Origin of the sequence: Streptomyces sp. YIM 98790, assembly GCF_011421595.1 — a bacterium.
Taxonomy (GTDB): Bacteria; Actinomycetota; Actinomycetes; order Streptomycetales; family Streptomycetaceae; genus Streptomyces.
Window position 1 is genome coordinate 1 of sequence record NZ_WTLH01000020.1, and the last position, 48,560, is coordinate 48,560.

The following is a 48,560-nucleotide window of genomic DNA, read 5'->3' on the forward strand; positions in this document are numbered from 1 at the left end:
CCGCCGCCCCGGAGGGGGCGAGCGGGGCGACGGCCAGGTCCGCGCCGAGCACCGGGCGCACCCCGTGCCGCACGCACGCCTCGATGAAGCGGGGCACCCCGGCCACGGTGTCCCGGTCGGTGAGCGCCAGCACCGGCATGCCGCGCCCGGCGGCGCGCTCGACCAGCCGGCCGGGCAGCGAGGCGCCGTAGCGCGCGGAGTACCCGGACGCCACATGAAGGTGCGCGAACGGCGGCATCCCGGCCGCTTCGCCCCGCCCGCCCCCTCCGTCCAGCAGCGCCATCGGCTCCGCACCTCCGTCCGTCCTGCCCGTCCTGCCCGTCCCGTGCGACCCGTCCCGTGCGGCCCGCCGGCGGACCTGCCGTCCGCCGGAACCGCGGGGTCCGCCGGTCCCTCACCGGCGTGTCCGGCTTCCCTTCACCTCGCCTCAGCACCACCATAAACCAGACATCGAATGTGTGTACGATTAACTCCCCGGTGCAGGTCTTGGCTGCTCAGCGCGGTATATCAGGGCAAGAACGGACGAATCCCCTGGCCGAAACCGTTCGTTTCCGGCCAGGACCCGCCGGGGACTCGGTCAGCAAGGAAGCGCCGGGACAACGGGCAACGGGGGAGCCACGGGGAACCGCCCACGGGGACCCACGGGGGCAAGGAGAAGAACATGGCCACTGCGGAACCGGACACCTCACCGAGCGCGGAGCCGCGCATCACCGACAACGGCGAACAGTCACGCTTCGAGCTCCATGTGGGTGACGCACTGGTGGGATTCGCCGAGTACCGGCTCGGCAAAGCACGGATGACCGTCACCCACACCGAGATCGATCCGGACTACCGGGGCCAGGGCCTGGCCTCCCGGCTGATCCGGCACGTGCTGGACAGCGCCCGGGAGCGGGAGCTGCCGGTGATCCCCCAGTGCCCCTACACCAACCGCTGGATCATCCAGCACCCCGAGTACGTCGGGCTGGTGCCCGAGGACCAGCGCGCCCGCTACGACCTCGCCTGACCCCGGCCGGCCCCGGCCGGCCCCGGCCGGTCCGCATGCTGTGATCGCGGTTCACGCTCTTGGCCCGGCGTCCCCGGCTGCCATCATGGCCACCATGGGACGCATCACCGAGCGACGCAGGATTCTCCGCATCCGGGACGGAGCGGTCACCGCGCGCACCGACACCCTGGCGGGCGAGGAGCCCCTGGAGATCCGGCTCAACGGCAGGCGGCTCGCGGTCACCATGCGCACGCCCGGCGACGACTTCGCGCTGGCCGCCGGCTTCCTGGTGAGCGAGGGCGTGCTCGGCCGGCCCGGTGAACTGGCCCGGATCACCTACTGCTCCGGCACCGACGACACGGGCGCCAACACCTACAACGTGGTGGACGTGCGCCTGGCCGGAGGCGTCCCGCTGCCGGAGTTCTCCCTGGAACGGAACGTCTTCACCACCTCCTCCTGCGGGGTGTGCGGCAAGGCCGCGCTGGACGCGGTGCGCACCACCTCCCGCTGGCCGCTGCCCGGCCCGGAGGCGGAGGGGAAGGCAGGGGACCCGGGCCCGCTGCTGTCCCCCGGGCTGCTGGCCGCACTCCCCGGCCGGCTGCGCGAGGCCCAGCGGGTCTTCGACCGCACCGGCGGCCTGCACGCGGCGGGCCTGTTCGGCGCCGACGGCCGGATGCTGGACGTCCGGGAGGACGTGGGCCGGCACAACGCGGTGGACAAGGTGATCGGCCGGGCCCTGCACCAGGGGCTGCTGCCGCTGGCCGGCACGGTGCTGGCGGTGTCCGGCCGGGCCTCGTTCGAGCTGGCGCAGAAGGCGGTGATGGCCGGCATCCCGGTGCTGGCCGCGGTGTCCGCGCCGTCCTCGCTGGCCGTGGAGCTGGCCGAGGAGGCCGGGCTGACCCTGGTCGGCTTTCTGCGCGGCAACTCGATGAACGTCTACGCCGGCGCTCACCGCCTGGACCTGTCGTCCTCCCCCGCCGCGTCCGGGGCGTCCGGGGCGTCCGGGGCGGCATCCGCCGCCCCCTGACCCCCCTCCGGACCCGGCTCCTGCCCGGCCGCGGCCGCGCGGCCGCGGCGGCGGGCCAGCACCGCGCCCGCGATGAGCTGCATCTGGTGGAACAGCATCAGCGGCAGCACCGCCAGCGCGGCCCGCTCCTCGAAGATCACCCCGGCCATCGGCAGCCCGGCGGCCAGCGACTTGGTGGAGCCCGCGAACAGGATGGCGGTCCGGTCGGCGCGGGCGAAGCCGAGCTTCCGCGTGCCGTAGCCGGTCAGCAGCAGCACCACGGCCAGCAGCACCGCCGCCACCCCGGCCAGCGCCAGCAGCCGCTGCCAGCTCACCTGGCCCCAGATGTCCTCGTTCATCCCCTGGGAGAACGCCGCGTAGACCACGATCAGGATCGAGCCGCGGTCCACCAGGCCCAGCACCACCCGGTGCCGGGTGACGAAGCCGCCGATCCAGCGGCGCAGCAGTTGTCCGGCCAGGAACGGCAGCAGCAGCTGGGAGGCGATCTTCAGCAGGGAATCACCGCCGAACCCGCCGCTCGCCCCGATCAGCAGCGCGGCCAGCAGCGGGGTGAGCACCACCCCGGCCAGGCTGGAGAACGAGCCGGCCGCGATCGCCGCCGCCACATTGCCGCGGGCCACCGAGGTGAGGGCGATGGCCGACTGCACGGTGGAGGGCACCACGCACAGGAACAGCAGCCCGGTGTACAGCTCCTCGGTGACCAGCCAGGGCACCAGCCCGCGGCAGGCCAGGCCGAGCGCCGGGTAGAGCAGGAAGGTGCAGGCCAGGATGGTGAGATGAAGCCGCCAGTGGCGCAGCCCGGCCACCGCCTCGGTGGTGGACAGCCGGGCGCCGTAGAGGAAGAACAACAGGGCGATGGCGCCGGTGGCGGTGGCGTCCACGGCGTCCGCCGCGGTGGAGCGGGCGGGCAGTGCGGCGGCCAGTCCGACAGTGGCGAGCAGCAGCACCAGATAGGGGTCGATCAGCCGGACAAGTCTGCGCACGCCCCATTATCACCAGGTGCCACCAGGCGGAATGCGACCCGGGTCGTGATAGTTGTGTCAGGCGCACATCGACCACCTCAGGTAAGGACCATTTCACGTGAGCACCGTGCCCGACGTGACTCTGAACAACGGTGTCCGGATGCCCCAACTCGGGTTCGGCGTCTGGCAGGTCCCGGACGACGAGGCCACGGACGCCGTCGGCCGCGCGCTGGATGCGGGGTACCGCAGCATCGACACCGCGGCCGGGTACCACAACGAGAAGGGCACCGGCCGGGCGCTGGCGGCCTCGGGGCTGCCCCGCGAGGAGCTGTTCCTCACCACCAAGCTGTGGAACCGCGACCAGGGCTACGACGCCGCCCTGCGCGCCTTCGACCGCTCCCTGGAGCGGCTCGGTCTGGACTATGTCGACCTGTACCTGATCCACTGGCCCACCCCGCAGTACGACGCCTACGCCGACACCTGGAAGGCGCTGACCCGGATCGCCCAGGAGGGCCGGGCCAGGGCCATCGGCGTGTCCAACTTCAAGCGGGCGCACATCGAGCGGATCGTGGCCGGGACCGGGGTCGTCCCGGCGGTCAACCAGATCGAGCTGCACCCGCATTTCCCGCAGGCGGAGGCCCGCGCCTTCCACGCCGAGCAGGGCATCGCCACCGAGGCGTGGTCCCCGCTGGGCCAGGGCAAGGGGCTGCTTCAGTCGCCGGAGCTGGCCAAGATCGGCGACCAGTACGGCAAAACGCCGGCCCAGGTGGTGCTGCGCTGGCATCTCCAGCTCGGCAATGTGGTCATCCCCAAGTCGGTGACGCCGTCCCGGATCAAGGAGAACATCGACGTCTTCGACTTCGTCCTGACCGAGGACGACATGGCCCGGATCGCCGCCCAGGAGACCGGGGTCCGGATCGGGCCCGACCCGGACGACTTCAACCTCCGCTGACCCCGGCCCACCCGCCGCCGCACCGCGGCGGCCCGGGCCGCCGGGTCCCGGGCCGCTGCGGGCGGGTCGGGGAAGGGTCAGGGAAGGGTCAGGATGCGGGGGCCGGAGTCGGTGATGGCGACGGTGTGCTCGAAGTGCGCGGCGCGGCTGCCGTCGGCGGTGCGCAGCGTCCAGCCGTCGCCGTCGATGCGGTAGTCCTCGCCGCCGCCCGCCATCAGCATGGGCTCGATGGCCAGGGTCAGGCCGTGGCGGAGCCGGAAACCGCGGCCCGGGCGGCCGCGGTTGGGCACGTCCGGGTCCTCGTGCATCCGCCGCCCGATGCCGTGCCCGCCGAAGTCGCGGGGCATGCCGCAGCCGGCCTCGCGGGCCACGCCGCTGATGGCGTGGCCGATGTCGCCCAGGTGACGGCCGGCGGTGGCGGCGGCGATCCCGGCGTCGAGCGCCCGCCGGGTGGCGTCGATCAGCGCCTGATCGGCCGGGCGCGGGGTGCCGACGGTGAAGGTGACCGCTGCGTCGCCGGTCCAGCCGTCCAGCACCGCTCCGCAGTCGATGGAGACCAGGTCGCCGTCGCGCAGCCGGTAGCCGCCGGGTATGCCGTGCACCACGGCGTCGTTGACGGAGGCACAGATCACCGCCGGGAAGGGGACCGGGGCGAAGCGCGGCCGGTAGCCCAGGAAGGGGGAGCCGGCGCCGGCCTTTGCCAGGACGGCGCGGGCGGCCTCGTCGAGTTCGCGCAGGGACACCCCGGTGTCCGCCGCCTCCTCCACCGCGGCCAGCGCGTTGGCCACCACCCGCCCGGCCTCGCGCATGACCTCCAGTGCCGCGTCGCTCTTGATCTCCACCATTCCGCCGTGCTCCTCGCTGTGCGCTCCGCCGTCGCCCGGTCCTGCACCGGCGCGTCCCCATTACTATACCGGTATTAGAATGGGCGACATGGTGAGGACCCCCCTGACGCCCTCGGAGCGGCGGCGCGGCGAGCGCTTCGGAGCACTGCTGCGCGAGGCGCGCGGCGAGCGCAGCATGGCGGACGTGGCGGCGGCGGCCGGAGTCTCCGCCGAGACGCTGCGCAAGATCGAGACCGGGCGGGCGCCCACCCCGGCCTTCTTCACCGTGGCGGCGCTGGCCACCGCGCTGGGCCTGTCCCTGGACGAACTGGCCGCCGCGGCCTGCGCCGAGGAGGAGACCGGGGCCGCCACGGCGGCCGGGGCGGCTTCAGCGGCCTGAGGCGGTCGGATGGGCCCGGGGCAATCCGCCCGGCCGCCGGCACCGAAGAGAGAGCGGGCGGAGGAAACGGGCGGCGGTGCGGCGGGACACCCCGCCGCACCGCCGCCCGCGCCCGGCCGCCCCGCCCGTCCGGTCCGGAGGAACCGCCCATGCCGTCCGCATCCCCGCCCGTGCCGCCCGGCCGCTTCCGGCCCCCGCCCCGCCCGGTGCCCCGCCGCCGGCCGGGAGGTGCGGGCGCGTGAGGGAACCGGTTCCTCGGACGGCGAGGACGCGGCCGACGGCACCAACGGCGGCGGCGCGGCGGCCGAGGCCCCGGCGGAGGACACGGCCTCGGAGCCCGGTTCCGCCGCGGAGAGCCGACGCGGCACGGAAAGTTCCGGAACCACCGACTCGTTGACTGGCTCATCGAACCGGGCCTATGAAGTGCTTGGAGCGCTCCCGAAGGCGGTCCGAACCGCGTCGGCGCCGTGCATGTCCCGGCCCCCGGCGCCGGATTCGGGCTGTCCCCCCACTCGCCTACCGCAGGAGCCCGCGCATGAGTACGCACACCCTCGTTCCGCCGCCGCGCGCCGCCCGCGGCCGACGCCGCCGTACGCTGCTGGCCGCGCTCGGCGCGTTCGCCCTGGCCGCCGGAACCGTCGTCACCACCGCTCTGAACCCGGACACCGCCGCCGGCGCCGTGCCGCCGGCCACGGGCGGCTGGAGCCTGGAGTGGAGCGACGACTTCAACGGTCCGTCCGGCAGCCTGCCGTCCTCCGCCAACTGGCAGATCGACCTGGGCCACGGCTACCCCGGCGGCCCGGCCAACTGGGGCACCGGGGAGATCCAGCGCTACACCGACTCGCCGCAGAACATCAGCCTGGACGGCAACGGCAACCTGCGCATCACCGCGCTGCGCAGCGGCGGCGGGGAGTGGACCTCGGCGCGGATCGAGACCCGGCGGGCCGACTTCAAGGCCCCGGCCGGCGGCACCCTGGCCATCGAGGGCCGGATCCAGATGCCGAACGTCACCGGGCAGGCCGCACTGGGCTACTGGCCGGCGTTCTGGGCGCTCGGCTCGCCCTACCGGGGCAACTACTGGAACTGGCCGGCCATCGGCGAGTTCGACATCATGGAGAACGTCAACGGCCTGAACACGGTCTGGGGCGTGCTGCACTGCGGGGTCAACCCCGGCGGGCCGTGCAACGAGACCAACGGCCTGGGCAACAGCCGCACCTGCCCGGGTGCCTCCTGCCAGTCGGCGTTCCACACCTACCGCTTCGAGTGGGACCGCTCGTCCTCGCCCCACACCCTGCGCTGGTTCGTGGACGGCCAGGAGTACCACAGCCTGAACCAGAACCAGTTCGACGCCACCACCTGGTCGGACATGACGGACCACGCCGGGTACTTCCTGCTGCTCAACCTGGCCATGGGCGGCGCCTTCCCGGACGGGGTCGCGGGGCACGCCACCCCGACCGCGGCCACCGTGCCCGGCCACTCCATGGTCGTCGACTACGTCGCCGTCTACACCCGTGGCGGCTCGGGCAGCAGCGGCGGAAGCGGCAGCGGCGGCAGCGGGGGTGACTCCGGTGGCTCGACGGGCGGCGAGGACCCGCCCTCCTCCCCCACTCTCTACCTGCGTCCCTCCGGCGGACTCGGCGACGCCGCGGCCTCCGGCAGCAATGTCACGCTGGCCTCGGCCGGCGGCACCAACCACGACGGCACCCCGTACCAGCCGCAGGTGTTCACGGCGCACAACGTCTCGGGCTCCTACACCGGCGGCCAGACGGCCTTCGACCTCTTCGTGGACGCGGGCACCACGGTCGCCAACGGCCAGCAGATCCGCGTCTCCTACGACCGCACCTCGGACGGCAGCTGGGACCGGGTGGAGACCTTCCACTACTTCGCCACCGATCCCGTCCCGGGCTGGGAGCACTACACCCACACGGCCGGGCTGAAGTCCTCCAGCGGCAGCCACGGCACCATGTCCGGCGGCCGGGTGCGGGTGGAGGTCTGGAGCGCCATCGGCAACGGCACCAGTACGGTCGGCATCGGCAACCAGTCCCGCATCACCATCCCCTTCAGCTGACACCCGCCCCACCGCTCGCACCGCACGTCACCGGCCCTCCCGTCCGCCCCACGGTCTTCGGGAGGGCCGGCGGCGTCCGCACTCCGAACGCCCTTGCCGCCTACCGGACAGGTGTCCTACCGTCCCCGTACAGCTCCTTCCCAGCGGTCGCGGCGCGGCGGCCGAACGCGGGCTGCGGTCGCCACGGCCGATACCTGGATCGGAGTACACATGGATCTGGAGCTGCGGCATCTGCGCACCATCCGGGCGATAGCCGACGCGGGCAGCCTCACCAAGGCGGCGGGCGAACTGGGCCTGGCCCAGCCCGCGCTCTCCACCCAGCTGCGGCGCATCGAGCGGCTGCTCGGCGGCCCGCTGTTCGTGCGCGACCACTCCGGCGCCCGGCTCACCGCCCTCGGCGAGCTGGTGGTGGAACGCGCCCGGGTGGTCCTGCCGGCCGTCAGCGAACTCCAGGAGGAGGCCATCCGCCTGGCCCGCGCCGCTCCCGCACTGCACAAGCTGCGGCTGGGCGGCACCCACGGCCCGCTGCTGGCCTGCCTGGTGGACCGGCTCTCCCGCGACCTGCCGGACCTGCCGGTCTCCGTCCAGACGTCCTGGTCCGTCGAGGAGATCAGCGCCCTCACCACCGAGGCCCGCCTGGACTTCGCGCTGGTCGGCGTCTGCGGCACCAGCCAGGCCCCGCTCGCCGACCAGCTCACCTGGCGCACGCTGGGCGTCGACCCGGTCTTCGTGATGCTCGCCGAGACCCATCCGCTCGCCGGACGCCCGGAGCTCCAGCTCAGCGACCTCGCCGACGAGCGCTGGGCCAGCGCCCCGGGCGACGGCTGCTTCGGCGACTGCTTCGCCACCGCCTGCGCCCGCGCCGGCTTCGCCCCGACCTCGCTGCTGGAGTCGGAGATCTCCTCCTGCCTCCACCTCATCCAGGTCGGCCGCGCCGTGGGGCTGTGCCGCGCCACCTTCGCCCCGGCCCCCGGCATCGTCACCCTGCCACTGGCCGGCACCCCGCTGAGCTGGCGCCACCTGCTGGGCTGGCAGCCCGGCTCCCCGGCCGCGGACGCCGCCGACACCGTCGCCGCGGTGGCCCGCGCCGCCTACCACGACGCCCTCTCCCGCAACCCCGTCTACGCCGCCTGGCTCCCCCGCAACCCCGCCTACGGCCCCGCCTGACCCGCTGCGGCGGCGCCCGGCGCCGCCCGCTCACGCGGCCCGGCGCCGGGCGCCCCGCTCCTGCGCGGTGGGGCTGTCCGGCCGGTCTCAGCGGCCGAGGGTGTAGGCCCGGTGGATGGTCTGCACCAGCCGGGCCCCGGTCTCGTCGGTGACGTCCGCCCGCAGCGAGACGTGCTCGGCCCCGCGGGGGTGGCGCAGCCAGAAGGAACCGCTGCGCAGCGCGGTCACCGGTTCCCAGCTCTCGCCGCCGTCGTAGGAGACCTCGAAGGCGATGTCCGCCACGCCCTCCTGTGCCGCGGTGCCCTGCAGGGTGTACGGGACGCGCAGCCACCGGCGGTTGCCCGCGCTGCTGTCCAGCGCCAGGCGGGGTGCGAAGCGGACCACGGTGGCGGGGAGCTCCGCGGGCTGTTCGTCCTGCGGCCGGGCGGAGGTGAAGGTCCACTCGGCGGTGACGCGGGTGCTGACGCCGGCCACGTCGGAGTCGCGGTAGACGTCCGTGGTGAGGCGGTACTCGGCCTCGTCCGCCGGGACGCGGACGGGCTGCCCGGTGAGCTCGGAGCGGTCCTCCCAGATCCGCTCCCCGTTCCGGTACAGCACCGAGAGCGGATTGCGGACCTGCCAGAACCCCAGGTGGTCGTCTCCGTCGGCGAACAGCGGCACCGCGGCGCTCAGGGTGTTGCCCCGGCGGGTGATGCCGGAGCTGCCGTCCTTCAGCGACGGGCCGATGACGGCGGTGTTGAACCGTTCCCGGTGGCGTTCGCCGGCCGCGTAGTCGCGGATCTCCGTCCGGTAGGTCACCCGCGAGCCGGGGTCCTGGCCGGTCTGCCGGAAGTCGAGCTGCCAGCGCGCGTCGGCCGTGCGCAGGTACTCCACGGCGGTGTCCGGCAGGCCGTGCGTGAAGGGGGCGCTGAGCGCGTCGACCGCGTTCATCACCGGCCGCGCGAGGTATTCACCGGTCCTGTCCGGCACGGAGGCGCCCAGTCCCACGTCCACCCGGGCCAGTTCGTCCCGCGCGGTGTGGTGGGTGAACCCGGTCGGCAGTGCGGCGCGCCGGGTGAACACCGGCCGGTAGCGGACCGGGGCGTCCCGGCCCTCGGTGCGTTCCCAGATGCCCGAGACCTGCGAGGTGAGTGCCCCGCCGGGCAGTTCGGGGCCGAGGTGGGCGGTGCGCAGTCCGTCGAAGGAGACACCGGACCGGCTCGCGAAGTAGACGCGGCCGTCGTAGGAGGCGCGGTAGCCGACCGAGGCGAGCCGCTGCTCGGCGCGGGCATCGGGCACGGTGACCTCGACGGGCCGGGCCCGGCGGGCGTCGAGGTCCACGGTGATGTCACGGTCGAGTTCCAGCAGCGGCCGGTTGAGCCAGTCGGTGCCGGTGATCTCGCCGCCCTCGGTGGTGAAGATGTCGGTGTCCACCGCGAACGCCCCGCGTTCCAGGCGCAGGGTGACGGTTCCGTCGCTGTCGTAGGGCGTGGAGCGGGTGAGGTTGTCCAGCCCGATCAGGGTGGTGGTGTAGTCGGCGGTGGGTTCTCCGTCCCGCCCGGTGTGCCGGAGGGTCAGGTCGTAGGACTCGGGCTCCCGGTACACGCCCAGGGCGGTGCGGACCGTGGTGCCGTCCTCCGCCTGCGCGGTGAGGAGACCGGAGTAGTCCCCGTAGGCCTCGCCGACGCTGGTGTCGGCGAGCACGTCCACGGTGGCGGTGGCGCCGGCGGGCACGGTCACGGTGTCCTCGGCGGTGTCGAAGACCGCCACGGGGACGTCCACCCCGCCGGGTCCGTAGCTGTCGGTGGACAGGGTCAGGGTCACGGGTTCGTCACCCGTGTTGCGGTAGCCGAGCTGCTCGGTGGCCGGTTCGGTGTCCTCGTGCGGCCACCGCTGCACGCCGAAGCCGACGACGGCGCGGTCGTGGGAGACGGTGCCGGAGACGGCCCCGGGCAGCTGCACCCGGCCGGTTCCCTGGTCGTGCGGGGATGCCTGCACCGGGTGTGCCACCGTGGCGGTGAGCTGCTGCTTGATCCGTTCGCCGGTCCAGTCGGGGTGCTGCTGGGCCAGGATCGCCGCGGCGCCGGCCACGTGCGGGGTGGCCATCGAGGTGCCGGACAGCGAGACGTAGCCGTCGGTCACCGGTTCGCCGATCACCCCTTCCTCCGCCGCCGCGGCGGCGATGTCCACGCCGGGCGCGGTGAGGTCGGGCTTGACGGCGTGCGCGGCGGTGGGGCCGCGGCTGGAGAACGCGGCGATCCGGTCGGCGTCGTCGACCGCGCCCACGGTGAGGGCCTCGGGGGAGCTGCCGGGGGATTCGACGGTGCCCGCACCGGGGCCGCTGTTGCCCGCGGCGACCACGAAGAGCGTGCCGGACTCCTCGGAGAGCGCGGCGAGCGCGGCCTCCACCGGGTCGGTCTCCGGGGTGTCCGGGCCGCCGATGCTGAGGTTGACGACATCGGCGCCCTGGCCGACGGCCCATTCCATTCCGGCGATGATCCAGGACGCCTGGCCGAAGCCGTTGTCGTCGAGCACCTTGCCGTCCAGGTACCGGGCGCCGGGGGCGGTACCGGTGTAGGTGCCGCCGGACTGCTCGCCGCCGCCCACCGCGATGGAGGCGACGTGGGTGCCGTGCCCGTACCGGTCCACGGGTTCGCCGTCGCCGGTGAAGTTCCGCTGGGCGGCTTCGCGTCCCTGCAGGTCGGGGTGGGTCTGGTCGACGCCGCTGTCGAGCACCGCGACCGTGGCACCGGTGCCGTCGTAACCGGCTTCCCACGCCTCGGGGGCGCCGATCTGCGGAACGCTCTCGTCGAGGACGGCCCGGTAGGGGGCGTCCAGCCAGATGCGCTCGATGCCGTCGTCGGCGAGGAGGTGTCCGCTGCCGTCCCCGGCGGTGAGGTCCCGCCAGACGGTGTCCGTTTCGGCCTTGCCGACGCTGACCGCCTCGGCGTCGATGCTGGGCAGCGGGCGCCCGGCCCGGGCGGGGGCGCCGCGCAGCGGTCCGGCCGCTCCGGATGCCGGGTTCTCGTGGCGGACGATGAGCGGCAGATCGTTTCTGCGGTCGTCGTCGTAGCCGGCCCGGACCAGCTCCCGCACGTCGAAGAGGCGGTGGTCCACCGTTCCGGAGCGGATCAGGGCGGCGGCGTCCCGGGGGACGACATAGGTGTGGTTCTCGTCGCCCCGCACGGACACGGGGATGTCCTCGCGGTCCGGTGCGGGCCGGACCGCCGCCACCCGGCCCCGGGCGTCGACATCGACGCGGTCACCGGTGAGCAGGGTGACGGTGTGCAGCGGCTCGCCCTGCTGCCGGGCGGCGCCGGCCGCGGGGGCGGTGGGTTCGGTGGCCGGCTCCGCTGCCGCGCCGGAGGCCGGCAGCAGAGCGAGGGCAAGGGTTGCGGTGAGCATGCCGGCGGTCGAGGGAACTCTGCGCATGGGTGTCTCTTCCGTGACGGGGATGCGCCGGGGAGCCAGGCAAACATGGAGCGGCGACCGAGGACCACACCACTTCGCCCCGTATCACGGCGATTTCGCCAGGTACCACCTGCTGGGCGGTTCTTGGTCCGCATTGCCCCGACCACCGGTCCACCGCCCCGCACCTCCGGGCACACCGGCACAGCATCAGGAACAAAGACCAGTAAAAGCCGCAAAGAACAACATAAGTGACGGTGCATATCCGGCTGAAACAGACGCAAGCCGCCACTCTCCCGCGACCGCCTCCGGCACGGCCGCCCCAGTCCTCCGGGGCGCAACACCGCAGCAGGGCCGCACGGGGCGCACAGCCGCCCGAGGTCCTGGAGCGGGGCGGAGGCGAGAGGTATAACACCGCGGCAGGACTGAGCTGACGGGTACACGTCAGCGTGAGGGGTCGACTACGGTTCCGGCAACCCCCCACCGAAAGTGAGGAGACCCCTCATGCATCGCAGACGTGGTGCGCTGTTCGCGGGAGGCATCGCGATAGCCGCGCTGACCCTCACCGCCACACCCGCGACAGCCGAGTCGTCCGCAGACGCCGCCGAACAGGCGGCGGAACGCGCTGCAGCCCAGGCCGCGGAGAAGCTCCCAGCCGGCATGCTCAAGGCCATGCAGCGCGACCTGGGCCTCACCGAGGCGCAGGCCAAGTCCCGCATCACCAACGAGTTCAAGGCCGGCCGGGAGGAGGCCGGGCTGCGCGCCGAACTGGGCGCGAGCTGGGCCGGCTCCTGGGTCACCGGCAAGACCTCCGACGAGGTCGTGGTGGCCACCACCGACGCCGCCGAGGTGGCGGCGATCGAGGCCACCGGCGCCACCGCCGAGGTCGTGGACGACAGCCTGGCGGACCTGGACGCCGTCAAGCGGGCGCTGGACCGGGCCGGCGCCGAGCACGCCACCACCGACGCCCCCGTCTGGTACGTGGACGTCACCAGCAACACCGTGGTGCTGCACGCCAAGAAGACCGCGGCGGCCCGGGAGTTCGTGGCCGCGGCCGGCCTGGACGCCTCGGACGTGAAGATCGTGCGCTCGTCCGAGTCCCCCCGCCCCTACTACGACGTGCGCGGCGGCGAGGCGTACTACATGGGCAGCGGCGGACGCTGCTCGGTGGGCTTCTCGGTGCGCCGCGGCTCGACCCCCGGTTTCGCCACGGCCGGGCACTGCGGTCGCGCCGGCACCACCACCTCGGGCTACAACCAGGTCTCCCAGGGCACCTTCCAGGCCTCCAGCTTCCCCGGGAACGACATGGCCTGGGTCGCGGTCAACTCCAACTGGACGGTGACCCCGTACGTGCGCGGCAGCGGTGGGTCGAACGTGTCGGTGGCCGGCTCCACCCAGGCGGCGGTCGGCGCGTCCATCTGCCGTTCCGGCTCGACCACCGGCTGGCACTGCGGCACCATCCAGCAGCACAACACCAGCGTCACCTACCCGGAGGGCACCATCACCGGCGTGACCCGGACCTCGGTGTGCGCCGAGCCCGGTGACTCCGGCGGCTCCTACATCTCCGGCAACCAGGCGCAGGGTGTCACCTCCGGCGGCTCCGGCAACTGCCGTACCGGCGGTACCACCTACCACCAGCCGATCAACGAGATCCTGTCCACCTACGGGCTGACCCTGGTCACCACCGGTGGCGGCGACCCCGACCCGCCCACCGGCTGCTCGGGCTACCAGTCCACCTACACCGGCTCGCTGAGCAGCAACGGGCAGGCGGTCCAGCCGAACGGCTCGTACTACTACTCCTCGTCCTCCGGTACCCACCGCGGCTGCCTGGACGGTCCCAACGGCACCGACTTCGACCTCTACCTGCAGAAGTGGAGCGGCTCCAGCTGGCAGACCGTGGCCCAGGGCATCACCTCCGCCGCGGACGAGACGGTCAGCTACAGCGGCACGTCCGGCTACTACCGCTGGATCGTGCACGCCTACAGCGGCTCCGGCTCCTACACCCTCGGCATCACCCGGCCCTGACGGGCGGAACGGGCAGGGGTGAGGCACAGTGAGGCACAGGAACCGGCCCCGGCCACCGGGAGTTCTGGACGGTCGCTGACCACGGCACTGCCTCTCCCCTGATCACCGCAGGTCAGCGATGTGCGCCCGGCGCGCACAGCGGCCCGCCGCAGCCCATCCGGTGCGGCGGGCCGCCGCGGCGTGCCCGGGGAGCGCCGTCCGGTCTTGCCCGGTCACAGGCGGTGGCAATAGCTTCCCGGCATGGATCTGGAGTTGCGCCACCTCAGGATCATCCGTGCGATAGACGACGCGGGGAGCCTGACCCGAGCGGCCACCACCCTGGGGCTGGCCCAGTCGGCGCTGAGCGCCCAGCTGAAACGGATCGAGCGGGCGCTCGGCGGTCCGCTGTTCGAGCGCAGCCGGCACGGTGCCCGGCCCACCGCGCTCGGGGAACTGGTGCTGGACAGGGCCCGGGTGCTGCTGCCTGCGGTCCGGGAACTCCAGGAGGAGGCGGTGCGGTTCGCCAACACCCTGGAGGACCTGCCCCGGTTCCGGCTGGGCGGCACGCACGGCCCGATGCTCGGCGGCCTGGTGGACGCGCTCGCCACCACCAATCCGCGGGCCGCCATCTCGACGGTGACGAGCTGGTCGGTGGAGGAGCTGAGCGAGCTGGTGGTGGCCGGGCGGCTGGATTTCGCCATGGTCGGCACCTGCGGCGAGTCCAGCCCGCCCGCCGACGAACAGCTGAGCTGGCGCACGGTGGGCCGGGACCCGATCTTCGCCATGCTCGCCGAGGACCACGCGCTGGCCAAGGAGCCGGAGGTGGAGCTGGGGCAGCTCTCCGGCGAGCAGTGGGTGGACGCGCCCGGGGACGGCTGCTTCGGCGACTGCTTCTCGGCGGCCTGCGCCCGGGCCGGCTTCACCCCGACCTCGGTCTACGAGATGGACACCTCGGCCTGCGTGCATCTGGTGCAGCTGGGGCGGGCGGTGGCGCTCTGCCGGGCGACCTTCCCGCCCACCCCGGGCATCGTCACCGTGCCGCTCGCCGGGACGCCGCTGAGCTGGCGGCATCTGCTGGGCTGGCACCCGGCGGCGGCCGCCGCGCGCGCCGCGCCCGGGGTGCTGGTGCACGCCAAGCAGGTGCACCGGGAGGCCGCCCGGCGCAATCCCGTCTACGCCCGCTGGCTGGCCGGCAACGCCCGGTTCGGCACCGCTGGCTGAGGCCCCGGGCGGCCCGCCGGGCAGGAGCGGGGGCGGGGGCGGGTCACGGGAGAGGTCAGGAGGGGCCACGGGGGACGTCACGGGGGACGTCACGGGCGGGGCGAGTCATAGCACGGCGAGAGGGGTTCTTTGAGAGGTGCCGCGGCACGGCCGCCGGCACTACGTTTTTCCGCAACCCCGCATGACAGCAGGAGGGCGGTGGGCGTCACCGGCGCCGTGCCGTCCTGGGCCCGGCACCGGCGGCCACCCGCCTCCGGCAGCACCGCGGCAAGGAACTGGTCCGGGCGGTGAACCCGATTCCCTCCCAGTACGGCCTTTCCCTGGTGACAAGCCACTTCCCGGTCCGGCCGCCGCAGGCCCGGCGGTGGCCGGAGGGCTTGTCACCGGCGGCCCGCCGGATCGCGCTCGGAAGGGCGTTCCGGCGGGCCGCCGCGTGTCCGCACGCCAGCCGCGGGTACGGGCCGCGCCTCAGGGCAGTGCGCGCGAGCCGCCGACCGGCAGGTCCCACAGATCCGCCCGGTCCCGCCCGGCGGCCGCCCAGGCCGCCCGCACCCGGTGCAGCGGCTCCAGCGGCGGCTCTCCGGAGAGCAGGAAGGTCCCCCAGTGCATGGGCGCCATCCGCCGCGCCCCCACGTCCGCGCAGGCCCGCACCGCCTCCTCGGGATCGGTGTGCACGGTGCCCTGCATCCAGCGCGGCGCATAGGCACCCACCGGCAGCAGGGCCAGGTCGATGCCGGGATGGCGGGAGCCGATCTGCGAGAACCAGTGGCCGTAGCCGGTGTCGCCGGCGAAGTAGACCCGGTGGCCGGCCGGTCCGGTGAGCACCCAGCCGCCCCACAGCGAGCGGCAGGTGTCGGTGAGGGTGCGCCGGGACCAGTGGTGGGCGGGCACGAAGCCGAACCGCACGGTGCCGGCGTCCGCCGGGCGGGCGGGCAGTTCGGCGGTCTCCCACCAGTCGAGGTCGGTGACCCGGGTGAAGCCGCGCCGCCGGCACCACGCGCCCAGGCCGGCCGGGACGAACAGCGGGGTGTCCGGGGGCAGCCGGCGCAGGGTCGGCAGGTCCAGATGGTCGTAGTGGTTGTGCGAGACGACCACGGCGTCGATCTCGGGCAGATCCCCCCAGGGGACGCCGACCGGGGTGATCCGGGGCGGCGTGGCCAGGATGCGGTCGGACCACACCGGGTCGGTCAGCACGGTCAGCCCGCCGGTGCGGACGATCCAGCTGGCGTGGCCGGCCCAGGTGACGGTGGTGGTCCCGGCGCCGGCGGGCGGCAGCGGCTCGCGGACCACGGGCAGCTCCCCCGGCCCGGGCATGGTGCCGGGGGCGGGACGCAGGGTGCCCTGGCGGGCGGCCCGCACCAGGGTGGCCAGACCCGGGAGCGGGGCGGTCAGACGGTCGGCGAAGGTGCGCGGCCAGACCCGGGGGGCTCCGAGCGGGCGCGGTACCTCGTGCGGGGCGGGACGCGCGGCGGGGTGCCCGGCCGCGGTGCTGCGGCGCAGGCCCGGGCGGGGCGGGGTGGTGCCGGGGACGCCGTCGGTGGTGGTGCGCCGGTCGGTCATGGCCTGCTCCCCTCTGCCGCGCCGGGCGGCCGGGTCCGCGCGGGCGTCTGTGTCTGCTCCCACTCATCCGGCGGAGCCCCGGCGGCGGCAATCCCGGTACCGCCGAACCGGTGAACCCACACCACGGCGTCCGCATCGCGGAACGATATTGACCAGTATGCAAGACGGCTGGGAGGCTGGCCGCCCGCCGCGGGAGGGAGCCGGCCATGCCGTCCACGTCGTCGCCGAAAGCCGTGTACACGCACGGGCACCACGAGTCGGTACTGCGCTCGCACCGCTGGCGCACCGCGGAGAACTCCGCCGGATACCTGCTGCCCCGGCTGCGCCCCGGGCTGTCCCTGCTGGACGTGGGGTGCGGGCCGGGCACGCTCACCGCGGACCTGGCCCGGCTGGTCGCCCCCGGGCCGGTGACCGCACTGGACGCCGCCGGGGCGGTCCTGGACACCGCCCGCGCCGAGGCCGCCGCCCGCGGGCTGGACAACGTCCGGTTCGTCACCGGGGACGCGCTGGCCCTGGACCTCCCGGACGACTCCTTCGACGTCGTCCACGCCCATCAGGTGCTCCAGCATCTGGCCGACCCGGTGGCCGCGCTGCGCGAGCTGCGCCGGGTCTGCCGGCCCGGCGGCACGGTGGCCGTGCGGGACGGCGACTACGCGGGGATGCACTGGTATCCCACCTCCTCCGGCATGGACCACTGGCAGCGGCTGTACCGGCAGGTGGCCCGCGGGGCGGGCGGCGAGCCGGACGCCGGGCGCCGCCTGGCGGCCTGGGCGCGGGCGGCCGGCTTCCGGGAGATCACCGCCTCGGCCTCGGTCTGGTGCTTCGCCACGCCGGAGGACCGGGCCTGGTGGAGCGGGCTGTGGGCGGACCGCACGGTCGCCTCGGACTACGCCGCGCTGGCGGTGGCGAACGGCCATGCCGCGCCCGAGGAGCTCGCCGCCGTCGCGGAGAGCTGGCGGGCCTGGGGAGCCCATCCGGACGCCTGGTTCGCGGTCCCGCACGGCGAACTGCTCTGCACCGCCTGAGCACCCCCCGGGCGCCGCCCGGCCGGCCGGCCAGGTGCCGCCGCCCGGGGTCCGCCGGTCAGCGACGGCGGCGCATGGCCAGGACGGCGCCGGTCAGGCAGCCGATCAGCAGCGTCCCGAACAGCGCCTGCCACAGTGGCATGGTCACCTCGGGGACCAGCAGCCGGATCTCGACCCGCCGGGTGTTCTGGAAGACGAAGACCAGCGTCACGGCGACGACCACGAGTGCGGCGATCCGGCCCGGGGTGAAGAACTCCCGGGCGCCGCCGGCCCGCTCGCCGCCCCCTTGTGCACGCGTACCCATGAGCCCAGCCTGCGCCCTCCGGGCCCGNAAGACCAGCGTCACGGCGACGACCACGAGTGCGGCGATCCGGCCCGGGGTGAAGAACTCCCGGGCGCCGCCGGCCCGCTCGCCGCCCCCTTGTGCACGCGTACCCATGAGCCCAGCCTGCGCCCTCCGGGCCCGCCGCGCGCGCCGGACGGGCCATACGGGCCATACGGGCCATGCGGGCCGGGCCCGGAGAGCGCAGGCGCCGCCGCCCGGGGCGAAGGCCCGGGCGGCGGCGCGGAACGCGGTGCCGGGATCAGGAACGGGCCAGGTGCCCGGCTCCGGAGGCTCCGCGGTGGGTCGGGGCGTAGACCCGTTCGGCGAACTCGGCGAGCTGGTCGTCCGTCAGGTGCCGGGCCAGATCCGCCTCGCTGATCATGCCGACCAGCTTCTTGTTCTCGTCGATCACCGGCACCCGCCGGATCTGGTTCTGCTCCATCTCCCGGAGCACGTCCTCCACGGTGGCCGTCGCGCTCACCCAGCGCGGCGTGCCCTCGCAGATGTCACCGCAGGTCACCCGGGACGGGTCGTGCCCCGCGGCGATGCACTTCACCACGATGTCGCGGTCCGTGACGATGCCGCACATCCGCTCGTTCTGGTCGCTGACCGGCAGCGCGCCCACATCGAGGTCGCGCATGATCTGGGCCGCGCGGTCCAGGGTCTCGGTGGCGGGAATCCACCGGGCCCCCTCGTTCATGATGTCGCGGGCAGTGGTCATCCTGTGCCTCCTGGATAGGTATGCCGCCACGGTCGCCGGCCGGCGTCCCGCCGCCGGGCCGTGCCGCACGCGGGCCGCACTCCGGGCCGTGCGCGGGCAGCGGGAAACACCGCAGCCGCGGCAGTTCCGGGTCGGCACCAGACTAAGCACGAAATGTCCGTCCTGCCCGTTGTGATGTTCCGTCCGCGGCGCCCCCGGGCGGGGCCGCGGCGGCTACTTCCCGGTGCGGCCGTCGAGCAGCTCCCGCACGACGTCGAGCTGCCCGGCGTGCCGGGCGTACTCCTGGAGCAGGTGGAACAGGATCCAGGCCAGGGTCGGGCTCTCCGCCTTGTCGCTGTACGCCCCGCCGGTCTCGGCCCGGTCGGACAGCGCGGCCTTGGCGGTGATGACCCGGGAGCGCTCGCACTGGTTGCGGTAGCGGGCCACCACCTCCTCGGCGGTCACCCCCTGCGGCACCGCCCAGCGCCTGGCCGGGCCGTAGTCGCCCCACGGGGCGGGCACGTCCTCGCCCTCGAAGCCCCAGCGCAGCCAGCGTCGCTCCACATGCGCCAGATGCCAGAGCAGTTCCAGCGGCGTCCACCCGGAGGGCACCCGGCTGGAACGGAGCTGCGACTCGGACAGACCGTCCAGTTTGGCGAGAATCGTCTCCCGGTAGAAGTCCAGGTACTCGGCCAGCAGCTGATGCGGGTCATCGAGCTGGGACGAGGGCTCCTCCCGCACGGCGGGCGGTGGCGGTATCGGGGAGTTCGGCGGGGGTGTCATCGCAACACCGGCTCCTTGTAGACGAGGGCTGCCGTGTCAGTGTCCAGGGTGACAGGTACCCCGAGGGCCATGGTGAAAGGCTCCGGTCCGTGGCCGAAACCGAGCTCCTCCAGCACCGGAACGCCGAGGTCGCCCAGCCGCTCGGCGAGGACCGGACGCACCTGCGCATAGGCCCCGCACTCCTTCCAGGAGCCCAGCACGATCCCGGACACGCCGTCCAGCCAGCCGGCCCGCCGGAGCTGGGTCAGGCGGCGGTCCAGCCGGTAGGGCGGCTCCCCCACGTCCTCCACCAGCAGAATGCCGCCGGCCGCGGAGCGGCGGCCGTCCGGGGTGCCCTGGCTGTCGGCGAGCAGCGCCAGACAGCCGCCCAGGGTGACACCGGAGGCGGTGCCGGGCACCAGCGGGGCGGCGGCGGGAGAGGTGACGGTGGTGACGCTGTCCGGCTCGAAGAGGGTGCGCCGCAGATGCTCCTGGGCGGCCGGCTCCTCGGGGAAACCCTGCTCGGCGGGCATCGGGCCGTGCAGGGTGACCAGGCCCAAGCGGGCGGCGATGGCCTCGTGCAGGGCGGTGATGTCGCTGTAGCCGACGAAGACCTTGGGGCCGGCGGCGCGCATCGCCGCCCAGTCCAGCAGCGGGACCACGCGCTGGGCGCCGTAGCCGCCGCGGACGCAGAAGACGGCCGAGACCGTGGGATCGCACCAGGCGGACACCAGGTCCCGGGCCCGGTCGGCATCGGTGCCGGCCAGGTAGTCCAGCTCCGGGTGGACGTCCAGCACATGGCTGCCGGTGACCACCTCCAGGCCCCAGCGCTGGAGGACGGCGATGCCGGCCGCCAGCCGGGCCGGGTCCACCGGGCTGCTGGGGGCGACGACGGCGACCCGGTCGCCGGGCCGCAGGCGGCGGGGCCGGGTCAGTTCGGGTATCGGCTCGGCCACGGGCGGGCCCTTTCCGGTCGGCGGTGACGGGGGCGGGGGCGGGGCGGTCAGGGACGCAGTTCCAGGCGCGGCACGTCGTCCCGCTCCACACCGAAGCACTGGAGGTAGAGGGAGAGTTCCGCCTGCACCGCCCGGCTGATGGTGTCCGCGCGGCGGAAGCCGTGCCCCTCGCCCTCGAAGGCGAGAAAGGCGTGCGGCACGCCGCGCCCGCGCACGGCGGCCAGGAACCGTTCGCACTGCACGGGCGGGCAGATCACGTCGTCCAGCCCCTGGAGCAGCAGGAACGGGACCCGCACCCGGTCGGCGTGGGTGACCGGGGAGCGTTCCCGGTAACGCTCGGGGACCTCCTCCAGCGGCCCGACCAGGCTCTCCAGATAGCGGGACTCGAAGTCGTGGGTCTCGTCGGCGGCCCAGCCGGTGAGATCCAGGATGGGGTAGTAGACGGCGCCGCAGGCGAACAGGCCGCCGGTGCCGTTCTCCCCGGTGAGGGCGACGGCGGTGGTCCAGCCGCCGGCGCTGCCGCCGCGGATGGCCAGCCGGGCCCGGTCGGCGAGGCCGCGGTCCGCGAGGGCCCGGGCCACGGCCGCGCAGTCCTGCACGTCCACCACGCCCCACTGCCCGCGCAGCCGGTTGCGGTAGGCCCGGCCGTGGCCGGTCGAGCCGCCGTAGTTGACCTCGGCGATGCCGATGCCGCGCGAGGTGAAGTAGGCGATCTCCAGATCGAGGACCGCCGGGGCACGGCTGGTGGGGCCGCCGTGCGCCCAGATCACCCAGGGCGGGGCCGCGCCGGGCGGGCCGGTGCGGTCCGGGCTGCGCGGCGGGTAGAGCTGGGCGTGGACCTCCCGGCCCCCGGGCCCGGAGACGGTCAGCGGCTCCGGCTCGGGCAGATGGGCGGGGTCCACCAGATCCCGGTGGTGCGCGGCGACCGTCCGGCCGCGGCCGGTGCGGGTGTCCAGCTCGACCAGCTCCCAGCCGCGCCGCGGGCCGGCCGCGATGCCGGTGACCCGGGTGCCGGTGACGGCCAGCGCCGCGGCCCACTCCGTCCACGGGCCGGGGGCGTCGGTGAGCTCGCCGGTGGCCGGGTCGAGTATCCCCAGCCGCAGGCCGCCGCGGCCGTGCAGCACGGCGATCAGGCCGTCCTCCAGAGGGGCGAACCAGCGCAGGCCGATCTTCCACAGGGCGTCGCCGAACTCCTCCTCGCGCGGGCAGAGCGGCCGGGCGTCCACCGGCCCCGGGCGGCCGTCGTCCGGGTCCGGCGCAGCGGCCCGGTAGAGGTTCCACCAGCCGGTGCGGTCGCTGACGAACAGCAGGCCGCCGTCCGGCGCCCATTCGGCCTGCACCAGGGATTCCTCGGGCCCGCCGGCCACGGTGCGCACGCCGGTCAGGGCACCGTCGCTGACCCGGGCCAGTTTGAGCTCGGTGCCGTCCCAGGGCATCCGGGGGTGGTCCCAGGCCAGCCAGACCGCCCGGGTGCCGTCCGGGGACAGGCGCGGCCCGGTGACGAAGCGGTGCTCGTCCGTGGTGAGTTCCCTGATCGCCGCGCGGTCCGCGGCGGCCGAGCCGTCCAGCGGCACGGCGGCCAGCACCCGCCGCACCTCGGTGGGCCGCTCTCCGGTGAACTCCTCCAGCACGCACCACACCTCGCCCCGGCCGGGCAGTACCACCGGGTCGCACCAGCGCAGCCCGCCGCCGGTGGCGGAGAGCGGGGTCAGCGGGCGCGGCCCCGCCGCCGGGGAGCCGGAGGCGCCGGCCGCGCCGGGTTCGAGGGCGTACAGGCGCTGGTCGGTGAAGTGGGTGAAGACGACCAGCGGGCCGCCGTGCTCCCGGGGTGCGCCGGCCCACGGGGTGCCGCCGTACTCCAGCACCCGGTTGCGGACGTTCCAGGGCGCGGGCAGCACCTCCTCGGCGGTGCCGTCCTCGGGCCGCAGCCGCATCAGGGCGCGGCGTCCGGCCTCGGCGGGGCGCGGCTCGGTCCACCACAGCTCGGTGCCGACCGCCCCGGCGTACTCGGGGCGTCCGTCGTGCGCGGCGACCAGGGCGGCGTCCACCGGGGACGGCCAGGTGCCGTACGGCGCGGGCACCGGTCCGGACCGCCGCCGGGGCACGGAGCGGATCACCGGCTCGGACATCGTCACCTCTCCCTCGGCGCTTCAGCGGTTCAGCGGGTCAGCGGGTCAGCGGTTCAGCGGTTCAGCGGGGTTGTCCGCGGGCGGCGGGGCGGGCGCTCACAGGGTGCGCAGCGCGCGGTCCAGCACCCGGGTGCCGAAGTGCAGCGCTTCCACCGGCACCCGTTCGTCCACGCCGTGGAACATCTGCCCGTAGTCGAAGCCCTCCGGCAGTTGCAGCGGGGTGAAGCCGTAGGCCCGGATGCCCAGCCGGGAGAACTGCTTGGCGTCGGTGCCGCCGGACATGCAGTAGGGCACCACCTTCGCCTCCTGGTCGAAGTGCTCCAGCGCGGAGCGCAGCACCGCGTAGCTGCGCGAGTCCACCGGGGCCAGCAGCGGGATCTCGTGGTGCTGGAAGGACCACTCCACATGCGGGCCGGTGAGTTCGTCCAGGGTGGCGGCGAACTCCTCCTCGGTGCCCGGCAGGGTCCGGCCGTCCACATGGGCGGTGGCGCTGCCGGGGATCACGTTCACCTTGTAGCCGGCGTCCAGCATGGTGGGGTTGGCGCTGTTGCGGACGGTGGCGGCGATCAGATCGGCGTACGGGCCGAGTTCGTCCAGCAGGGAGTCGATCTCCTGGTCCAGATGGGCCTCGCCGATCCGGGCCACGCCGTCCAGGTCCGGGCGGGGCAGGCCGCGCAGCTCGGCAAGGGCCAGCAGGGCGGCCCGGGTGACCGGGGTGAGCCGGACCGGCCAGCGGTGCTCGCCGATCCGGTGCACGGCCGCGGCCAGCCGGCTGACGGCGTTCTGCGCGTTGCGCTTGGAGCCGTGCCCGGCGCGGCCGTGGGCGGTGAGCCGCAGCCAGGCGGTGCCGCGTTCGCCGGCCGCCACCGGATAGACCCGGGTGCCGTCGCCGGGGTGGAAGGTGAAGGCGCCGGATTCACCGATCGCCTCGGTGCAGCCGTCGAACAGCACGGCGTGCTCCTGGACCAGGAAGCCGGCCCCGTAGGCGGCGCTGTCCTCCTCGTCCGCGGTGAAGGCGAGCACGATGTCGCGGCGCGGGCGGAGCCCGGCGCGGGCCCAGGCGCGGACCACGGCCAGCACCATGGCGTCGGCGTTCTTCATGTCCACCGCGCCGCGGCCCCAGACCACGCCGTCGCGGACCTCGCCGGAGAAGGGGTGCACGGTCCAGTCGGCGGGCTGGGCGGGCACCACGTCGAGGTGGCCGTGCACCAGCAGGGCACCGGCCCCCGGGTCGCGGCCGGCGATGCGCGCGACCACATTGGTGCGGCCGGGGGCCTTCTCCAGCACATGCGGTTCCAGCCCGGCCTCGGCGAGGAGTTCCGCCACATACTCGGCGGCGGGCCGCTCATGGCCCTCGCCGAGCCCTCGGTTGGTGGTGTCGAAGCGAATGAGTTCGGAGGTGAAGGTCACCGACTCGTCCAGGGCGCGGGCGTCCAGGTGCGCCTCGTCCGGCTGCACCACCGCGCCGACGGCCGCGGGTTCAGTCATGGCAGCGCTCCCAGGAGTGCCGGGGGCGGGGTGCCGGCCCGAAGATCTTCATGGGCCGTCACGTTACGCCCCGCTCCGACCTGGCAAAAGGGCCAGTGGGCCGCTGCACAGGTACAGACCTCCGGCAGTCGCCCGATCGGATCAGCCGTACCACTCCTCCACGGCTGCCGAAACCATGGTGGTGACCGCCTTGAAGCAGCGGATGCCCTGGTACATGTCGGGCGCGGTGAAGCCGACGCGGCGCTCGCCGGTCTGCACCACGCCGGGCACGACGGCGGCGGCCCCGGCCAGGTGCTCGGCGTCGAACTCGACTTCCACCCTGCGGGGCCGGGGCGGGGCCGGGTCGTGACGGTGCGCCAGGCGTACGGCACGGCGGGCCGCGTTCCGGATCTGGCCGGCGGTGCGGGCGGGCGGGCGGCAGACGGCCGCGTAGCGGGAGACGTAGTCCTTGACCGCGACGGTCTCGGCCCCGGGGGCCCAGCCGCGGGCGTCCAGGCAGGTGCGGTCGTCGCCGGTGACCAGCACCACCGGGGTGCCGTACTCGGCGCAGACCAGGGAGTTGAGCAGACCTTCACTGGCCCGTACGCCGTCCACGAACACGCCGGTGACGGAGTTGCCGAGGTAGGTGTGGGCGAGCACGCCCTCGTCCCCGGCGCCGGTGTGGTAGCCGAGGAAGGCGATGCCGTCCACGTCTCCGTGCTGCACGCCCTCGATCATGGACAGGTCCTTGTGGCGGCCGGTGAGCAGCTCGGCCCGCTCGTCGAGCTGTTCCAGCAGCAGGTTGCGCATGGTCATATGGGCCTCGTTGACCAGGACCTGTTCCGCTCCGCCGTCGCAGAAGCCGGCGATGGCGGCGTTGACGTCCGAGGTGAACATCACCCGGCAGCGCTCCCACTGGGGGGTGCCGGGCAGGCAGTCGGCGGGCCAGGTGACGCCGGTGGCCCCCTCCATGTCGGCGCTGATCAACACCTTCATGCCGGGTCACGCTACGCGGTCGGCGGCGGCGGGCGGAAGAGCGACAGGCACCGGCACCGGTCTGGACCGGTGCCGGTGCCTGCGCCGGTGTGCGGACGGCGCGGCCGGGCGGTGCGCCGGGGTCAGGCCGCCGGGCGGCCGGCGACCAGCCAGTTCGAGGGCAGCTCCAGCGGGTTGCCGTCCGGGTCCCGCTCGGTGGTGGCCAGCGGCAGGGTGCCGGAGGCGAGCACGGTCAGTCCGGCGCCGCGGAACAGCGCCGGCAGGGCCTCGTCGGCCAGTTCGGCGGGCGCCACACCGTGGTCGAACACGGCGGCCAGCGCGCGCGGCGGCCCCTCGGCCCGCCGCAGCAGGCCGGCCAGCACCCCTTTGGCGGCCTCGGCCGGCTCGACGATGAAGGCCCGGCCCCGGGAGCCGACCAGGGTGGCCACCGCTCCGGCGACGCCCGGGCGCACGGCGGGCGGAAGCTGGTGCAGCAGGCCCCGGATGTAGAGGTTGCAGTCGCCCAGTTCCTCGTGCAGCCGGGCGGCCATGGCGTTGTCCGCGGCGTCGCCGGTGCGGAACTCCACCGGCGGGCGCTCGCCCCGGTCGTCCACCTGGCGGCGGGCGCGGGCTATGGCGGACGCGGAGATGTCGATGCCCAGGACCGGCCGGAAGCGGTCGGCCAGGCTGATCGCCTGGGTGCCGTTGCCGCACCCCAGGTCGATCATGGGCAGCCGGGGACCGAAGTGGGTCTCCAGCACGGGGAGATGCCGGTCCGCGACCCGGTCGGCGGGCGCGTCCCAGAACACCTCCTTGGCGCCGTGCGGCGCGTCGCGCCAGAAGCCCTCCCAGTCGGGCGGCGTGCGTGTGGCGTCCATCAGTCCTCCCCAGTGAGGCCCAGTGCCGCCGCCGGATCGCCTCCGCCGTCCCGGTCCGTGGCCCTGGCCCTGTCGTGTCGAGCCCGCCCGGCGGCGCCGGCCGGCTCTGCTGCTGCTGTCGGTGCGTGCTGAACTGCCTGCTCAGTTGCGTCGCGATGCTGCGAGACGGTGGTGCGTGATGGCGACAACTCCCGGGGTTCCGGGGAGAGTTCGGTACCGTACAGGTACGGGGCGGGGGCTGTCCCGGGGTTGCGGCGATCAGTCGCCCCGCCCGGCGCGGCCACCGTGCCGCCGCCGCGCCGGCAGCGCCAGCTCGAACCAGACCGTCTTGCCGCGCGCGGTGCGGCTGGTCCCCCAGCTCCGGGCCAGGGCGCTGACCACGGCCAGCCCTCGGCCTTGCTCGTCCAGCTCCCCGGCCTCGGCCAGCACCGGCGGTTCCGGGTCCTCGTCGGAGACCTCGCACAGCAGGGCGTCGGCGCGCACCAGGCGCAGTGCCGCCCCGCCGCCGCGGGCGTGCCGGACGGTGTTGGTCAGGATCTCGCTCACCAGCAGCGCGGCGGTGTCGCCGAGCGCGCCGTCCAGCTCCCAGCGGGCCAGCCGCTCGCGGACCAGGCGGCGGGCGCGCGGCACCTCGCGGGGCGCGCGGTCCAGCGCCCAGCGGGCCACGTCCTCGGCGGGGATGCCGTTGAGCCGGGCCATCAGCAGGGCGACGTCGTCCCTGCGGTCCGTGCGCTCGGGGCGGCCGCCGGGGCCCTTGCCGCGCGCGGTGGCGGCGGCCAGGGCGCGGATGACGGTGTCACAGGCGTCGTCCATGGAGGCGGCCGGGTGGGCGGCGGACTCGCACAGCGCGGCCAGTCCGGTGCCGATGTCCTGGCCGCGCACCTCCACCAGGCCGTCGGTGCACATCACCACCCGGTCACCGGGCGCCACGGGCACGGTGACGGTCTCGAAGGCGACCCGGCCGACGCCGATGGGGGCGCCGGTGGGCAGTTCCAGCAGTTCGCTGCCGCCGTCCGCGGCACGCACCAGCACCGGCGGGATGTGGCCGGCGTTGGCGATCCGCAGTTCGCCGCGGACCGGGTCGTAGACCGCGTACAGGCAGNGACCCGGCCGACGCCGATGGGGGCGCCGGTGGGCAGTTCCAGCAGTTCGCTGCCGCCGTCCGCGGCACGCACCAGCACCGGCGGGATGTGGCCGGCGTTGGCGATCCGCAGTTCGCCGCGGACCGGGTCGTAGACCGCGTACAGGCAGGTGGCCAGGTAGTGCTCGCCGAGCCGCTGGGCCAGGTCGTCCAGGCCGCGGAGCAGCTGGGCCGGCTCGGTGTCCATGGCCGCCATGGTCTGCACGGCGGTGCGCAGCTGGCCCATCATGGCGGCGGAGTGCAGGCCATGGCCCATCACGTCGCCGACCACCAGCGCGGTGCGGGAGCCGGGCAGCCGTATGGTGTCGAACCAGTCGCCGCCGATCCGGCCGAGCCGGGTGCCGGGCAGGTAGCGGGTGGCGATGTCGCAGCCGGCCATCCGGGGCCGCACCCGGGGCAGCATGCTGTCCTGGAGGGTCTCGGCGACGTTCTCCTGGTGGGTGTAGATGCGGGCGTTGTCCAGCACCAGCCCGGCGCGGGCGGCGAGTTCGGCGCCGGTGACCCGGTCCATGTCGTTGAACGGCGGGCGGGCGCGGTGGCGCAGCAGGATCATGAAGCCGAGCACCACCTGCCGGGCCTTGAGCGGCACGACCAGCATGGAGCGGCCGTTGATCAGCGGGTAGATGTCCCGCTTCTCGAACTGGGCGGCGATGGTGCGGGCCATGGGCTCGGTGATCCGCTCCACCAGCACCGGCTCTCCGGTGGTCATGCACCGGAAGAACGGGGTGTGTTCGGGGAAGGGCATGGATTCGCCGACCGGGACCACGTCGTCCCAGCGGCCGGGTTCGTCGTTGTGCTCCACGGCCACCCGGTGCCAGAGGGTGGCGGCGTCGGGCGGGCCGTCGGGGAAGCCTTCGCCGGCCACCACCTGTTCCCGCAGATAGGTGCCTGCCACGTCGGTGAAGCGGGGCACCACGGCCCGGCTGACCTCGGTGATGGTGCGGTCCAGTTCGAGCGAGGTGCCGATGGCGGCGCTGACCTCGTTGAGGAACTCCAGGCGTTCGCGGACCGCGGCGTACTCCAGGTCGGAGGCGAGTTCGGCCTCGGCGGCCTCGGCGGCCTCCTCGTCCTGGCGGGCGCGGGCCCGGGCGGCTGCGCGCAGCAGCAGACTGCGGCGCTGCACCCGGCGCGGCACGCCCCAGTCCGGGACCAGCGGGACCCGCCGGCGGTGGCCGATCTCCAGCGCGGGATAGCCGGTGGCCAGTACCTGCCCGGCGATGTCCGCGCTCTCCCGGGGATTCATCCGGGGCATGATCTCCGGGAGGCGGCGGGCGAGTGCGGGGCCGCCGGGCAGCGAGCCGGGCGGGGCGAAGCCGGCCGCGATCCGGCTGCCGCCGGGTGTCCTGGCGCCACGGGCCGCCTCCCGGGCCGCGAGTTCGCGGGTGAGCGGGGTGGCGTCGGCGGCCAGCACCAGCAGGCGCAGCGGGCCCGGGCCGGTGAGCGGCACCGCCCAGTAGAGGATGTCCAGCCGGTCGGCCCCGTCCTCGTCCGGCGGGCCGGAGGTGTAGAAGCGGCCGGTGGTGGGTTCGGCGAAGCGCAGCGGCGGTTCCCCGCCGGTACCGCCCGGGTACGCGGCCTCGGCGGCGGGGTGGACGGTGGTGTGCGCCATGGTCACCGGGTAGGCGGCGGCGCCGGCGGTCTCCACCGGGACGCCCACGTCGTCCAGCACGCCGGAGATGGGCAGCAGATCGGCGGCGGGCCGCCCCAGCGCCTCTTCTCCGGGGAGGCCGAACAGCCGGCGGGCGCCGGTGCTCCAGTGTGAGACCAGTCCGTAGAGGTCGACCACGACGACGGCCAGCGGCAGCCGTCCGGACACGGCTCCGGCCGGGGCCGCCGGGTGGTGCGGAGGCGTTCCGCCCTCGGGGAGCGCGGGCTCGTGGGCCACTTCTTCTCCTTCCCGAACGGGGAGCGAATCCACCGTACGCCGCTCCGCCGCCCCGGGGAGAGGCAATGGTCAAGAAGGTGGTGCGCCCGCGCTTCACACGCCCCACCGGGCACCCGCACCCCGGGAGGCAAGGGCCGGTCCGGCGTGGGCCGGCGCCGCCGTTCCCGGAAGCACTCCGCCACAGGACGAGCTCCCGGAAACGACGGCCTCGCGGCGCCTCGTCCGTGAGCCTAGCACCCCGGAGCGAACATGTGTTCTATTCTGACCCGGACAACACGCACCACCGGCGCGCCGGCCCGCCGGCCCGCCGCGCCCCCAGGAGGCCTCATGCGCTGGCAGAACCTGAGCGACCGCGACACCGCCGCCACGCCCGCGCTGTTCGGCGCCGACGCGGTGACCCGGACCGTGGACACCCCGGAGTTCCGCGGCATCACCTTCCACGAGGTGCGCGCCCGGACGATCCTCAACCGGGTCCCCGGCGCCTCCCGGATGCCGTTCGAGTGGACGGTCAACCCCTACCGCGGATGCAGCCACGCCTGCGTCTACTGCTTCGCCCGCCGCACCCACAGCTATCTGGACCTGGACACCGGCATCGGCTTCGACACCCAGATCGTGGTCAAGGTCAACGCCCCGGAGCTGCTGCGGCGCGAGCTGGCCGGGCCGCGCTGGCAGGGCGACCACATCGCCATGGGCACCAATGTGGACTGCTACCAGCGCGCCGAGGGCCGCTACCGGCTGATGCCGGGCATCCTGGCGGCGCTGCGCGACCACGCCAACCCGTTCTCCCTCCTCACCAAGGGCACCCTGATCCTGCGCGACCTGGAGCTGCTGCGGGAGGCCGCGGGGCGCACCCGGGTCGGCGTCTCCGTCTCGGTGGGATTCCTCGACCAGGAGCTGTGGCGCACCGTGGAGCCGGGCACGCCGGCCCCGCCGCGGCGGCTGGAGGTGGTGCGCACGCTCGCCGCGCACGGCATACCGTGCGGGGTGCTGATGGCCCCGGTGATCCCCTTCCTCTCCGACTCCCCCGAGCAGCTGCGCGCCACCGTGCGGGCCGTCGCGCAGGCCGGGGCGGCCTCCGTGACCCCGCTGGTGCTCCATCTGCGGCCCGGGGCGCGGGAGTGGTTCCTGCAGTGGCTGACCGCGCACCACCCGCGGCTGGCCGGCCGCTACCGGATGATGTACGGGGGCAGTCCGTACGCGCCCACCTGGTACCAGCGGAAGATCACCCGGCAGGTGCACGAACTGGCCGCGGAATACGGCATCGGGCCGTTCGGGCCCGGCGCGCACCGGAACCTGCGGCGGCCGGAGCAGGCGGAGGCCGCGGCGGGCCCGGAGAGCACGGCAGGCACGGCGGGTGCGGAGGCCGGTCCGGAGGGCACCCAGCTCACCCTGCTCTGACCGCCGGCCCCGGGAGCACCGCCCGCCCGGCGGCCGGCGCCACCGCCTCACACGCACCAGGGCGTGTCCGGCAGCACATCGTCCGGATGTCCGACGTAGTAGCCGGCCAGCCAGCCCTCGAAGCCGGGCGTGATCACATACACCCAGTACGGATTGCCGCCGACGGTCTGGCTCCCCTCCTTCTGGCACCACGCCTCGAAGGAGTCCCCCGGGTTGACCTGCCCCCGCGCATCGGGGCAGCGCGGCACCGACGGCGAGGCATTGCACCGGGCCGGATCCGCCTCGTTGTGCCGGACATTGACCTTGGCGGCCCAGGTGGTGAAGGTCCGCTGCCCGGATTCCTCCCCCTGCCGCTCCTCCCGCGGCCCCGGCTCCCCGGCACGCGGCGCCGGACGTCCGGATTCCGCCGGTGCCGCGGCGGCGCCGCCCGCCGTACCGGCGGTGATCCCCAGGGCCAGCAGGGCGGCGACGGACGCGTACCTGATCCTCTTCATGTTCTCCCCGGGCCGGCCGGCGGACCGCCCGCCGCTGCCGGCCGCACCCAGGCTCCCCGGCCCGGCCGCCCGCCAATCACCGCCCCGCACAGCACGAAGTTGAATGACTCCGGACCGTGTTCACCCCGGGCCCCGGGAGTGTCCGGGCAGGACCGTACGATCGGGGCGTGCGCATCCTCACATGGAATCTGTGGTGGCGGTTCGGCCCCTGGGAGCAGCGGCGGAAGGCGATCCTGTCGGTGCTGCGGGACGCCCGGCCGGATGTGATCGGCCTCCAGGAGGTCTGGGAGGCGGGCGGCGAGAATCTCGCCGAGTGGCTGGCGGGCGAGCTGGACATGCACTGGGCCTGGGGCCCGGCCGGGCTGCCGCCGCACTGGCGGCCCTTCGTCACCGAGCTCGGCGAGAGCGTGGGCAACGCGGTGCTGAGCCGCTGGCCGATCACCGAGCAGGAGGTGCGCCGGCTGCCCTCCGGCGACGGGCCGGAGGAGGGACGGGTGGCGCTGTTCGCCCTGGTGGAGACGGAGCGGGTGCGGGTGCCGTTCTTCACCACGCACCTGCACTCGGCGCCGTTCGGCTCGGCAGTGCGCTGCACCCAGGTGGCGGAGCTGGCCCGGTTCGTGGCCGAGCGCCGGGCGGCGGGCGATTTCCCGCCGGTGATCACCGGCGACTTCAACGCCGAGCCGGACTCGGACGAGATGCGGCTGTTCGCCGGGGCCAAGACCGCGCCCGTGGTGCCGGGCCAGACCCTGATCGACGTCTGGCGGTACGCCGACCCGCAGCAGCCGGGGGCGACCTGGGACCGGGCCAACGGCTATCTGACCCATCCGGCGGCGGTCAGCGCCCGGATCGACTACATCCACCTGGGGCTGCCGGGCCTGGCCAGCCGCTTCGGGGTGCGCTCCGTGGGCCGGGCGGGCGACGGCCCGGTGGACGGCGTATGGCCCTCCGACCACATGGCGGTGGTCGCCGACCTCGCCGTGGTCCCGGATGCCTGACCCTCCGCGGGAGCGGTGCGGGGATATCCGGAAACCGCGGTTCCTGACGGCCCGTCGGATAGCTTGGGTGACCCCCTCGTCACAACCGGTAGGGAGAGTCATGAGCAACGAAGCGGCGTCCCCGGAGCGGAAGCCGTCACCGAAGATCGACACCACCGTTCCGCACTCGGCCCGGGTCTGGAACTACTGGCTGGGCGGCAAGGACAACTACCCCGTGGACCGGGAGGCGGGCGACGCGTTCGCCCGCCTGTGCCCGAAGATCATCGTGGACGCCCGGGCGACCCGGCACTACATGGCCAGGGCGGTCCGCCACCTGGCCGGCGAGACCGGCATACGCCAGTTCCTGGACATCGGCACCGGGCTGCCCACCGTGGACAACACCCACCAGATCGCCCAGCGGGTGGCCCCGGAGTCCCGGATCGTCTACGTGGACAACGACCCGCTGGTGCTGGCGCACGCACGGGCCCTGCTCACCAGCACGCCCGAGGGCCGCACCTGGTACATCGACGCCGACGTGCGCGATCCGGAGTCGATCCTGGCCGAGGTGTCCGGGCTGCTGGACCTCTCCCGGCCCACCGCGCTGATGCTGATGGGCATTCTCGGCCATGTCGCCGACCTGGCGGAGGCCCGCTCGATCGTCCGCCGGCTGATGGACGCGCTGCCCTCCGGCAGTCATCTGGTGCACTACGACGGCACCGACGTGGACGAGGCGTGCACCCGGGCCACCCGGTTCTACAACGACAACAGCGGCGGCATCGCGTACCACCTGCGCACCCCGGAGCAGCTCGGCACCCTGCACGAGGGGCTGGAGACGCTGGAGCCGGGGATGGTGATGGTGACCCACTGGCGGCCGGACCCGAGCCCGTTCGACCTGCCCGACACCACCCAGTTCGGCGCCGTCTCCCGCAAGCCGTGAGGCGGGACGCCCGCGCCGGTGCGGGGCGGAGGGATCAGCGGGTGAGAACGCGGCCGGGGAAGGCGGCGACCTCCGGGTGGCCGAGGTACTCCTTGATGTCGTGCGCCCGGTCGCGGGCGTTCCGCACGGACAGTTCGGTCAGCTCGCCCTGCCAGTCCCCGGCCAGCGGGCAGCCGATGGCCACCGGGTCCGGCGGGCTCCAGACGTTGACCCACCGGGCCACCCGCTCGGGGCGCCGGGGCCCTCCGCCGAGCAGCCGGCTGTGCACGGCGTCCATGCCGAGCGGGCTGCCGGCGGTCACCATGAGAATGAGGTCCAGGGAGGGTGCGAGCCGGGTGACCAGGTCCATGCCGACGACCGTGCCGAGGCTGTGGCTGACCAGCACCACCTCCCCCGCTTCCGGCATGCTCTCCAGGACGCTGCGCAGCACGTCCTCCCGGACCCGGTCGTCGCCGAGGTAGGCGGCGACGTCGCGGAACTTCCGGGCGATGACCCACTCGTCGACGTCGGTGCGGGCGGCCAGCCAGCTCAGCTTCTGCTGGATGCCGCCGATCGCCCGCCCGGGCAGCAGTTCCGCCTCCGGCGGCGCCTCCTCCGGCATGCCGGTCCGCCGCGCTGCCTCGTCGAACATCTCCTCGTAGATGCCGCGGGTGGCCGCCCGGGCGGGCAGCAGGGCCTCGGCCGGCTCCTCGATCACCTCTTCGAACATCCGCCGCAGTTCCTCGCGCGCCGCCATGGACCGCACCAGTTCGTCCCCGTAGAAGGGGAACCACACGTCCGCCGGGTCCAGCGGCGCGAGTCCGGCCTCGGTGAGTCCCCCGTTGAGCCCGGCGGTCCAGCTGCGGCGCAGCCGCTCGGGTTCCCTGCCCTGCTGGCCCCGGCCGTGCAGGAACACCAGATGGCGACGGCCGCCGAAGGCCGTGGGCCGGGCCCGGAGGCCGCGGCGGGCGCGGGCCGCCGGGGCCGGGGCCGTGGTGTCCGGGCCCGGCCCGTGCTCCTCCCCCGCCTCCCCGGCCGGCTCCCCGGCCGTGCGCGGCTCCGGCTGCGGGGCCGGCGGCGCCGGTGCGGGCCCGGCCTGGAGCCCGGCTTCCGGGCCCATGTCCGCCAGCAGGGCACGGCGGGCCGGGTCGAGAGGCACGGTGGCCAGGTGGCGCAGCACGGAGCTGATCCGCACGCCCTCGTTCGACAGCCAGTCGATGGTGTCGTCGGGGTCGCCGCGGCGCCACGGCCGGCCGTCGCGCCGCAGGATCCGGCCCTGGTCGTCGATGCGCGGCACCCCGCTGTGGTGCAGTGCCACCACCTCCCACTGGTCGTTGAAGACCGGGGAGCCGGAGTTGCCGGGCTCGGTGTCGGTCCGGTAGTGGAGGAAGTGGTCCAGCCGCACCTGGACGGCGTTGTCCCGCAGCGCGACCTCCTTCAGCCGGCCACGGGGGTGTCCGACGATGTTGACGGCCTCGCCGATGACCACCTTGCCCAGCCGGGTGCTGAGCCGGTTCCAGCCGAACATCTCCCCCGGCTGTCCGCCGCCGGGCATCGCCGCCACCATGACCAGGGCGTAGTCCAGCGGCTGGTGCGCGGTGAAGAAGGCGTCCGGGTCGAGTTCCAGCCGGGTGGCGGTGCCCGGGGTGTTGTCGACGGTGGCCTGGGCCTCGAACTCCACGAAGCACTGCCGGGCGGTGTCCTCGTCCGGCAGCACATGGTGGTTGGTCAGCAGCAGGGCCGGCGAGACGAGGAATCCGGTGCCGAGCGGGATCTCCCGTCCGGCGGTGCGCATGCTGATGCGGGCGACGGCCTGCGCGGCCCGCGTGCCGCGCGGCAGGAAGCTGTACGCCTGGAGTTCGCTGGCCAGGCCGATGATCCGTTCGTGCACGGACGGCTCGTCCAGCGGCTCGCGGCGGACGCTGTCGATGACCGCCGCGGCGGGCACGCCCTGCCGGTCCATCAGCCGGGCGACCCGGGTGGCCAGGGCCTGCCTGCTGTCGGGGAAGGGGAGGCCCTCGCGCTGCTGCCGCTCGACGGCTCCGCGCTCGTCGGCGGTGGCCCGGTAGCGCCGGGCTGCGGCCACGGCCTGGCGCTCGGTCTCCGCGCGCATCCGTTCGGGGATCACCAGTTCCATGATGTCCATGCCGGATCACCGCTCCTCTCCGCTCACGGTGCCTGGGAGGGTCCGGAGATGCGGTTCAGCGCCGGTGCGTTCACCTGCTTTCATGGTGCTCCCCGGGCGTATCGCCCGCACCCCGGAGCGCCGGCAGCCCCGGGGGCATGCGCGGGCGCCGCCGGGTCACTCCCCGGACTGCTCGTGGGCGGCGATCAGCGGTTCGAGGGGGGAGCGGGGGAATTCGCGTTCGAACGAGCTGATGTGCCAGCGGGAGGGGAAGAGGGCGAGGATCTCGCCGTCCTTGACCCGGGTCATGGCCTCGCCGTGCACCAGCCGGGAGCGGTTGAGCGCGGCCCCGCCGCCGGCGTCGGTGCGCCGGGCACAGGTGTACGGCAGCGGCTCCAGCCGCACGGCGGCCGAGAACTCGTTCTCCATGCGGTGGCCGACCACGTCGAACTGCATGGGCCCGACCGCCGCCAGCACCGGCGCCTGCTCGCCGCGGGCGTCCGAGACCAGCACCTGGACCACGCCCTCCTCGTCGAGCTGGGCGATGCCGCGGCGGAACTGCTTGGACCGGGCGATGTCCACCGGGCGGGCGATGGCGAAGTGCTCCGGGGCGAAGGTGGGCATGGGCGGGAACTCGGCCTTCCGCCCGGTGTAGAGGGTGTCGCCCACCCGCAGCGCGGCGGCGTTGACCAGGCCGACCACATCGCCCGGGTAGGCCCGCTCCACCGAGGTGCGGTCCTGGCCGAAGACGCTGTGCGCGTACTTGGTGGAGAACGGGCGGCCGGAGGCGGCCCGGGTCACGGTCATGCCGCGTTCGAAGACTCCGGAGCAGACCCGCAGGAAGGCGATCCGGTCCCGGTGGGCGCGGTCCATGTTGGCCTGCACCTTGAAGACCAGGCCGGAGAAGTCCGCGTCCAGCGGCCGGGGGTCGCCGGCGGTCTGCTCGCGGGGCGCCGGTGCCGGGGCCAGGTCGACCACGGCGTCCAGCAGCAGCCGGACGCCGATGTTGGACAGCGCGGCGCCGAAGAACACCGGGGTGGAGACGCCGGCCAGGAAATCGTCCTGGTCGTGGCCGGCGCCGGTGCCGGCCAGCAGTTCCAGTTCCTCGGCCGCGGCCTGCCATTCCTCGCCGAACGCGGCGCCGGCCTCCGCGGCCGTCAGCGGCTCCTCGGTCGCCGTGTGCTCGCCGCCCGGGGCGCGGGTGCAGTGCAGCATGGTGCCGGGTTCCCGGGCGTCGATCAGTCCGCGCATGTGGCCGGCGATGCCGACCGGCCAGGTGACCGGGGTGGGGCGGAGCCGGAACTCGCGCTCGATCTCGTCCAGCAGCTCCAGGGCGTCCCGGCCGGGCCGGTCCCACTTGTTGATGAAGGTGATCACCGGGATTCCGCGGTGCCGGCAGACGTCGAACAGCTTGCGGGTCTGCTCCTCCAGGCCCTTGGCCGCGTCGATCAGCATCACCGCGCAGTCCACCGCGGCCAGCACCCGGTAGGTGTCCTCGGAGAAATCGGCGTGACCGGGGGTGTCCAGCAGATTCAGCACACACCCGCGGTATGCGAACTGGAGCACCGCGGAGGTGACGGAGATGCCCCGGGCGCGTTCCATCTCCATCCAGTCGGAGGTGACGCCGCGCCGGTCGCCCTTGCCGTGCACCGCCCCGGCCGAGGTGATGGCGCGGGCGTGCAGCGCCAGTGCCTCGGTGAGGGTGGACTTGCCCGCGTCCGGGTGGGAGATCACCGCGAAGGTCCGCCGCCGCGCGGCCTCCCCGGCCGCCGTGCCCGGTCCCGCCGCCTGTGCCGCCGTACTGGTCGGTGCAGTCACCGTTCCTCATTCACGCTGGTGGTGTCGCGATACCCGGGCGAATCTACCGCCCCGGCGGCACCGACCGGAAACCCGCCGCCGAAGCGCCCGCCGCCCGCCGCGAGGGCTGCCGGCCGCCGGGGACGTGGTGTGTGCCACAGGAAAAGGCGGGTGGTGGGGGTGGCCCTGGGGTTACCGACCGGTTAGCCTGCTCATCAGAGCGATACCACGCTCAGGCGGTTTGGTGACGCAGCCGCCCGGAGTGCCATCGGTCCGGCACTCCCCGTCTTCACGGCGGGACCCCCGGGACAGGGTCCGCCGGCGTTCCCCGTCGGCCCGCCGACGGCGTACCGCACACTGCCCGCGCCCGTGGCGCGGGCTCCGCCTGCACCGCGCGCGCCGATCGCGCCTTCGCGCAGCCGCAGGCGCACTCCCGCCCTCCCCTCACCCTCGTCGTTCCCGGACCGCTGAGGAGTCCCGTGATGGACCGTTCCGTCTCCCGTTCAGGTTCGAGCCCCGCACTGCCCACCGTCGCCGTCGTGGGCCTGGGCACCATGGGCGCCGGCATCGCCGAAGTCCTGGCCCGCTCCGGCCGTGACGTGATCGGCATCGACATCAGCCCGGCCGCCGCGCGCCGCGCCGTCACCGCACTTCAGGTCTCCACCCGGCACGCCGTCGAGCGCCGGAAGCTGTCCGCCGAGGAGCGGCAGGACGTGCTCGGCCGCTTCCGCACCTCCACCGATCTCAAGGAGGCCGCGGAGGCCGACCTGGTCATCGAGGTGGTCCCGGAGGACTACGCCCTGAAGCTGGAGGTCTTCACCGCACTGGACGGCATCGTCCGCCCGGACGCCGTCCTGGCCACCGGCACCAACGCGCTGCCGGTCACCCGGCTGGCCGCCGACACCGCCCGCCCGGAGCGCGTCATCGGCCTGCACTTCTTCCACCCGGTGCCGGTGATGAAGCTGGTGGAGGTGGTCTCCTCGGTGCTCACCTCCCCCGAGGTGGTCTCCCGGGTCACCGAACTCGCCGCCGACCTGGGCAAGGAGCCGCTGCACACCGGCGACCGCCCCGGCTTCATCGCCGACGGCCTGCTGTTCGGCTACCTCAACCAGGCCGCCGCCATGTACGAGGCGCGCTACGCCACCCGGGAGGACATCGACGCGGCCATGCGGCTGGGCTGCGGCCTGCCCATGGGCCCGCTGGAGCTGCTGGACCTGATCGGCATCGACACCGCGCAGACCGTGCTGGAGGCGATGTACGCCGCCTCCGCCGACCGGCTGCACGCCCCCGCCCCCGTCCTGAAGCAGCTCAGCGCGGCGGGCATGACCGGCCGCAAGGCGGGCCGCGGGTTCTACACCTATGCCGGCACCACCCCGCCGGAGAACGCCACCGTGGTGCCCGACGCGCTCACCCCCGGCCAGACGGAACGCCGTGCCGCGCCCCGCCCGGTCACCTCCGTCGGCGTGGCCGGCTCCGGCACCATGGCCTCGGGCATCGCCGAGGTGTTCGCCAGGGCCGGATACGACGTCACCCTTGCCGCCCGCAGCCTGGCCAAGGCCGGGACCGCCCGCGGCCGGATCGCGAAGTCGCTGGACCGCTCGGTGAAGAAGGGCCGGATCTCCGAGGGCGACCGGGACGCCGTCCTGGCCCGCATCACCCCCGCCGGCACCCTGGAGTCCTTCGCCTCCGCCGACCTGGTGGTGGAGGCCGTGGCCGAGGACCTGGCGGTGAAGAAGGAGCTGTTCGCCACCCTGGACAGGGTCTGCAAGGCCGACGCGGTGCTGGCCACCACCACCTCCTCGCTGCCGGTCATCGCCTGCGCCCGGGCCACCTCCCGCCCCCGCGAGGTGATCGGCATGCACTTCTTCAACCCGGCCCCGGCCATGAAGCTGGTGGAGGTGGTGCGCACGGTGCTCACGGGGGAGGAGGCGCACGCCACCGTGGTGGAGGTGTGCGCCCGCATCCGCAAGCATCCGGTGGACTGCGGCGACCGGGCCGGCTTCATCGTCAACGCCCTGCTGTTCCCGTACCTGAACAACGCGGTGAAGATGGTCCAGGAGCACTACGCCACGCCGGACGCCATCGACACCGCGATGAGGCTGGGCGGCGGCTACCCGATGGGCCCCTTCGAACTGCTGGACGTGGTGGGGCTGGACGTCTCGCTGGCCATCGAGGAGGTGCTGCACAAGGAGTTCCGCGATCCCTCGCTGGCACCGGCCCCGCTGCTGCGGCAGTTGGTGGAGGCCGGCTGTCTGGGGCGGAAGACCGGCCGCGGGTTCCGCGAGTATGCCCGCGCCTGAGTCCGCGCGGCACCCGGAGTCCTCCCGCGGAGCGGACGCCACGCGGGAGGACGCCCGGATACAGTACGTTCGCATCATGGTCCAGCCCGTCAAGTCAACTCCACGTTCTCAGCCCGCGTCGCAGCGCCTGAAGGTGCGCCGCCAGCTCGCGGCGGCGGCCATGGAGCTGTTCGCCACCAAGGGGTACGCGGCCACCACCGTGGACGAGATCGCCGCCACCGCCGGGGTCGCCCGCAGGACGTTCTTCCGCCACTTCCGGTCCAAGGAGGAGGCGATCTTCCCGGACCACGACGACACCCTGGAGCGCGCCAAGGCCGTCCTGGACGCGGCGCCGCCGCACGAGAACCCGCTGGACACGGTCTGCCGCGGCATCAAGGAGGTCATGAAGATGTATGCCTCCTCCCCCAAGGTCTCGGTGGAGCGCTACCTGCTCACCCGGGAGGTGCCGGCGCTGCGGGAGCGGGAGATCGCCTCGGTGGCCCGCTACGAGCGGCTGTTCACCCGTTATCTGCTGGGCCACTTCGACGAGTCGGCGCCCGGCGCGGACGGCGAGGTCGACGAGCCGCTGCTGGCCGAGGTGGCCGCCTCGGCGGTGGTCACCGCGCACAACCATGTGCTGCGGCGCTGGCTGCGGGCCGGCGGGCAGGGCGATGTGGAGGGCGAGCTGGACCGGGCCTTCGCGGTGGTGCGGCGGGCCTTCGGCGACCTGCCGGTGATCTCCGGCAGGCCGCCGCGCCCGGCGGGGACGGCCGAGGGCGAGGTGCTGGTCACGGTCACCCGGACCGATGCCTCGCTGCCCGAGGTGATGCGGCTGATCGAGCAGGCGCTGGCGCAGCGCGAGCAGGCGGCGACACCCCCGTGACGCGCTGATCCCTTCCGGACGGACGGGGCCGCTCCCGCGCCGGGAGCGGCCCCGTCCCTGTGATGCAGTGCTCATCCGTATCGCGAAGGTGACATCTGAGCGAATTTGTTGGCACTCAGTGTCTTGCATACTGGCACGCCGTGCCATACGGTGTGGTCATCCAACGGCGCTGTCCCTGATGTTCCGGGCGCCCGAGGACGCCTGCGTCACCAGGCACAGCGCTACCGCGCGGAGCCCTGACCCGCCGCCGGACCGACGGCAGACAGCACTTCTCCTGCCCCACTTGTCGTCAAACCGCAGCACGGTCCCCACGGACCGTGCTCCCCGCACCGCCGAGCGGCGCGGGGCGCACCCGCCGGAGGCTCCCGACGTGAAGGACATCCTCAACGCGATCCTCGCGACCGACACCGCACCCGAGGACTTCGCCGCTCTCCCCCTGCCCGAGTCGTACCGCGCCATCACCGTCCACAAGGACGAGGCCGACATGTTCAAGGGCCTGCCCGACCGGGAGAAGGACCCGCGCACATCCCTGCACCTGGACGAGGTGCCGGTTCCCGAACTGGGCCCCGGCGAGGCCCTGGTGGCCGTCATGGCCAGCTCGGTGAACTACAACTCGGTGTGGACCTCGATCTTCGAGCCGGTCTCCACCTTCGCCTTCCTGGAGCGCTACGGCCGGCTCTCCCCGCTCGCCGCCCGCCACGACCTGCCGTACCACATCATCGGCTCCGACCTGGCCGGCGTGGTGCTGCGCACCGGCCCCGGGGTCAACGCCTGGCGGCCCGGCGACCGGGTGGTGGCGCACTGCCTGTCGGTGGAGCTGGAGTCCCCGGACGGCCACAACGACACCATGCTCGATCCCGAGCAGCGGATCTGGGGCTTCGAGACCAACTTCGGCGGCCTGGCCGAGATCGCCCTGGTGAAGTCCAACCAGCTGATGCCCAAGCCCGCGCACCTGTCCTGGGAGGAGGCCGCCTGCCCGGGCCTGGTCAACTCCACCGCCTACCGGCAGCTCGTCTCCCGCAACGGCGCCGGCATGAAGCAGGGCGACAACGTGCTGATCTGGGGCGCCAGCGGCGGCCTGGGTTCCTACGCCACCCAGTACGCGCTGGCCGGCGGCGCCAACCCGGTCTGCGTGGTCTCCAGCCCGGAGAAGGCGGAGATCTGCCGCCGGATGGGCGCCGAGGCGGTCATCGACCGCAATGCCGAGGGATACCGCTTCTGGAAGGACGAGCACACCCAGGACCCCAAGGAGTGGAAGCGGTTCGGCAGCCGCATCCGCGAACTCACCGGCGGCGAGGACATCGACATCGTCTTCGAACACCCCGGCCGGGAGACCTTCGGCGCCTCCGTCTACGTCACCCGCAAGGGCGGCACCATCGTCACCTGCGCCTCCACCTCGGGCTACCTGCACCAGTACGACAACCGCTACCTGTGGATGAACCTGAAGCGGATCATCGGCACGCACTTCGCCAACTACCGCGAGGCGTACGAGTCCAACCGGCTCATCGCCAAGGGGAAGATCCACCCCACCCTGTCGCGGACCTACCCGCTGGAGCAGACCGGGCAGGCCACCTTCGACGTGCACCGCAATCTGCACCAGGGCAAGGTCGGCGTGCTCTGCCTGGCACCCGAGGAGGGCATGGGCGTCACCGATCCGGAGCTGCGCGAGCGGCACGCCGAGGCCATCAACCGCTTCCGCAACGTCTGACGAGACCGTCCGGAGTCCATCCATGACGTCACAGACCCCAGCGCCCGCCGGCCGCGGCCCGCGGCCGGCGCCGCGCGGCAAGGACCGGCCCTGGCTGATGCGCACCTACGCCGGCCACTCCAGCGCCGAGGCCTCCAACGAGCTCTACCGGCGCAATCTGGCCAAGGGCCAGACCGGCCTGTCGGTCGCCTTCGACCTGCCCACCCAGACCGGCTACGACCCGGACCACGTGCTGGCCCGCGGCGAGGTCGGCCGGGTCGGCGTGCCGGTCGCCCATCTCGGCGACATGCGGCGGCTGTTCCAGGACATCCCCCTGGAGCGGATGAACACCTCGATGACCATCAACGCCACCGCCATGTGGCTGCTGGCCCTCTACCAGGTGGTCGCCGAGGAGCAGGGCGCCGGCATCGCCCGGCTGTCCGGCACCACCCAGAACGACATCGTCAAGGAGTACCTCTCCCGCGGCACGCACGTCTTCCCGCCCGGGCCCTCGCTGCGGCTGACCACCGACACCATCGCCTACACGGTGGCGCACATGCCCCGGTGGAACCCGATCAACATCTGCAGCTACCACCTCCAGGAGGCCGGGGCCACCCCGGTCCAGGAGATCGCCTACGCCATGGCCACCGCCGTGGCGGTGCTGGACGCGGTGCGCGACTCCGGCCAGGTGCCGCAGGAGCGGATGGGCGAGGTGGTCGGCCGGATCTCCTTCTTCGTCAACGCGGGTGTCCGCTTCGTCGAGGAGATGTGCAAGATGCGGGCCTTCACCCGCATCTGGGACCACCTCACCGCCCGGCGCTACGGCATCACCGACCCCAGGCAGCGCCGCTTCCGCTACGGGGTGCAGGTCAACTCCCTGGGCCTGACCGAGGCGCAGCCGGAGAACAACGTCCAGCGGATCGTGCTGGAGATGCTGGCCGTCACCCTCTCCCGGGACGCCCGGGCCCGCGCCGTGCAGCTCCCGGCGTGGAACGAGGCCCTGGGCCTGCCCCGCCCCTGGGACCAGCAGTGGTCGCTGCGCATCCAGCAGGTGCTGGCCGAGGAGAGCGACCTGCTGGAGTACGACGACCTGTTCGCCGGCTCCCACGTGGTGGAGGGCAAGACCGCCGAGCTGGCCGACGCCGCACTGGCCGAGATGACCCGGATCGAGGAGATGGGCGGCGCCCTGGCCGCCGTGGAGTCCGGCTACCTCAAGGCGCAGCTGGTCGCCTCGCACGCCCGCCGCCGGGCCCGGATCGAGGCGGGCGAGGAGCGGATCGTGGGCGTCAACTGCTACGAGTCCACCGAGCCCTCCCCGCTCACCGCCGACCTGGACANGTCAACTGCTACGAGTCCACCGAGCCCTCCCCGCTCACCGCCGACCTGGACACCGCGATCATGACCGTGGACCCGGCCAACGAGGCCCGGGTGGTGGCGGCCCTGGGCCGCTGGCGCGACGACCGCGACGAGCGGCGCGCCCGCCAGGCGCTGGGCGCGCTGAAGAAGGCCGCGGCCGGCACCGGCAATCTGATGCCCGCCACCCTGGAATGCGCCCGCGCCGGGGTCACCACCGGGGAGTGGGCCTGGGCGCTGCGCGAGGTCTTCGGCGAGTACCGGGCACCCACCGGGGTCGGCGGCGCGCCGGTCGCGGTCGCCGCCGAGGAGGGCCCGGCGCTGGCCGCGGTGCGCCGCAAGGCCGGGCAGACCGCCCGCGAGCTCGGGCTCGGCAAGCTGCGGCTGCTGGTCGGCAAGCCCGGGCTGGACGGGCACAGCAACGGCGCCGAGCAGATCGCGGTGCGCGCCCGGGACTGCGGCCTGGAGGTCGTCTACCAGGGCATCCGGCTCACCCCGGAGCAGATCGTGTCCGCGGCGGTGGACGAGGACGTGCACTGCGTGGGGCTGTCCATCCTGTCCGGCTCGCACGGCGAGCTGGTGCCCGAGATCCTGGCCCGGCTGCGGGACGCGGGCGCCGGGGACATCCCGGTGATCGTGGGCGGCATCATCCCGGCCGCCGACGCCAGGGAGCTGCGGGCGGCCGGAGTGGCGGCCGTGTTCACCCCCAAGGACTTCGGTATCACCGAGATCATCGGCCGTATCGTCGACGAGATCCGGTCCGCGCACCGGCTCGGTCCCCTGGAGGTACCCGCATGACCGCGGAGGCCACCGCCGTGCGTGCCGCGGCCGATCTCGCCGGACCGGTGCCCGGCCGGACCGGCCGGGGCGTCCCGATCCCCTCAGCCATCCCTGGAGGTACCCGCATGACCGCCGACCAGCCCGCCGCCGGGACCGCCGCCGGAACCGCCGCGCCCAACCGGCTGCGCCCACGCCGCTCCTGCCTGGCCGTGCCGGGCAGCAACCCGCGCTTCCTGGAGAAGGCCCAGGGCCTGCCCGCCGACCAGGTCTTCCTCGATCTGGAGGACGCGTGCGCGCCGCTGGCCAAGGAGGGCGCCCGGCACACGGTGGTCAAGGCGCTCAACGAGGGCGACTGGACCGGCAAGACCCGGGTGGTGCGGGTCAACGACTGGACCACCCACTGGACCTACCGGGACGTGATCACGGTGGTCGAGGGCGCCGGTCCCCACCTGGACTGCATCATGCTGCCCAAGGTGCAGGACGCCGGGCAGATCACCGCCCTGGACCTGCTGCTCACCCAGATCGAGAAGACCATGGGATTCGAGGTGGGCCGGATCGGCATCGAGGCGCAGATCGAGAACGCCCGCGGCCTGGTCAACGTGGACGCCATCGCCGCGGCCTCGCCCCGGCTGGAGACCATCATCTTCGGCCCGGCCGACTTCATGGCCTCCATCAACATGAAGTCGCTGGTGGTGGGCGAGCAGCCGCCCGGCTACCCGGCCGACGCCTACCACTACATCCTGATGCGGATCCTGATGGCCGCCCGCGCCCACGACCTCCAGGCCATCGACGGCCCCTACCTCCAGATCCGCAACACCGACGGCTTCCGGGCGGTGGCCGAACGGGCCGCGGCGCTGGGCTTCGACGGCAAGTGGGTGCTGCACCCCGGCCAGATCGACATCGCCAACGAGGTCTACTCCCCCTCCCAGGAGGACTACGACCACGCCGAGCTGATCCTGGACGCCTATGCCTACTTCACCTCCGAGGAGGGCGGCAAGAAGGGCTCGGCGATGCTCGGCGACGAGATGATCGACGAGGCCAGCCGCAAGATGGCCCTGGTCATCGCGGGCAAGGGCCGGGCCGCCGGCATGGCCCGCACCTCGACGTTCGAGCCCCCCGCCGCCTGAGCCCCGCCGCCTTCCGACCCGAGCCCACGGAGCCCGCCATGCAGTTCGGCCGCACCTACGAAGAGTTCACCGTCGGGGACGTGTACAAGCACTGGCCCGGCAAGACCGTCACCGAGTACGACGACCATCTGTTCTGCCTGCTCACCATGAACCACCACCCGCTGCACATGGACGCGCACTACGCGGAGGAGTCCACCGACTTCGGCCGCAATGTGGTGGTCGGCAACTACATCTATTCCCTGCTGCTGGGCATGTCCGTGCCGGACGTCTCCGGCAAGGCCATCGCCAACCTGGAGATCGAGTCGCTGAAACATGTGGCCCCGACCTTCCACGGCGACACCGTCTACGGCGAGACCACCGTGCTGGACAAGACCCCGTCGAGGTCCAGGTCCGACCGCGGCATCGTGCACGTCGAGACCCGCGGCTACAAGCAGGACGGCACCCTGGTCTGCGTCTTCCGGCGCCGGGTGATGGTGCCCACCGCCGCCTACCTCAAGGAGCGCGGCGGCGAACAGCCCGGCCGCCCCCAGCCCAAGCCTCTGCCCGCGAAGGGAGCGAAGTGAGATGGGGCGCCTGGCGCAGACCGAGGGCCTGACCGAGGTCCAGCGGGAGATCCTCTCCACCGTCCGTTCCTTTGTCGACAAGGAGATCATTCCGGTCGCCACCGAGCTGGAGCACCGGGACGAATACCCCGGCGACATCGTGGAGGGCCTGAAGGAGCTGGGTGTCTTCGGCCTGATGATCCCCGAGGAGTACGGCGGGCTGGGCGAGTCGCTGCTCACCTACGCGCTGTGCGTGGAGGAGATCGCCCGCGGCTGGATGTCCGTCTCCGGCATCATCAACACCCACTTCATCGTCGCGTACATGCTGAAGCAGCACGGCACCCGGGAGCAGAAGGAGCACTTCCTGCCCAGGATGGCGACCGGCGAGGTCCGCGGGGCCTTCTCCATGTCCGAGCCCGCGCTCGGCTCGGACGTCTCCGCCATCACCTCCAAGGGGGTGCTCGACGCCGCCACCGGCGACTTCCTGCTCACCGGCCAGAAGATGTGGCTGACCAACGGCGGCACCGCCAATCTGGTCGCGGTGCTCTGCCGCACCGACGAGGGCCACCCCGAGGGCACCGCGCCGCACAAGTCGATGACCACCTTCCTGGTGGAGAAGGAGCCCGGCTTCGGCGAGGTCCGGCCCGGCCTGACCATCCCCGGCAAGATCGACAAGATGGGCTACAAGGGCGTCGACACCACCGAGCTGATCATGGACGGCCTGCGCATCCCGGCCGACCGGGTCCTCGGCGGCGCGGAACAGGGCCGGGGCCGGGGCTTCTACCAGATGATGGACGGCGTCGAGGTCGGCCGGGTCAATGTGGCGGCCCGCGGCTGCGGGGTGGCCCGGCGCGCCTTCGAGCTGGCCGTGGACTACGCCCAGCAGCGCCACACCTTCGGCAAGGCCATCGCCCAGCACCAGGCCGTCCAGTTCCGGCTGGCCGAGATGGCGGTCAAGGTGGAGGCCGCGCACGCGCTGATGGTCGGCGCCGCCCGCAAGAAGGACTCCGGGCAGCGCAACGACCTCGAAGCCGGCATGGCCAAATATCTCGCCTCCGAATACTGCAAGGAGGTCGTGGAGAGCGCCTTCCGCATCCACGGCGGCTACGGCTACTCCAAGGAGTACGAGATCGAGCGGCTCTACCGGGAGGCGCCGATGCTGCTCATCGGTGAGGGAACCGCGGAGATCCAGAAAATGATCATAGGCCGCCGCCTGCTGGAGGAGTACCGCTCCGCCGGCTGAACCGCCCCCGGACGCACGGGAGCCGCCGCGGTCGCCGGTCCCGGGCCCAAGGGCCCGGGACCGATGACGGAAAGATCACAGCTCGGCCAGGACTTAGGACCTTGGCCGGCCGACCAGCTTGCCGGGTTACCGTCTTCTGCCGATAGCATCTGGAGTGGCCGCACCGTATCTCAGGGTCCGGCTTCCCCCGCTACGAAGGTCTTCCATGCCCCACCGCTCCCTCCCCGAGCCCCGCGGCCGTGTGCGCCTCGCGCGTGGTGCCTCTCCGTGGCTGCTGCCGACCGTCGCCACCGCCGCCGTCAGCCTGTCCCGGGCCCGCCGCTCCCCCCGCTGGGCCGCACTCGCCGTACCCGCGACCGCGCTCGCCGCCGGCATGCTGTGGTTCTTCCGCGACCCCGAGCGGGAGATCGCCCCCGGCCGGGTGATCTCGCCCGCCGACGGCGTGGTGCAGTCCATCACCCCCCGGCCGGACGGCCGCACCCGGGTGGCGATCTTCATGAGCCCGCTCAACGTGCACGTCAACCGCGCCCCGGTGGCCGGCACCGTGACCTCGGTGGAGCACATCCCCGGCGGCTACGTTCCCGCCTTCAACAAGGAGAGCGAGTTCAACGAGCGGGTCGTCTGGCACTTCGACAGCGAGCTCGGGGACATCGAGATGGTGCAGATCGCGGGCACCGTGGCCCGGCGGATCGTGCCCTACGTGCCGCGCGGCACCAAGGTGGAGCAGGGCGAGCGCGTCGGCCTGATCCGCTTCGGCTCCCGGGTCGACGTCTACCTCCCGCAGGGCATGGAGCCCGCGGTCGCCCTCCGCCAGCGCACCACCGCGGGGGTGACGCGCCTTGACCGTGACTGACCCCAAGGCCCACAGCGGTGCCTCCTCCGATCCGTCCGTCTGGGTCCCGGAGGCCGAGGTGGACGCGGACGAGGACGACGACATGCCGCTGTCGCTGCGGCTGTCCATCGCCGACGCGCTGACCCTGGCCAACGCCACCTGCGGCTTCCTCGCCGTCTACTTCACCACCACCGGCGTCCTCATCCCGCACCTGACCAACAGCGGGGATGTCGGCGTGGTGCGCAACAACGCGGCCACCGCCGTGCTGCTGATGCTGTGCGCCTCGGTCTTCGACCTCTTCGACGGGCTGGTGGCCCGCAAGCTGCGCAGCTCCGCCATGGGCGCGGAGCTGGACAACCTCTCCGACCTGGTGAGCTTCGGCCTGGCCCCGGCCTACTTCGTGCTGGTGTGGGGCATGGTGGTGGGCGACGCCCACGAACCCCTCTCCGCCCTGGCCGCCACGGTGGTCCTGCTGGCCGTGGTGCTCCGCCTGGCGCGCTTCTCCTGCGTCACCATGCCCGACGGCATCTTCCAGGGCATGCCCAGCCCCTTCGGGGCCCTGACGGTGGTCTCCATCGTCCTCCTGGAACTCCCCTTCTTCCCCACCCTGCTCGCCATCCTGGGTGTCGCCTGGCTGATGGTCAGCCGGGTCGAGTACCCCAAGCCGCGCGGCCCGCTGGCCGTGGCCATGCTGGGCTGGATCGTGCTCGGCATGGGGATGCTGACGGCCTGGGCCTTCGACGCCCCGGGCGGCGAACTGATGCTGCAGACCGGGTGCTCGATGCAGGTGGTGCTGGGCGCGGTGATCCCGCTCTTCGCCACCGCCCGCCGGTTCAGCGCCTTCCGCGACCACCGCCGGGAGGTCCGCGAGTCCCGCGCCGAGACCGCCGAGGCCGCCTCCCGTTCCTGAGCGCGCAGCACGCGCCCCATGGCTTCCGCGAAGGGGGCCCGCCCATCCGGGCGGGCCCCCTTCGGGTGTGCCCTCGGGCTTCGCCGTTCCTTCCGGTTTCGCCGACAGGCGTGCACCGTCCTTGTCACAATCCGCCGCCGGCAGTCCACCTGACGTCACACTCCGCGGTTAGGGTACAGGCCACGCAACAACGGGAAGTGAGCGATGCCGAGGGGGACTTGACGTGGGCCGTGCTTCCGACTGGTCGCCGCTGGACATGGACGGCGATCCCACACCGGGGGACCCCTCCCGGATCGAGCAGCTGGGCAACAAGTTCACCACCTTCGCCGATGACGTCTACGACGCGCTGCAGAAGGTCCGCACTCTCGGCGAGGACGGCACCCTGGCGGCGTTCGTGGGGGAGTCGGCGGATTCCTACCGGGA

35 protein-coding genes and 4 pseudogenes are annotated in these 48,560 nt (G+C 73.7%); 22 read left to right on the forward strand and 17 right to left on the reverse strand.

The annotated features are described in order from the left end of the window. Positions 1–238: PHP domain-containing protein (locus GQS09_RS05890; protein WP_165984948.1), on the reverse strand; the 238-nt coding region annotated here is incomplete at its 3' end. 423 nt (positions 239–661) lie between these two features. Here GQS09_RS05890 and GQS09_RS05895 point away from each other — a divergent pair. Both GQS09_RS05895 and fdhD read left to right on the forward strand, forming a co-directional pair. Then, entirely contained in the window at positions 662–1,003 is a 342-nt protein-coding gene (locus GQS09_RS05895) for a GNAT family N-acetyltransferase (RefSeq protein ID WP_165984918.1), read from the forward strand. A 94-nt stretch (positions 1,004–1,097) separates the two neighbouring features. Then, positions 1,098–2,009 (forward strand): formate dehydrogenase accessory sulfurtransferase FdhD, encoded by a 912-nt coding sequence (gene fdhD, locus GQS09_RS05900; RefSeq protein ID WP_165984919.1) that lies wholly within the window; start codon positions 1,098–1,100, stop codon positions 2,007–2,009. Here the strand turns inward: fdhD and GQS09_RS05905 are convergent. Next, a complete protein-coding gene (locus tag GQS09_RS05905; RefSeq protein ID WP_313896007.1) occupies positions 1,931–2,992 on the reverse strand; it encodes a bile acid:sodium symporter family protein in 1,062 nt (353 codons plus the stop codon). The genes fdhD and GQS09_RS05905 overlap by 79 nt on opposite strands. A 97-nt stretch (positions 2,993–3,089) precedes the next feature. Between GQS09_RS05905 and GQS09_RS05910 the strand changes: the two genes are divergently transcribed. Continuing rightward, complete coding sequence (locus GQS09_RS05910) at positions 3,090–3,923, forward strand: aldo/keto reductase (protein ID WP_165984920.1); 834 nt, start codon at positions 3,090–3,092, stop codon at positions 3,921–3,923. 77 nt (positions 3,924–4,000) lie between these two features. Here the strand turns inward: GQS09_RS05910 and map are convergent, their stop codons facing one another. Then, positions 4,001–4,768, reverse strand: a complete 768-nt coding sequence (gene map / locus GQS09_RS05915) for a type I methionyl aminopeptidase (RefSeq protein ID WP_165984921.1) — start codon at positions 4,766–4,768, stop codon at positions 4,001–4,003. A gap of 88 nt (positions 4,769–4,856) precedes the next feature. On the opposite strand from map, the gene GQS09_RS05920 reads away from it, so the two are divergent. The 3 genes from GQS09_RS05920 to GQS09_RS05930 all read left to right on the forward strand — a co-directional run bounded on the left by GQS09_RS05920 (position 4,857) and on the right by GQS09_RS05930 (position 8,382). Continuing rightward, the gene (locus GQS09_RS05920; protein ID WP_165984922.1) at positions 4,857–5,147 is read left to right on the forward strand and encodes a helix-turn-helix domain-containing protein; all 291 of its coding nucleotides are present in this window, start codon (positions 4,857–4,859) and stop codon (positions 5,145–5,147) included. A gap of 535 nt (positions 5,148–5,682) precedes the next feature. Continuing rightward, a complete protein-coding gene (locus GQS09_RS05925; protein ID WP_165984923.1) occupies positions 5,683–7,215 on the forward strand; it encodes a glycoside hydrolase family 16 protein in 1,533 nt (510 codons plus the stop codon). A 210-nt stretch (positions 7,216–7,425) separates the two neighbouring features. After that, on the forward strand, positions 7,426–8,382 hold the full coding sequence (locus GQS09_RS05930) for a LysR family transcriptional regulator (RefSeq protein WP_165984924.1): 957 nt from the start codon (positions 7,426–7,428) through the stop codon (positions 8,380–8,382). An 87-nt stretch (positions 8,383–8,469) separates the two neighbouring features. Here GQS09_RS05930 and GQS09_RS05935 read toward each other — a convergent pair whose 3' ends face one another. After that, the gene (locus tag GQS09_RS05935) at positions 8,470–11,793 is read right to left on the reverse strand and encodes a S8 family peptidase (protein WP_165984925.1); all 3,324 of its coding nucleotides are present in this window, start codon (positions 11,791–11,793) and stop codon (positions 8,470–8,472) included. Positions 11,794–12,273: 480 nt separating this feature from the next. Here GQS09_RS05935 and GQS09_RS05940 point away from each other — a divergent pair, with 480 nt between their 5' ends. Beyond that, the gene (locus tag GQS09_RS05940; RefSeq protein ID WP_165984926.1) at positions 12,274–13,794 is read left to right on the forward strand and encodes a S1 family peptidase; all 1,521 of its coding nucleotides are present in this window, start codon (positions 12,274–12,276) and stop codon (positions 13,792–13,794) included. A 240-nt stretch (positions 13,795–14,034) separates the two neighbouring features. Beyond that, positions 14,035–14,994 carry a LysR family transcriptional regulator gene (locus tag GQS09_RS05945; protein ID WP_165984927.1) on the forward strand — a complete coding sequence of 320 codons (960 nt, stop codon included), beginning with the start codon at positions 14,035–14,037 and terminating at the stop codon, positions 14,992–14,994. A 468-nt stretch (positions 14,995–15,462) separates the two neighbouring features. Here GQS09_RS05945 and GQS09_RS05950 read toward each other — a convergent pair whose 3' ends face one another. After that, a complete protein-coding gene (locus tag GQS09_RS05950) occupies positions 15,463–16,554 on the reverse strand; it encodes an MBL fold metallo-hydrolase (RefSeq protein ID WP_165984928.1) in 1,092 nt (363 codons plus the stop codon). 206 nt (positions 16,555–16,760) lie between these two features. Between GQS09_RS05950 and GQS09_RS05955 the strand changes: the two genes are divergently transcribed. Beyond that, the gene (locus GQS09_RS05955) at positions 16,761–17,579 is read left to right on the forward strand and encodes a class I SAM-dependent methyltransferase (protein ID WP_165984929.1); all 819 of its coding nucleotides are present in this window, start codon (positions 16,761–16,763) and stop codon (positions 17,577–17,579) included. A gap of 584 nt (positions 17,580–18,163) precedes the next feature. On the opposite strand, the gene GQS09_RS05965 is transcribed toward GQS09_RS05955, so the two are convergent. The 9 genes and pseudogenes from GQS09_RS05965 to GQS09_RS29120 all read right to left on the reverse strand — a co-directional run. Further along, positions 18,164–18,625, reverse strand: a complete 462-nt coding sequence (locus tag GQS09_RS05965; protein WP_165984930.1) for a CBS domain-containing protein — start codon at positions 18,623–18,625, stop codon at positions 18,164–18,166. Positions 18,626–18,838: 213 nt separating this feature from the next. After that, positions 18,839–19,387, reverse strand: a complete 549-nt coding sequence (locus GQS09_RS05970; protein ID WP_165984931.1) for a DinB family protein — start codon at positions 19,385–19,387, stop codon at positions 18,839–18,841. After that, complete coding sequence (locus GQS09_RS29105; RefSeq protein WP_313896008.1) at positions 19,384–20,322, reverse strand: LD-carboxypeptidase; 939 nt, start codon at positions 20,320–20,322, stop codon at positions 19,384–19,386. The genes GQS09_RS05970 and GQS09_RS29105 overlap by 4 nt, the downstream gene beginning before the upstream one ends. Positions 20,323–20,369: 47 nt before the next feature. Then, complete coding sequence (locus GQS09_RS29110) at positions 20,370–22,451, reverse strand: prolyl oligopeptidase family serine peptidase (protein ID WP_165984932.1); 2,082 nt, start codon at positions 22,449–22,451, stop codon at positions 20,370–20,372. Between the two features lie 96 nt (positions 22,452–22,547). Continuing rightward, positions 22,548–23,939 (reverse strand): M20/M25/M40 family metallo-hydrolase, encoded by a 1,392-nt coding sequence (locus GQS09_RS05985; RefSeq protein WP_165984933.1) that lies wholly within the window; start codon positions 23,937–23,939, stop codon positions 22,548–22,550. Between the two features lie 141 nt (positions 23,940–24,080). Next, positions 24,081–24,914: a M55 family metallopeptidase gene (locus GQS09_RS05990; protein ID WP_165984934.1), complete on the reverse strand. Its 834-nt coding sequence runs from the start codon at positions 24,912–24,914 to the stop codon at positions 24,081–24,083. Between the two features lie 122 nt (positions 24,915–25,036). Continuing rightward, positions 25,037–25,771, reverse strand: coding sequence for a class I SAM-dependent methyltransferase (locus GQS09_RS05995; protein ID WP_165984935.1), 735 nt, complete (start codon positions 25,769–25,771; stop codon positions 25,037–25,039). A gap of 258 nt (positions 25,772–26,029) precedes the next feature. Beyond that, positions 26,030–26,872, reverse strand: a pseudogene (locus GQS09_RS29115) (SpoIIE family protein phosphatase); the annotation flags it as partial. A 3-nt stretch (positions 26,873–26,875) separates the two neighbouring features. Then, positions 26,876–28,728, reverse strand: a pseudogene (locus GQS09_RS29120) (SpoIIE family protein phosphatase); the annotation flags it as partial. Positions 28,729–29,124: 396 nt separating this feature from the next. Between GQS09_RS29120 and GQS09_RS06005 the strand changes: the two are divergent. After that, positions 29,125–30,195 (forward strand): Rv2578c family radical SAM protein, encoded by a 1,071-nt coding sequence (locus GQS09_RS06005; RefSeq protein ID WP_165984936.1) that lies wholly within the window; start codon positions 29,125–29,127, stop codon positions 30,193–30,195. 47 nt (positions 30,196–30,242) lie between these two features. Here GQS09_RS06005 and GQS09_RS06010 read toward each other — a convergent pair whose 3' ends face one another. Further along, positions 30,243–30,689: a hypothetical protein gene (locus GQS09_RS06010; protein ID WP_165984937.1), complete on the reverse strand. Its 447-nt coding sequence runs from the start codon at positions 30,687–30,689 to the stop codon at positions 30,243–30,245. 167 nt (positions 30,690–30,856) lie between these two features. On the opposite strand from GQS09_RS06010, the gene GQS09_RS06015 reads away from it, so the two are divergent. Beyond that, positions 30,857–31,684, forward strand: a complete 828-nt coding sequence (locus tag GQS09_RS06015; protein WP_165984938.1) for an endonuclease/exonuclease/phosphatase family protein — start codon at positions 30,857–30,859, stop codon at positions 31,682–31,684. A 100-nt stretch (positions 31,685–31,784) separates the two neighbouring features. Continuing rightward, complete coding sequence (locus GQS09_RS06020) at positions 31,785–32,600, forward strand: SAM-dependent methyltransferase (protein ID WP_165984939.1); 816 nt, start codon at positions 31,785–31,787, stop codon at positions 32,598–32,600. Between the two features lie 34 nt (positions 32,601–32,634). Here the strand turns inward: GQS09_RS06020 and GQS09_RS06025 are convergent, their stop codons facing one another. Both GQS09_RS06025 and GQS09_RS06030 read right to left on the reverse strand, forming a co-directional pair. After that, positions 32,635–34,725, reverse strand: a complete 2,091-nt coding sequence (locus tag GQS09_RS06025) for a trypsin-like peptidase domain-containing protein (protein WP_243761151.1) — start codon at positions 34,723–34,725, stop codon at positions 32,635–32,637. A 156-nt stretch (positions 34,726–34,881) separates the two neighbouring features. Continuing rightward, entirely contained in the window at positions 34,882–36,522 is a 1,641-nt protein-coding gene (locus GQS09_RS06030) for a peptide chain release factor 3 (RefSeq protein ID WP_165984940.1), read from the reverse strand. 461 nt (positions 36,523–36,983) lie between these two features. On the opposite strand from GQS09_RS06030, the gene GQS09_RS06035 reads away from it, so the two are divergent. The 10 genes and pseudogenes from GQS09_RS06035 to GQS09_RS06080 form a co-directional block, all read left to right on the forward strand. After that, positions 36,984–38,801, forward strand: a complete 1,818-nt coding sequence (locus tag GQS09_RS06035; RefSeq protein ID WP_165984941.1) for a 3-hydroxyacyl-CoA dehydrogenase family protein — start codon at positions 36,984–36,986, stop codon at positions 38,799–38,801. A gap of 76 nt (positions 38,802–38,877) precedes the next feature. Then, positions 38,878–39,663, forward strand: coding sequence for a TetR family transcriptional regulator (locus GQS09_RS06040; RefSeq protein WP_207957511.1), 786 nt, complete (start codon positions 38,878–38,880; stop codon positions 39,661–39,663). A 370-nt stretch (positions 39,664–40,033) separates the two neighbouring features. Further along, positions 40,034–41,371 carry a crotonyl-CoA carboxylase/reductase gene (ccrA, locus tag GQS09_RS06045; RefSeq protein WP_165984943.1) on the forward strand — a complete coding sequence of 446 codons (1,338 nt, stop codon included), beginning with the start codon at positions 40,034–40,036 and terminating at the stop codon, positions 41,369–41,371. A gap of 97 nt (positions 41,372–41,468) precedes the next feature. Beyond that, positions 41,469–43,501, forward strand: a pseudogene (locus tag GQS09_RS06050) (protein meaA). Between the two features lie 107 nt (positions 43,502–43,608). Continuing rightward, the gene (locus GQS09_RS06055; RefSeq protein WP_165984944.1) at positions 43,609–44,610 is read left to right on the forward strand and encodes a CoA ester lyase; all 1,002 of its coding nucleotides are present in this window, start codon (positions 43,609–43,611) and stop codon (positions 44,608–44,610) included. A gap of 38 nt (positions 44,611–44,648) precedes the next feature. Beyond that, positions 44,649–45,173 carry a MaoC family dehydratase gene (locus tag GQS09_RS06060; protein ID WP_165984945.1) on the forward strand — a complete coding sequence of 175 codons (525 nt, stop codon included), beginning with the start codon at positions 44,649–44,651 and terminating at the stop codon, positions 45,171–45,173. Between the two features lies 1 nt (position 45,174). After that, positions 45,175–46,395 carry an acyl-CoA dehydrogenase family protein gene (locus GQS09_RS06065; RefSeq protein WP_165984946.1) on the forward strand — a complete coding sequence of 407 codons (1,221 nt, stop codon included), beginning with the start codon at positions 45,175–45,177 and terminating at the stop codon, positions 46,393–46,395. 205 nt (positions 46,396–46,600) lie between these two features. Next, positions 46,601–47,248 (forward strand): phosphatidylserine decarboxylase, encoded by a 648-nt coding sequence (locus tag GQS09_RS06070; protein WP_165984947.1) that lies wholly within the window; start codon positions 46,601–46,603, stop codon positions 47,246–47,248. Next, a complete protein-coding gene (locus tag GQS09_RS06075; protein WP_243761152.1) occupies positions 47,235–48,137 on the forward strand; it encodes a phosphatidylcholine/phosphatidylserine synthase in 903 nt (300 codons plus the stop codon). Before GQS09_RS06070 ends, GQS09_RS06075 begins: the two co-directional genes overlap by 14 nt. A 223-nt stretch (positions 48,138–48,360) precedes the next feature. Continuing rightward, positions 48,361–48,560 (forward strand): annotated as a pseudogene (locus tag GQS09_RS06080) (hypothetical protein); the annotation flags it as partial.

Coding starts and splice junctions, on each gene's coding strand:
- GQS09_RS05940 (WP_165984926.1), top strand. CDS start 12,274: ATGCATCGCAGACGTGGTGCGCTGTTCGCGGGAGGCATCGCGATAGCC.
- GQS09_RS06040 (WP_207957511.1), top strand. CDS start 38,878: ATGGTCCAGCCCGTCAAGTCAACTCCACGTTCTCAGCCCGCGTCGCAG.
- GQS09_RS06005 (WP_165984936.1), top strand. CDS start 29,125: ATGCGCTGGCAGAACCTGAGCGACCGCGACACCGCCGCCACGCCCGCG.
- fdhD (WP_165984919.1), top strand. CDS start 1,098: ATGGGACGCATCACCGAGCGACGCAGGATTCTCCGCATCCGGGACGGA.
- GQS09_RS05920 (WP_165984922.1), top strand. CDS start 4,857: ATGGTGAGGACCCCCCTGACGCCCTCGGAGCGGCGGCGCGGCGAGCGC.
- GQS09_RS05925 (WP_165984923.1), top strand. CDS start 5,683: ATGAGTACGCACACCCTCGTTCCGCCGCCGCGCGCCGCCCGCGGCCGA.
- GQS09_RS05895 (WP_165984918.1), top strand. CDS start 662: ATGGCCACTGCGGAACCGGACACCTCACCGAGCGCGGAGCCGCGCATC.
- GQS09_RS06070 (WP_165984947.1), top strand. CDS start 46,601: ATGCCCCACCGCTCCCTCCCCGAGCCCCGCGGCCGTGTGCGCCTCGCG.
- GQS09_RS05945 (WP_165984927.1), top strand. CDS start 14,035: ATGGATCTGGAGTTGCGCCACCTCAGGATCATCCGTGCGATAGACGAC.
- GQS09_RS06020 (WP_165984939.1), top strand. CDS start 31,785: ATGAGCAACGAAGCGGCGTCCCCGGAGCGGAAGCCGTCACCGAAGATC.
- GQS09_RS05970 (WP_165984931.1), bottom strand. CDS start 19,387: ATGACACCCCCGCCGAACTCCCCGATACCGCCACCGCCCGCCGTGCGG.
- GQS09_RS05950 (WP_165984928.1), bottom strand. CDS start 16,554: ATGACCGACCGGCGCACCACCACCGACGGCGTCCCCGGCACCACCCCG.
- map (WP_165984921.1), bottom strand. CDS start 4,768: ATGGTGGAGATCAAGAGCGACGCGGCACTGGAGGTCATGCGCGAGGCC.
- GQS09_RS06060 (WP_165984945.1), top strand. CDS start 44,649: ATGCAGTTCGGCCGCACCTACGAAGAGTTCACCGTCGGGGACGTGTAC.
- GQS09_RS05990 (WP_165984934.1), bottom strand. CDS start 24,914: ATGAAGGTGTTGATCAGCGCCGACATGGAGGGGGCCACCGGCGTCACC.
- GQS09_RS05985 (WP_165984933.1), bottom strand. CDS start 23,939: ATGACTGAACCCGCGGCCGTCGGCGCGGTGGTGCAGCCGGACGAGGCG.
- GQS09_RS06025 (WP_243761151.1), bottom strand. CDS start 34,725: ATGGACATCATGGAACTGGTGATCCCCGAACGGATGCGCGCGGAGACC.
- GQS09_RS05995 (WP_165984935.1), bottom strand. CDS start 25,771: ATGGACGCCACACGCACGCCGCCCGACTGGGAGGGCTTCTGGCGCGAC.
- GQS09_RS05930 (WP_165984924.1), top strand. CDS start 7,426: ATGGATCTGGAGCTGCGGCATCTGCGCACCATCCGGGCGATAGCCGAC.
- GQS09_RS29110 (WP_165984932.1), bottom strand. CDS start 22,451: ATGTCCGAGCCGGTGATCCGCTCCGTGCCCCGGCGGCGGTCCGGACCG.
- GQS09_RS06010 (WP_165984937.1), bottom strand. CDS start 30,689: ATGAAGAGGATCAGGTACGCGTCCGTCGCCGCCCTGCTGGCCCTGGGG.
- GQS09_RS06035 (WP_165984941.1), top strand. CDS start 36,984: ATGGACCGTTCCGTCTCCCGTTCAGGTTCGAGCCCCGCACTGCCCACC.
- GQS09_RS05965 (WP_165984930.1), bottom strand. CDS start 18,625: ATGACCACTGCCCGCGACATCATGAACGAGGGGGCCCGGTGGATTCCC.
- GQS09_RS05935 (WP_165984925.1), bottom strand. CDS start 11,793: ATGCGCAGAGTTCCCTCGACCGCCGGCATGCTCACCGCAACCCTTGCC.
- GQS09_RS05955 (WP_165984929.1), top strand. CDS start 16,761: ATGCCGTCCACGTCGTCGCCGAAAGCCGTGTACACGCACGGGCACCAC.
- GQS09_RS06065 (WP_165984946.1), top strand. CDS start 45,175: ATGGGGCGCCTGGCGCAGACCGAGGGCCTGACCGAGGTCCAGCGGGAG.
- GQS09_RS06055 (WP_165984944.1), top strand. CDS start 43,609: ATGACCGCCGACCAGCCCGCCGCCGGGACCGCCGCCGGAACCGCCGCG.